The organism is Zarconia sp. (assembly GCF_057467645.1).
The window spans coordinates 1-57,671 of the sequence record NZ_JBRJXU010000067.1 but is presented as its reverse complement, the minus strand read 5'-3'; the positions used below and the strand labels follow the sequence as shown (position 1 = coordinate 57,671).

Sequence of the window (57,671 nt, the reverse complement as noted above, 5' to 3'; positions counted from 1 at the left end):
GATCGAAACCGACCCAATCTCGACAAAACCGGCAATTTTAAAATCGCTGAAATCTTGACTGACTCAAGTCTTCAACCGATCGAATTTCGGTATTTACGGATTTTGTCAAGCCTAGACTTGAAACAAGTGGATTCGAGGGAAAGATACCGGATCTAGAGCGATCGCGCTCGACTCTGAATCTTTTCCCCAAATCCCATCTACCGTAAATATCGATACGATACTCACGCCATGGCAATCTTCACTGTTACCAATCTCAACAACGACGGCGCGGGGTCTCTTCGGGAAGCCATCAAGGATGCATCTGCTGGGGACACCGTCGAGATCCAAGTGTCGGGAACCATTGCCCTGACTTCTCAAATTAACGTGTATGACAGCGATGTTGCCATTGAGGGAAACGGGATTACCCTCGACGGGCAAAACGCAACTCGGATTTTCAACGTCGGCAACGTCACCGGTGTCAAAATCGATAATATTCGCTTCCGCAACGGCAAAGCGACCGTCCCGCAGTCGGGAAAAGGCAAAGGTGCCGGTGGTGCGATTCGCTGTGCGTCGAATTCAGAAATTGCCGTGTCCAACTGCTCCTTTGAGGGCAATTCCTGCGAGGAATGGGGTGGCGGTGCGATTCGGATCGTCAAGCGATCGATTTTAACCCTCAACCACTGCTCGTTCGTTAACAATCGCAGCTTTGCCCTCGAACACAACAGTGGCGGCGCCATTGCTGCCCACGGCTATTGCGAGTTAGATATCTCCGATTGCACCTTCGAGGAAAACCACGGCATCACTGGCGGCGCGATTAATGTCGGAGCCACCTGGGTGAAACTTCGCCGTTCCACCTTCCGCAATAACGATACCAACGATTACCTCGAATCGGGTCTAGCCGGAAACGATACCTACGGATACGGTATGGGTGGGGCCATCTATACCGACGGCTTGGGCGGTACCGACAGTCACGGTGGCGGCAGTCCCGGTAAAGAAGCACTCATTGAAGATTGCCTGTTCGAGGGGAATCGCGCCTTTGGTAAAGGGGGTGCGTGTTTCTGGTTTGGGTATGGGGCCAATGGCGAAACCTCGATTATTCGCGGATGTACCTTCCGCAACAACACCGTGAAATTCGATCGCCGACCCAATACACCCGCGAAGGAGAAATCCCAAGGTGGGGCGCTGCGTATCAACGATTTACCCACGAAAATCGATCGGTGTTTGTTCGAGAACAATTCCTGCTGCGACTCCCATGCCTGCCACGATGAAGGGGGAGCGATTTTTGCCGGTCGGGCCGATTCCCAGTTGACCGTTCTCAATTCCATTTTCCGCAAGAACTCCGGAACTTTGGGTTCGGCGATTGCCACTCACAACCCCACGACCTTATTTCACTGCACTGTCGCTGATAGCGAAACTGAGGCCATTTACACCAATCCCGGGCGGGTGAAAGGTATTTCCCTGCGAGGATGTATTTTCAAGGATGCCACCTCCGTTTCGCCAGCATTAATTGACAAAAACCCTGGGGAAATTAACGCTCAAAGTTGCATCGAGTATCCCCGTGCTTGTTTTGGTTCCTCGATGAATTCCGATCCGATGTTGGATGAAGAATGTTCGCCGCAGGATGGAAGTGCGGCCATTGGAACCTGCGAATCTTTTGGGGTGATGACCGATTACCGGGGACAAACCCGAGGCGATCGTGCCGATATCGGGGCAATATGTAAAGGTTAGGAGTAGTTAACCTGAGTTTTGGTTAAGCGCTAAATTTTCAATGCTTCAACGACAGAATCAGGTTTTTGCCGATTTCGGGTTCACGGTAGCATCAGGGTTTCGGCTTATCCAAAACTGGCGTTAGTTAGAAAGAGTAGGGTGGGCAATTAGGTAACTCAGGTCAAGATCGAATCCGACCAAAAATTGCCCACCTTTATCCGTGTATCCGTTAGGGTTGGTGGACAGTTCGATAACCCGTCTCACCATTCAATCTCGACGGTAACAACTGCTCACCCTACAACTGCCTCCTCTGCGGAGGAGGGCAAAGCATTTGGATATGTCAGTTTTATCGATCGCATAATTTATCGCCCAAATGCTTGTGCCCCTACAGCCTCCTGGGCACCAAAACAATCTAGCGGATCGAGATTTCTCGTTCCACAGAAAAAATCACCTCATCCCCCCGCTTCAACTCGTACTCGCCGCGCCAAGTTCCAGGAGTAATGGGGCGATCGGAAGTATTTCGCTTACCCACGAAACTCATCCAAGTCCGGTTCGATTCTTCAATTTCCGAAGCTTGATTGACAAATTCTTTCCCCTCGGGGTCGTAAAGTCGAAATTCCTGCACGTCTCCTTCCAAAACACCATAGGAGAACGTCCAAAAGATTAAAGCCGGAAGGTCGCGATCGAACTCCGTTTCCGAAAAGTCCCCATCCCACAGGCGATCGAAATTCGGTTGTTCCGTGGCAAAACCCGCCCGAATCAACCCCGTCGGCGTATACTCCAGCGGTCGATCCCACAACGGACGGCGATCGATATTGCAACCGGGTTCGGCTGTCACTCCCACGAACGGGTCAACCACTTCCCCTTCGTAGCGCACCGTCATATGAACGTGAGGAAACTGGGTTTTTCCCGACAACCCCACCATTCCCAATACATCCCCTTGTTCTACTTCCGTTCCCGGTTCGACGACGACGCTACCGTTACGGAGGTGGCAATACTGAGTTTCCCAGCCGTCCCCATGGTCGATAACCATACCGTTGCCGCATTCGATCCCCTGGGCTTCCACTGCTTGCACCTGGGCATCGTTCGCCCGCACGTCGGGAACGCCATCTCGCACTCGCAAAACGGTTCCGGCAGCGGAAGCCACCACCGCAACCCCTTCGTCTACGGCGGTATCGTCGGGAAGGGAGAAATCCGTGCCTTTGTGCGTGTCGTAGGTTTGCCGACCGCATCCGAAGTCTATTTCTTCGTTCGGGTCGGGATCGCGATCGACATATTGCATGATGAAGCAATCTTCCCCGAGATTGCAGTCAATAGGAATCGATAACTCGATCGCGTTCGGATCGCGATTTTGGGCGAGGGTTTCAGTCTCTTTTGAAGTGGTGGATGCTGAAGTTGTTTCGGAAACCGTCGGTTTTGAAGCGGCTGTCGAGGCTTCCTGAAGGCTGCGGCAACTCCCCAGGATAATGGTGCTAGTCGCTAGGAGTATCGCCCAAAAGTATTTTCCAGAACAAGAATTCATAAGCTTGGTACGGGTAACAAGTGTTAAGTAATAAGTGTTAAGTAATAAGTAATAAGTTTGACTTATTTTCAAAGCCTAAGGATGCGATTGAAGAAATTATCTTAGAATTGTTTACCCTTCAGGAAGATGCTTTTAACCTTTTTTTCGGGTCGATCGCATTCATGACTTATGACTTATTACTGAAGCTCGAAGGGCGTTGGTAACAACGGTCACGAGAAAAAGATAAAGGGCGAGTACGGAATATTTTCAATCGTCCCAATTTTAAGGCAACTTTCGAAAAATTTCAGGGTCGTTTGAGAGTCAAATTTAATGTCCTGTGGGGCAGAATCTAGCGCAGAACCAGGTCGGAGTTCAACGTTAGGGTTAAATCGGTACTCGGGTCGATGACCACCACTTCGGTACTTTCCCCATTATCGAGTACGGCACCGGCCGCTGCCCCCACTCCCGCACCGAGCAGCACTTCGAGCAAGTCGATATCGCCGAAAACCTCCGAAAGAACCGAACCGGCTACCGCCCCGATTAAAGCACCCTGAACGATACTATCTTTATCGTCGCCTTCGGTGATTTCTTCGGTTTCGGTAATCACTTTCGAGGTGGCATCGAGTCGAATTTCGTCGCCGAAGCGGGGAATCAGTTCATCGGCAACAAATACGGAACCCCCTGCGGTAGGTTCGATTTGTCCGGTGACTTCGCTTCCCGCCCGAATCAGAACGGTTCCTAAAGTCGAGGTCAAATCGCGAGTAACCAAAAGGGTTACCGGTAGGGTTTCGTTGGGGGCAACGACGATTTTGGTGGCCTCGGGGTAGTCTACCGGGATGCGCGTCCCGGCAGGAATTACCACGCGATCGCTCTGACGAGATGGGGGCGGTTGAAATTGCGCGCGGGCCACCTCAGGGGCAAGGGTGGGAGCGATCGCGCTGGCAGTGAGTCCCAAGGCGATCGTCCACGCCATCGAACGAGACCCGTTTTTAAAGATTTTCATTTAGGAACAATCCAATTTGCGAACATCGATACTAGACGTATTGAAGTGAAATTGGGTTTCCTAAGAGCAATGAACAATGAACAATTAACAATGGGTCAGTAACGACGCTCTTCCCCATCACCGCGTCCCCGCGTCTTCCCCACACCCCACACCCCATCTCATCGTCCTACCACTCCCTCAGCAAGGGGTTCCATACGAAAGATAATAAAGGGGGGATCGGCGATATCTTCTCCAGCATTTAATGCGGGGGTGCGATGCAGTTGGTTCGCTACGCCGTATAAGTTGCCGTCGGGGCCGAAACTGAAGGCATCGGGCCAGGATAGCCAGGGTTCGGACACCAGGGGTTGGTACGTGCCGTCAGGACGAGTTACCCCGATCGCATTTTCCCCAAAGTCGGTAATATAAACGTGACCGGCTCGATCGACGCTGATGCCGTCGGAGTTGGGACGTTCTCCGTAGGTTTCCACCCGTTCCCCCAGTTGAGTCGCGTCGAGGCTGGAATCGAGCAAGTCCGCCGTCCGAATTCGATACATCTGGGTGCCACTCATGGGGCCGTAGTACAGCCACTCATCATCGGGATCGAGGGCTATGGGATTGACGCCAATGCGGGGGTTGACGATCGAACCGTCGGGACGCTGCTGGCGGACAGGATTGCCTTCGATCGCCATTTCCACGTTTTCAGCTACGACGCTGGGGTGATTTTCCAGAACCCGTCGGGCGTTCCCCGTGGCTAAATTCACCACAATCAGGGCGGGACTTCCTCCTCGGGTGGTATCGGCGATGTAGATGGTTTGGTGGGTGAGATCGACGGCGAGATCGTTGAGAAAGGAATTAGATGCGATCGCCTCTGGAGGTAGGGAAATCGAGGTTTCGAGGAGATCGGTTTGGGTATTCCAACCGATGATTTGGGGAGGAACGCCGCTGCGCAACCCGTTATCGAGCATCCATACGACGCCGTTGGCATCGGCTTGAATTCCCAACACCGCATCGAATCCAGAAAAGCGATCGGGATGGGGGAAGGGAATCAGTTCGCCGTCATCGGTGAGTTCCATCACCGGATATTCCGGGTTGAAAAATTGGTGCATGCTGACGATGATACGTCCGTCAGGGGTGACGGTGATGTTGCCGGGGGCAAGTTCCGTTTCGGCGACAATTTCGAGCGCCCTTTCCTCGGTTTGGGCGAGAACGGGAATCGGGGCGATGGTTTCGAGGGCGGCGACGGGAATGCCGGTGAATAGCAGGGGGATGACAAGGGATAAGTGCTTCACGATGGAGAATTTAGGATTGTAAGTTGAGCCAATTGTCAAGTGTCGTCAAACATGACATCTATAAAACTCAAGGTTACAATGCTATGCAGATCGGGGTGCTTGAATTCGTCACATTTCATTTCAAGAAACCGATCTTCGAATCATCCCAACTGGTGGTAGCAATTATAAGAAAAAGATTCAGGGAAACTATATTTAAGGGAATAACTATGCGGCTGGGAAAAACAAAGTTTAGCCGCAGCCGCAGCCGAAATTCAACAGTTACCCAAACATTAAGTGTGAAGTGCACGCCAAGTTAGGCATCTGCTGCCTAGTCTTTGGAAATGTAAATCATTCTAGTTTGGATTGTGATTCCTGTCGTCGGAGAGGTCCAACCCCTGATGAAGTAATCATCTTGTGCATCTGGAATCGAGACTTTGGAGTGGTCGAAAACGGTAACCGTAAAATTATCGATATATTCTTGAGTTAAGCTGTCAAGACTCAGAAAAACTGACTTACGGGCAATTCGATGAAGGTGTTGCAAGATCGAAGAAATATCTTCAACAAAGAGTAAAGAACTTAAAGCAAAGACAAAATCGTAAGAGGAGTCTGGCAGTTCGGGAAGAGCCTCAACGACTGATTTGTGGATAGTTTTATAACCGCGTTTTGAGGCATAATGAAGCATCTTTTCTGCAACATCAATCCCGGTGTACTCAAATTCTCCTTCCAGTAAGTCCTTTAAACGCCCAGTTCCACATCCTATATCTAGAATGCTTCCACTCGTACCTCGATGATATTTATGAAAGATATTTGCAGCTTCATTGACATGCTGAGCATTAATCTGAGTTCCTTGCAGAGCGCAGTCATAGTCTGGCGCAAATTTATTGTAAAACTCCTGGGGAGAAATTTTGGTAGACATCGCAATTATTAACCTACGTTATCAAGAGGATATTGGAACAGTCAGTCAACCCACGACCAATTCGCGGGTATCTGTCCCATCGTCATCGTTCAGGTAGTCCAGGAGAGTCGGTCGTCGGTTGAGTGCGATCGTTATCGATCGAACTCCTTGCGATTATCCTATATTTTAGGAGAACCTCCGAATTCGGGTGAAAGTTGAGGGCAAACCATCGACCCTCACCCCGATCGAGTTCCCGCAATATCCTTTCCATTGAGAGGCAAACCTTTCCGATGGATTCCCCCGAAATCAACAACCCCGAACCTCCGAACGAACCGGAATACTTGGATTACTTATTGTGGCTGTGCTACGTGAGAAAGCTCTGTTGTCTCCCCGGACGGGGGTATTTCTGGGAGTGGCTGTTCGTCACGATTCCCGCCCCCTCCCGAGAAGCCTTGAAACAGCGCAGTTGCGAAGAGTTTCAGATTTGGGAAATCTACGATTGCAATCGGATAAATCGTTGCGCGATCGCCGAACGACACGGGTTCGATCGCTCTCTCGATCCCTATAACTGTCACGTTCTGGAATTATAGCCGTCGCCATATCGGGCGCGGGCTTCGGGGGCTAAATTATCCCTTGTCTCCCATTCCCCACACCCCACACCCTACACCCTACACCCCATACCCCAATTACCCTCGATCGCCTTTTTGCAACTTCCGCATCTCTTCCTGGATGCTGATACCAATTTGCAGGGCATCGTTGAGAAACTCGCTGTAGGCACTGCCGCGATCGCTCACTTGTAACGCTTCAACTGCCGTTAAATTGCTCGCAAACAGTTCCGGATTGGTGGCGATAAAGTCTTTGTTCTCCCGCAGAATTCGTTCTGTTTTCAGGGCGCGTACCAAATCCGCCCGCGTCAGTTCCATTGCCGAAATCAGGGTTTGGCGATCGCGGGAACTGCCATCGTGACTGCCAGCGGCTTCGAGGGAGTCACCAATGGCGATCGCCTTTAGAGTGGCATGATAGCGATCGACATCATCTACGAGCGCTACCAACGTCGCTGGAGTGGTAAACTGTCGCCAGATCCAGCGTCCCGCCACGATCGCTACCGGCATCACCACCAAACAAGCCAGTGCCGCCACCAAAGAAGATCCCAAAATCGGTCGGATAACAAAAACGTAGATAAATCCAACCAAAACGGGCGTGAGCGCCAAACTCACGAGAAATTCCTGAAAGAGAAAATTGAGCAGATACCGACGATTTTTCATTTTCGCCGGACGCAGTATGGCTGAGGAATCGCACCCGCTCAAACGCCTCAGTTCCCCTGGAGAAATCTCCAATCCTTGCAAATCTGGCTCCATCAACATAGTATTGCGCTTGCGTTTTGCTCCTATTCTGGCATCTTTACCAATGGACAATTGACAATGGACAATTGACAATTAATTAATCTTTCTTCTTTATCTTCCATTGCGCCCTTCCGAATTCCGCCATCCGATCGCAAACTCTATCATTGACCGGTTCGCCAACAATTGACAATTGACGATTGACAATTGAGGATAAAAGTTGTTTGCTCGGGGTGCGCTCGTGTCTCAACCTAAAGTCATTTTCTTAGATGCCGTTTATACCCTGTTTGGCATTCGGGGTAGCGTCGGACAGATTTACGGAGAATTTGCCCGCCAGTCTGGGATAGACGTGGATGTCGAGGCTTTAGATCGAGCCTTTTACGAGAGTTTTTCCGACTCCCCTCCCTGCGCGTTTCCCGGTGTCGAACCCGTTGCGATTCCCGGCAAAGAATACGATTGGTGGTACGAGATTGCCGCGCGCACTTTTAAACTGGCAGGGGTTTTCGATCGCATTGAGGATTTCGATCGATTTTTCGGTCCCATCTACCTGCACTTCGCCAAACCCGATCCCTGGTTCGTTTACGACGACGTGCGCCCCGCCTTGGAATACTGGCAGCAGCAAGGCATCGAATTGGGGGTGATTTCCAACTTCGACTCTCGTCTCCACGCCGTCCTCGAAGCCCTCGATCTTTCTCGCTACTTCACTTCCGTTACCATTTCTACAGAAGCAAGTGCTGCCAAACCCGATCGAGCCATCTTCACCGCTGCCTTGGAAAAACACCAGTGTCAACCCGACGGGGCGTGGCACATTGGCGATAGCACTGGGGCAGATTTTGAGGGGGCGAAAGCAGTGGGGATACGGGGAATTTTGTTGAAACGGTAAGTTAATGACGATAAGTGAAGTGTCTTAGATTAGCCGATGACGAAACGACCTGCTAACGACTACGATCGCTACCACGCTCATGTCTATTTCGATGAAGTCTCCGTAGAAAGAGCTGCGTCAATTTGCCGTCAGGCCGGAGACCTTTTCGGAGTAGTAGTGGGGAGAGTTCATCGCCAACCTGTTGGACCCCACCCTTGCTGGAGTTGCCAACTCGCATTTGATAAAGCACAGTTCGATCGGTTGATTCCCTGGCTCGACGAACATCGGGGAGATTTGACGGTTCTCGTCCATGCCTTGACCGGAGACGATCTTGAAGACCACACCGAACATGCTGCTTGGCTGGGGGAACCGGTTCCCCTCAAGCTCTCGATTTTCCGCACTTCTTCCGGTGAAATGTAGCCCAGTGTTGCGCGATGAGTCGATACTGGGAGAAAAAGAGGGAACGGGATTCTCTCAAATAACAAACACCATTAAAGAACTAAAGAACGCTTCGAAGCCGCCATGAGACCGAAGAGCCTAGATGACGGCTTAGAGGCGTCAAATTTTACCAATCGAGTTGATTTTGAACGCCGAAGAGTCTGATTTAGTAATACCGGCTCTTCTCAGTTAGCTTATGAGCAACTGGGAGCAACTTCTCGCGAAGAGCTTCGCTATCGCTCTGTTCCATCGTTTTCAACCACTCCAGCAGAAAAGCTTCCTCTTCAGTAATCTCGCCATCATCATGGACAAAAAAGAACTGTTCGCAATCTTGTGCAAGCCACCGATTGTCATCGCACATGATACGGAGTATCTCAATCGCAGGGATACGGGGTTCCATTTCTTGGATTTCATGGACGAGAGCTTTGAAGACTAGAGTGTCTGGTACTTGTAGCATTGTGTGTGTTCCTTAAACTAGAGGTTAACGCCCGACCACCTGAGCGATCGGGACTGTGTGAAAAAATCACCAACCCACGCCCTGGAATCTAGGACTTTTGACCCTTACCCCGTATCTTTGCCAGTCCCTAGGTCGTGTTGACATTGAGTTTTCAGCCCCATGTGAGTGCTGAATTTCATCTGTGCAAGCGAAACTATTCGCAAACACAACAAGTCAAGACTTGCAGTCTGCAATTTCAACAGAACCCAGTCAGGGTTTAGGTATCGTCAAAGGATTATTTACAGGGGCGGGTTTTTGCTGATGAGCCACACCAACGTTTTTTAAAGGTGTGTCTAACATCTGAATTTTTACCAATACCGCCATCGGCATCAAATGCCGCGCGACTTATTCTAGCAACAATTTCCCAAAGTTGCTATATCCTGACATGGAACGCTACAGTGCCTGCGATATCTAGGGTCTGTCCATTCCTCTCTCACAGGTAGTGCCAAGCGTTCTGGAGCTTTGGGAGGTGAAATCCCCGCCCAAAAAACTGCCCATCCGAGGAATTTTTGAATTTAAAATGCCGAACTTCCCGTTTCCCGACTCACTTCCAGTGTATCGCCGATGTTTTCGCCATCGTGAAATGCAGCTAATATGACTTCGCTGGTTTTTCCCCAAGAAATCGCCCCAGTCGAATCGATCGCGATCGCCCCTAAATCTCGTTTGTTGCCATCGGCTTCGGAAATCGATCGCGACATTGCTTCTTCGAGGGAAAGTCCGTCAGTGACGCGGATGACGATTTTCGCCGCTAAGCATTCATCAATGATATCTTCGCCAATCCCGGTACAACTAACCGCTGCCTTATCGGTGGCGTAGTTCCCCGCCGGCATCGCCGAATCGCTCACCCGTCCGATACGTTCGAAGCCTTTACCGCCGGTGGAGGTTCCCGCCGCCAGTCGTCCTTGGGAGTCTAACGCTACCACACCGATGGTTCCATGTCCTGCGGGTTCGGCGACGACATCCGCCATGGTTCGCTCGAAGTTTTCGTCGCGATCGCTCAACCATTCTTTGAGACGCTTGTCGGTCATCGGATCGAAGACGGGAACGGCTAAGTCTCGTGCGAGTTCTGCCGAACCGACATCGGATAAAACCCGATCGCTTTGCTGTTGCAGGGTTTGTGCCAATTCGATGGGATGCTGCACCCGCGAGACGTTAATCGTGCCGCTAAAGCGCTGGGCTGCCCCATCCATGAGGGAGGCACTCATGCGAATCTGACCGTCGGATTGTAGCACCGAACCGATTCCGGCATTGAAGAGGGGATCGTCTTCGAGAAGCTGACACCCGCGCACCACTGCTTCTGTTGCCGTCGCCCCTGTTTTCAGAAGTTCGTAGACTTCTTCAACAATGCGATATAGGGATTTGCGGACGATGTCGACACCGCCTTTTCCCGAAAGAGAACTACCCGCACCGCCATGAACGATCAGTTTGGGCTGCACTTGTGGTTGTGACACGATTGAAAACTAACCCCGAATCCAATGAACCTGTCGATTCTAGCAAAAATTAGATGTAACGCAAATTGCAACAATAAATCTCTAAAGGATGCGAAGTAATAAGTTTTGAAACTTCAGTTCGATCGACAATAAGAAAAGATAGACGCTAAGCCTTGAAAAACGTTATAAGGAATAAACACTCTGTGTGAAAAAAATTTTTTTTAATTAATTTTTAAGATTGGAGAAAATTGCGAGTGGTTAAACTGTGCGATCGGTCAAGATATACTGTATTTACTGTAAGTGGAGATTTCGAGAACCCATCGAGTTGCAATATCTTTTGGCAATGGAGGTAAAAACCTAGGTTTTTCTACCTAATACTTTTGTGTCTCGGCAGCGATAAAAATGGAAAAAGACATTGTCGATATTGGGAGAATGGGTTAACCATTAGGTTCATCCAGTTCAGTTCAAAAAAAACTATAAAATTCGGTAGCGGAGACTCCACGTCAGGTCAAATTTGCGGTCATGAGCAATTCCATGGAGCGAGAGGTTACAGGCGCGGTATTCTCCAAAACTCATTAGGAGGATCGTTATGGACATTGAAGTATCCGATCGCGAGTTGGCGTCGCTCGATCTCGATCGAAAGCCCATTCATACGTCGATCGAAATTCAGCCCCACGGGGTGGTTTTGGTTCTACAAGAACCAGATTTAAAGATTTTGCAGGTGAGCGATAATGCCCTATCCATTTTAGGGCAAACACTCGAAAATTTATTGTCGAAAAAACTCGACGAACTGCTCGATCCCTTTCAACTCGATCGAGTCAAACAGGGATTGATGGGAGAAAATTTAGACTATATCAATCCCACCAAGATTTGGATTAAAAAATGGGGGGATGAGTATGCCGTTTTTGACGGTATTTTTCATCGCAGCGACGATAATTTTTTAGTATTAGAACTCGAGCCGGCAACCTCTCAAGAAAATATTCCCTTTTTAAGTTTCTACCATCTCGCCCGCGCCTCCATCAAACAGCTTCAGGATACGTCATCTATCGGCGACTTTTGCCAGATTATCGTCAAAGAAGTGCGTAAAGTCACGGGATTCGATCGGGTGATGCTCTACAAATTCGACGAGGACGAACACGGAGAAGTCCTGGCCGAAGATAAACTCGACGCTCTCGAATCCTATCTGGGATTGCACTATCCCGCCTCGGATATTCCCCAACCGGCGCGGCAACTTTTCGGGTCCAATTCGATTCGGTTAATTCCCGATTCCCAAGCCAGTCCCGTACGGCTTGTTCCCCAGAAAAATCCCCTCACCAACGCTCCGATTAACCTCACCCATTCGATTCTGCGCAGTGCCTCCCCCTGCCATCTCGAATACTTGCACAATATGGGAGTTGGCGCATCTTTAACCATTTCTCTGATTAAAGATGGAAAACTGTGGGGATTGATTGCTTGCCACCATCAAACGGCCAAATATATCTCCTACGAATTGCGCAAAGCTTGCGAATTTTTAGGTCGGGTGATTTTCTCCGAACTTTCGACGCGGGAAGAAGCCGAAGATTACGACTATCAACTCCAACTGTCATACGTTCGATCGATTCTGGTCGAATATATGTCCCAAGAGGAAAACTTTATCGATGGTTTAGTTAAAAATCAACCGAATTTGCTCGAACTCGCCAGTGCGGACGGTGCGGCGGTTTGTTTTGGGGGAGACTGTACGACTCTGGGGAAAACCCCATCGGAAGAAGACCTCAAACTCTTGGTCAAATGGCTCGAACTCAACATCAGCGAAGAGGTTTTCTATACCGATTCCCTACCTCGGATTTATGCCGATGCCGAAGCCTATAAAAACGTTGCTAGCGGTTTGCTCGCGATTCCCATTTCCCCGCGGAATTACGTGTTATGGTTCCGTCCGGAGGTGATTCAAACGGTGAATTGGGGAGGCGACCCCGGCAAAGCCTTTGAAACGACCCGCGAAGAGGGGGCATTGCGCCTGTCGCCACGCAAATCCTTCGAGTTGTGGAAAGAAACCGTTCGCCTGACTTCCCTTCCCTGGAAAGCGGTGGAAGTCAAAGCCGCGCTAGAATTGCGCAAAGCGATCGTCAAAATCGTTCTCCGCCAAGCCGACGAACTGGCACAACTGGCCCAGGATTTAGAGCGATCGAATGCGGAACTCAAAAAGTTCGCCTATGTGGCTTCCCACGACTTGCAAGAACCTCTCAATCAGGTGTCGAACTACGTGCAACTCCTGGAGATGCGCTACAACGACAGACTCGATGGGGATGCCAAGGAGTTTATCAACTTCGCCGTGGAGGGGGTGAGTTTGATGCAGACCCTGATCGACGACGTACTGGCCTACTCGAAGGTGGATTTGCAAGGTATCGAGTACGAACTCACGGATTCGGGAGAGGCCATGGGTCGGGCTTTGAGTAACTTGCAAGGACGCATTGCCAACTGCGGTGCGATCGTCACCCACGATCGCCTGCCGACGATTCTCGCCGACGGGACCCAATTGATGCAACTGTTCCAGAATCTGATCGGTAACGCCATCAAGTTCCGCAGCGATCGCCGGCCGAAAATTCACATCGGTGCCGAACGCCTCGAAGATGCTTGGTTGTTCTCGGTGGCAGATAATGGCATTGGACTCGATCCCCAGTTTGCCGATCGCATCTTCGTCATCTTCCAGCGCCTGCACACCCGAGACGAGTATCCCGGTACGGGGATGGGATTAGCGATTTGTAAGAAAATCGCCGAGTGCCACCGGGGACGCATCTGGGTCGAGTCAGAACTCGGCAAAGGTGCGACCTTCTACTTTACGATTCCTGTGGGAGGACGAGATCGTGACCGTCGAAGAGGTCGAAACACCTAAAATCATCCTCTTGGTTGAGGACAATCGCGGGGATATCCGTTTGATTCAAGAAGCTCTCAAAGATAGCTCGATGCCCCATCGTATCGAAACGGTGCGCGATGGCATGGAAGCCATGGCCTATTTGCGCCAGGAGGGAGAGTTTACCAATGCAGTACGTCCCGATCTGATCGTTTTGGATTTAAACCTACCCAAAAAAGACGGTCGGGAAGTACTCGCAGAAATCAAAACCGACTCCCATCTCAAACGCATTCCCGTGATTGTTCTCACCACTTCCAAAAATGAAGATGATATCGCCCAAAGTTACGATTTACATGCCAATTGTTACATCACCAAATCTCGCACCTTGAGCCAACTTTTTCAAATTGCCAAGCGCATTGAAGAATTTTGGCTCTCGACGGCGACGCTTCCTTCACAATGACAGCTTTTCCGGATAATTCCCAACTGAAAATATTGGCGAGTTGGGTTCGATTGAGAGGTAACAGACGTAGAATTGAGTATGGGACTCCACACAAAAGTCCGACAGGCAATGTCTGAAAGCACGGTCAAAATCTTGTTGATAGAAGATAACCTGGCAGAAGCAAGGTTGTTGGACGAAGTATTGAAGGGGTTTGGACTCGATCGATTTCAACTGAGCTGGGTCAAACGCCTACAAGAAGGTCTCGTAAAGCTGGGGGAAGAACATTTCGATGTCATTTTGCTCGATCTGACCCTTCCCGATAGTCAAGGACTGGCATCGCTACCACCGTTGATGGCGCAAGCCCCTTCGGTTCCGATCGTCGTTCTCACCAATACCAACGATGACGCACTGGCGATCGAAGCGGTACGACGCGGCGCGCAAGATTTCCTGGTCAAGCGTTTGGTGAACGTCGACGTGTTGGTGCGATCGCTGCAATATGCCATCGAACGCAAACGCGCCGCCGTTGCCTTGCACGAAGCCAAGGAAGCCCTGGAAATGCAGGTGCAAGAACGCACCGCCGAGTTGAAGAAAGCCCAGGAACTCAACCAACTCAAATCGGAATTCGTCTCCATGCTCTCCCACGACTTCCGCAATCCCCTCACCACCATCCTCGCTTCGGCGGGGTTGCTGCAAAATGGGGATGGGAAATTGAGCGAGGAACGCAAACGTGCCATTTGCCAGCGAATTCGTGCCGCCAGTTACAATATGGCGCATCTGTTGGACGAGGTCTTACTCATCGGTCGCGCGGATTCGGGGAAACTCGAATGCCAACCAACCCTCTTAGATTTGGAATCGTTTTGCCGGCAACTTCTCGAAGAACTGCAACTCGGGGCAGACCAAAAGAATCTCAGTCTCGGTTTTGTCAGTCAAGATCGCCTGGGACAGGTTGCCTTAGACGATCGCCTCTTGCGACATATCCTCCTCAATTTACTCACCAATGCCATCAAATATTCTCCCGAAGGCGGGATGGTGCGCTTGGAGTTAAAGGTACGTCAGAGTGCTGTCACCTTCCGAGTCGGCGATCGGGGTATCGGCGTTCCCGAGGAGGAGGTCGATAAAATTTTCAATCCCTTCTATCGCGCGAGTAATGTCGGCAGAATTTCCGGCAATGGGTTGGGATTAGCCATGGTGAAACGCTGCGTCGAAGCCCATCGGGGAGAGATTCAAGTCGAGAGCAAAAACGAGGAGGGCACGACGTTTACAGTGGTACTGCCGACGTTAACGTAGGGGCGCGCGCATTTGGGCGAGATCTGAGTAGTGCGGGGAACTTTAAACATCCAAATGCTTCCCCCCTCGATCGATATTTTCTAAAAACTAACCAACCCTAGAAATCCCACATCACCGGGTTCTCATCCAACTCATCCGTTACCGTCCGTCCGATCGCATCAATTTGGGCTAGATCTGCCGCCGACAACCTCACGTTTGCCGCATCCACATTTCCGATCGCCTGCTGGGCATTGCGCGCGCCGACGATGGCGTTAGCTTGGGGTTGAGCAATCAGCCATGCTAGGGCAAGTTGTCCCAAACTGCACTGATTTCGTTCGGCGATCGGGCGCAATTTTTCTAAAGCATTTTGAACGCGATCGTAGTTCTCTTTTTTATAATACAATTTACTTTTCGCGCGATGATCGCCTTCGGCAAATTGATGATCCCGACCGAATTTTCCAGTGAGAAATCCTTGCGCGAGGGAGGAGTAGGCGAGGATGGAAATTTGCTTTTCGACGCAATAGGGTTGCAGTTCTTTTTCCGCTTGTCGCCAAAACAGAGAATAGGGCGGTTGTACGCTTTCGATCCGTCCGTATTGCGAGGCTTCTTCAATTTGTGCCACGGAGAAATTCGAGACTCCAATGGCCCGAATTTTTCCCGCCTGTTTGAGTTGATTTAATGCCCCCATGGTTTCTTCGATCGGAACGATTTTGCTGTTCCAACTTCCCGAAGGCCAGTGAATCTGATATAAATCGATATAGTCGGTTTTTAGGTTTTTTAAAGAGCGATCGCACGCTTCAATAACTAAATCGTGTTTGAGGTGGTTGGCAAAAACTTTGGAAGCGTATACCACCCGATCTCGCACGTCGGATAATGCCTCGGCAACGATCTGTTCCGAATGTCCCTCCCCATAAACCTCAGCCGTATCGATCGTGGTAATGCCGCCCTCGTACGCAGCACGAATCGCCTTGACCGTCTCGGCATCCTCAATCCCCACCCACATTCGCTTCCCCGCCTGCCACGTTCCCATCAGGATGGGGGTAATTTGGATATCTGAAGTGCCAAGGGTGCGCGTTTCCATTTGTTTGTCTCCTATCGAACTGCGAACCGATACCGTTTAGATTATCGTAGAGACGCTACGTGCAACTGAATAAATGTAGAATTCAGAATTTGGAAAGGGGGGAATGAGTTCGGAATTCGGAGTTCGGAAAGGGGGAGAATTGGAGGAAACGGGAGCAAGATGCTCCGACTGTCGATTTTCCTCTGCTCCCAAAGCCCCCACAGCTCGCGAAGCCCCCACAGCCTCCAACACTCCCCAACCTTCACTATGACTCTCACACTCACTCACGCTCTCAAAGAATGGTCTGTGGCAGTAGATGCCCTAACTCAAGGAAAAACGATCGTCCTACTGCGAAAAGGGGGAATTCGCGAACGCCAAGGACGGTTTAGCGTGGATTTCGATCGGGTGTTACTCTATCCGACTTACGAACATCAAAAACCCGATTTACTCAAACCCGAATATGCCAATTCCGTCACCACTGTCGAGTCGGGTTGGCATCCGGAACGGGTTTCCATTCGAGCCTGGGCGCAAATTACCAATATCTGGCAAGTTTCGGAGAAATCTACTGTTGAATCGTTGCTGGATTATCATATTTGGAACGATCGATTTGCCAGCGAACGGTTTAACTGGAAACCGAAACAGCCGCTCTACGTTCTGCTGTTGCGAGCATATCGATTAGATACGTTTCGGGAGATTTCTTATCGTTTAGAATATGGGGGTTGTCGCTCTTGGTTGGACATTGAAGAGGCGATCGAAGTGGATACCCAAAATCCGGCGATCGGCGATCGTGAATACGCCCAAACGGTCGATCGGATTGAGGAAATTGTCAAACGATAGCGGTTCGTGCTGGTATTGTGACCAATTTTTTTAGCTCGGGAATGGCAATGCAAAAAAGCCGATTTCATCGGTCGTGTTAATCAACCCGCACAGATTGAGAGCAATTGAAAAATTCGATCGGGCAAAAAAACTCCTCACGCCTAGTTCTGGAGTTTCAAACTCGACTGAAATGCACATAATACAAGTGTGTTATTTTGTCCATACCAAGATGCGATCGCCCGATTTCAATTAAGTTTTCAATCCTTCTTCGGGCGGGAGAATTTTCTGGGTGAGCCAACGTAAAACTAAGACTTGTAGCGATTGAGGAGTCCGTTAAACCCGCAAGTTTTTACAAGTATAGACCCAAACATGGCGTATTAATTCACATCATCCTACCAAAGGGCTGTAACCCCTGGCAACTGGTTTCCGAAAATCCGATCGAGCACCCTTCAAATTTCCCTCGAATTTGACTCCAGATTAGAAAATCGAAACCGAGATGGGATTAACTCCAGGCTGAGCTTATGGGTTTCTCCACCCAAAACTAACCTGACAATTTTGTCGTTTTGTCAACCCCAGGATGCGATCGCCCGATTTCAAGTAAGTTTTCAATCCTTCTTCGGGTGAGAGAATTTTTGAAGCGCACCAACGTAAAACTAAGACTTGTAGTGATTGAGGAGTCTGTCAAACTGGCAAGTTGACACACCAGCTAACCCAAACATGGCGTATTAATTCACATTATCCCACCAAAAGGCTGTAACCCCTGACAACTCGTTTCCTAAAGTCCGCTCCAGCGCCCTCTTAATTTCGCTCGAATTTGACTCCAGATTAGAAAATCGAAACCGAGATGGGATTTAGCTAAGATTTGACTTATCCTTTTGAGTCCGATGGAAGTTGAAGCGCGCAAACGCACCAGTACGAAACGCGAGCTCCTCCTCAACCCATACATCTCATCCTCGTTCGATTTCCGATCGTAGACCGATTTAGCAACTGGCATTTTCCACCTTTGGGGTACTAGTCCCAGAGATATAGGCATTCCAGAGAATGAGAACGATCTAGAAATTACAGCGATCGTGTCGAAAAGACAGAAGTGGCACGAACTCTATTCGGCAAAGTGGGAGCCGTTTCTACAGTGAAACTATCGAAGCATACATATCCACCCACTTCATACGAGGAACGAACCATGACTGTTGCCAAAGAAACCGCCAAAACCTTCCCCACTCTCAGCCAAGGTAGCACGGGCGATGATGTCACCTACTTACAAAATACCCTCAACTATATTTACGGATCGCATCTGGAAGTTGATGGTATTTTCGGACCCAAAACGGAAGCATCCGTCAAAATTTTTCAAGGAGAATACGGATTGACCGTTGATGGAATTGTCGGTCCAAACACCTGGAATCGTCTGGTTGAGATTCGCCTGAATCCCAGCTTACCCATTCTGCGATTGGGAAGCGAGGGAGACAAAGTCGAATACCTGCAAGATTTGTTGAACTACTTTGGATATCAAATCGCGACCGACGGTCGGTTTGGCAAAAAGACTGAAGATGTCGTCTTGAAATTCCAACGTCGCTACGGTTTAGTCACAGATGGAATTGTCGGTCCGAAAACCTGGGAAGCATTGTTCCAAAATTTTCACGACGACTTCTAAGGCTGCACGATTTTTGAGATTAGTTTTGAGATGAGATTTTGAGGCGATCGTCATGCAAAAACGATCGCCGATTTTTGGATTCGATCGAAATTGAATCCCGAAGCGATCGTCGCCATAGGAAAATCACCGTTTCAACTTTAAAACTTGATTCAGGTTTAAAATAAATATCGCTAGCGATCGCCAACAATCGTCGCGAAACCCTCAACTGTTTCGATCTCTCGCACTCTCCGTATTCGAACATCTCAACCCAGTATGCACTTTAATCTCAAATCCATCGCCCGGTTCGTCTCCACCCATCGCTTCAACCTCCCACTTCCGACCTGGAGAAATCCCATTCGGCGAAGTTGGTCTCAACGAGTTTCGATCGCCCTGGTGATGTTCGTTTTATCGGGATTGACCGTTGCCGTTTCTCCCGTCTGGGCGAAGGAAAATACCGTCAACTACACCCTCACCGATCTCAAATATCGAGATTTTTCCGAGCTCGACCTCGAAGAGAGTGCCTTTGCTGGGGCGAATATGTTGGGCGTCAACTTTCACGGGGCAAATCTGAAGGGAGCGATCTTCACCAAAGGCTCTCTGGTCAATGCCGATCTTTCCGATGCCGACCTTTCCGAATCTTTTGCCGATCGCGTTCTGTTCGATGGCGCGAATCTCACCAATATCATTTTCACCGACGCCATCGCCACGAGCAGCAGTTTCGCCAACACCGACATTACCGGGGCGGATTTTTCCGGAACCATTCTCGATCGCTATCAAATGACGCTGATGTGCAAGCGGGCATCGGGCATCAATCCCGTCACCGGTATCTCCACCCGCGACAGTTTGGGATGTCGGTAGGTAATGGATAATGGACTATTGAAAATTGACAATGGGTCGGTAGCAACCCTCGTCCCCCACTCTCATCGGAAACGGTTTTATCCCGTATCGGACGTTCAATTGTAAGTAAATTTATCGAACTACTTCCAAAAATCGCCCGATCGCGATAACGTTGAACTCGTTCGAGATTAACGATCGAGTTATGGTGGCAACGGCAGAAAAATCGAATCTGAGCGTGATGTCGCGATTGGTAAACGGCATCCTCTCCGTGAAACCCCTAGCGAATTTTGCCAAACATCAAGCTCGCCAGATGATGATAGAGCGCGCCGAACGTCTGGGGGTTCCTTGGCGGGAGGAAGCCGCTGCCCTGCGATCGCAAAATCTAGAAACGGAGTTCGATCGCTTAGCAAATCCCAACCTCACCTACCCCGACTATTACCTCACCTCCTTCCACGCCTACGAAACCGGCAATCTCAACTGGGAAGCTGCCACGGAACTCGAGGTCGCAGCCAAAGCCGTTCACGCGAAAATTTGGCCCGAAGCTGGAGCGAAAGGCGATGCTAAACTACGCCAAAGCTACCACGATATCGTCTCCCAACAACTGCCAAATCCCCCCAAAGATATCGTCGATTTAGGTTGCGGTGTCGGTTTGAGTACCTTCGCCTTACAAGCCACCTACCCCAACGCCCAAATTTCGGGAGTAGATTTATCCCCCTATTTCCTCGCCGTTGCCGCACACCAATCCCAACGCCGCGACTCAGACGCTTCCCCCCCCATTCGCTGGGTACACGCAGCCGCCGAAAATACCGGACTCCCTGCAGCATCCTTCGATTTTGTCTCGTTATTTTTGGTCTGTCACGAACTTCCCCAAGCTGCAACTCGTGCCATCCTTCAGGAAGCCAAACGGCTATTGCGCCCCACAGGACATCTGGGCATCATGGAGATGAACCCCCAATCGGAGGCATTTGCCAAGATGCCAACCTACGTGTTTACGTTACTCAAAAGTACGGAACCCTGGCTGGACGAATATTTTGCCTTGGATTTGCCAGACGCGATGGTGAGTGCGGGATTTAACGAACCCACCATCGAAATTAATAGCCCCCGCCATCGTACGGTTATCGCTTCGGTGAAGGCGTAGCTTCTCTCCTCAAACTTGATGACTTCCAATCCTCTCAATACACCTCCAGAAATGTGTAGGGTGGACAGTGTTTCATGGGGAATTTCACGTTGAAACTCGCCATCCAACTGCCCACCAATCTCAACGCTGGTTTTATCTTAAATAACGTCAGTTCGGGTTAAGAGTCGATTTTTAACTGCCTCAACGAGAGAATGCAGGTTTGAGACCGACAAATGCTGAAAATTAGTAACGGCAGAATCAGGGGTTCAGCTTATCCCGAACTCACGTTCAATAAAAAACCCGCTCGCCAATCTCAAGCTAATAGAGTCCGACCGCTAGAACGCCGTCCTGCTGATGCTTGTAGCAGGGATTCCAGTCCCGAACGCGCGTAACCTTCAAGTTTGAGGCGCAGTTCCAAAGAACGACTGGGAAACTTCAACTGAGAAGATCGTTCGGATAGATAGACTTGCATCGATCGATCGGTTTTAATTTGACCCATGACGTAGTCAATCAGTTGGGGTTTAAGCCGATTTGCCCTCAGGGATTTTTTCCCTTCAGTATTGTTGTAGATATCAAGAATAATCTCAACTTCTTCAGTCACAACCGTTAGGATTTCAGTCATTTGTCAGTTCTCCAAATTTAAATCTTCAGTTCGATCGTTCTCGAACTCAGGGCTAAAATTTATTCAGGTGACCGGTTCGATCGCATTTGAGGGTTGAACTTAGAAATACAAACAGTTGTATCGGTGAAACATTGCAAATCTCGCTCCTGTGCGAGCGGAAATAGCAGCGACGATCTACTCGCTCGAATTTGAGGCATATTATTTGATACTTTGAGACTCAAGATACTTAAAACTTAACCTAAAATTTGGAGTTTTGTGAAAAAGAATCTCGAGCGTCAGAGACATGAAAGACGATCGCCTCGAGCGGACCGCTTTTTAACATAGCTGGCGTTGCAGAAAACGAGACGTGAATTTAATTTTGTACCGAAGGTATATTAACATTTTTTTAAAGGAATCAACTCGTTCGAGGCAAATGACAACATCGAAGAACTTAGATCGAGCTTGGATAATTCGCGACCATTAAGCCCCACAGGATCCATCTCTTCTTTGAATCCCTCTCGATGCCCCCGATTCTCTCCACAACTGGAATTTTAGGGATTCAACCGAACTTGAGATTACCCTGCGTTCTAACTTTGAACGCTAACTCGAATGCAATGCTTAAAACCAAAGAGATGCACAGATATCGGAACAAAGCTAAAAATCGGAAATATCCCGATTTATATAGGTTGAAATTGTTTCTTCAAGGATTAGAAATTCAATTTCTATACTACTGACTATTAATCTGAGTTTGGCTTCTTTTGTTAGTAATATTCTAGCATTTTTGTCGACCCAAAAATCTCTATCTGGTATGATTTCTCCTGTTTGGAGCTTACATGTCAAAATTTGTTGACCCCAGGTCAGCAGATCGAGTTCTGGCATCAAATACTGGGGGTGACGTAAAATCCAACGACAGCTATCGGGATCGGTTTGAGCTAACTTTTCGAGCGCAGCCATTAAAACCGCTGAAATTTCCGTTAAACTGGGCAGTACCCTCAGAAAATTCTTGAGAAATTCGATCGCTTTTCGATCTTGGTTTTTCAAAACTTCAACCGATAGATCGATATATAACTTGCTGTTTTCTGGCTTATTCATGCTTGCTGCGGTCTGCGGCTCGCAAACACAACGAGTAGAGGCAGCAACAATGGTCGCGCTCAACATAAATCCATCAGCTCAAAAGTAAAAGCAATCGTCAAAAAGCCGGAAAAATAGGCTCGCGAATGCAGGTTCTTAACGTTGAAGATGCGAGAACGCATGCTTTGCGAACCTAAGTTTGTTAAGAATCAGTCTGGTTACAAGACTTAGCATAAATAAGAATTGTGAGGATTTTGCGATCGCCTACTCGTTCCAATTCAGGAGCGATCGAATCTGCGCGACCAAACTCAGGGCTTCGAAGGGTTTGGAAATCGTTCCGATAATCCCCAACTCCTCCCACTGCTGCCGATGACCAATTCGAGCTTTCGCGGTCAGTAAAATCGTCGGGATGCCTCGAGTGAGTCGATCGCCTTGCAACTGCTGCAACGTCTCCAATCCATCCATCTCCGGCATCATCACATCTAATAAAATCGCGTCCGGTTGCCGATCTCGCGCCACCGCCAACCCCTCACGACCGGAAGCTGCCATCAGCACCTCCCACCCAGCTGCCGCTTCTAGGGAATATTGCACGATCTCTCGTACGGCATCGTCATCATCCACAATTAAGATTCGCTTACTCATATCCGTTGTTCGCACTCAATCACTCAAGACCCATGTCCCGATCTCCGTCTACTCCTCCTACTCTCCCTGCTCCCCATCCATCCTCCGAGGTAGGGTGAAATAAAAACGACTCCCCTCCCCCAACGTACTTTGAGCCCAAATTTGTCCCCCGTGCTGCTCGATGATGCTGCGGCAAATGGCCAACCCCAAACCCGTCCCCCCCTTTTTTCGGGAGTTCGATGCATCCACTTGATGAAAGCGCTCGAAAATCGTTTCGAGTTTATCGGCAGGAATCCCCCGACCGCGATCGCGCACTTCAAATAAAATCGTCCCCGCCGCATCGAGCCAACTCGCCTCCAGCCAAACCGTCGAGCCTCCTTCGGAAAAGGCGATCGCGTTCCCGAGCAAGTTAATCAACACTTGAATCATCCGATCGCGATCGATCCAACAGGTTCCATCGAGATCCGAGACTTCCAGCCTAACCCCTGCGCGATTGGCAATCACCTGCATCTGCTCGGTGGCTTGGCGCAACACATCCCTCACGGCGATCGATTCTTTCACCAGTTGGATTTTCCCCGATTCCAACCGTTCGAGTTCCAAGATATCGTTCACCAAACGCACCAAACGTTCGGCGCTTTGGGCCGCAATTTGAATGATGTGCTTTCCCCGATCGCAACTCGCATCCACCAGACCCGTCGAGAGCAGGTTTAGTCCCCCGTGAATGGCCGTGAGCGGCGTTCGCAGTTCGTGACTGACGACGGCGATAAATTCCTCTTTCATCCGAGAAATCGCGTAGCGTTCCGTCACATCCTCTCCAATACTCAACGTCCCGATGGCGCTTCCCCCCACCCCCTGCAACCGAGTATTATTCCAAGCAATAATCCGCTCGTCCCCGAATTTGGTCAGGATCGAGTTTTGGTAGTGGGGATGTAGATTGCGCTCCAAAATTTCCCGAAACACTTGGTAGACTTGCGCTTGTTGGTATTGCGGCAAGAACGTCGCAAACCAATCTCGTCCCAAAACTTCCGATTCGGAGTACCCCGTCAACGCGAGAAAGAAGGGATTGACGTACTCGACGCTGCCATCTTCATCGAGTCCGACGACGATTAGCTGTACGTTATCGAGAAGGGTTTGCCAGCGTCGGTTCGATTCGTGCAAGATGGCTTCGGCCGCTTTGCGATCGCTGATATCCCGTTGCACCACTAAAATATAGTCGGGTTCTCCCCGTTCGTCCCGCACCAGAGAGCACGAAGAGTCCATCACCAGCCGCCGACCGTCTTTACACAGGAAATCGAATTCCTGACGCACCGATCCGGTTTTCATTAAGGTGGCAAACTGTTGCCGGCTCATCTGTCGGCTATCTGGGGTGAAAAACTCCCCCAAGCAATGACCGATGAGTTCGGCTTCGGTATACCCCGATTTTTCGATGGCGGTGGAGTTCGCTTGCTCGATCGTGCCTTCGGCATCCAAAATGTAGAGAAAATCCGGTGCAGATTCGAATAGAGACCGGAAGCGCCGTTCGCTTTTTTCTAAAGCCAGGGTGCGCTGGCGGACGCGGCGTTCGAGTTCTTGGTTGAGTTGTTGCAGCGCGACTTCGGTCCCGTAACGCTCGTCGAGTTCCATTTGCGTTCGATGGAGCAGTTGCGCTTGGTGAATGGCGATCGCCACTTGAGCAGCTAGCTGTTGGAGAAACTCAACTTCTCGGGTTTTCCACTGGCGAGGACGATGGCACTCGTGAGCGATTAACAATCCCCATAACTGCTCGGAATCGGAACGATCGCAATGGGTTCCCTCGAGAGTCGGGGGAACCTTCAAGACAATCGGAACGACTAAATTCGCTCTGACCTCAAAGGATGTCAAAAAGTCTCGATGGCATTGGCTCACCTCGTCTACCCAAACATCTTCCAGGGCGCGAGCGCGTCCTCGTTGGTACGGATCGCGCCAAACCTCCTCGAAACAGGGATCGGTCACGGTACGCTCGAGAATCGACCTCGCCGGATCGGCAACGGATTCCACCGCCACAGAACCGCTCCAATCGGGGTTAAAGCGATAAATAAGGGCGCGATCGACATTGAGGAACTGACGCACCTGAGCCACCGTTTCATTGAGAATATCGTCAAGATTGATAAACTGACGAATTCGCAGGGCAACCGTTGCCAACAGTTGAAATGAGTCGGGCATTACCTCGCCCGAAGAAGAGTCTTCAGAGGTCATGGATCGTAAGACATCCAACTGGAGGGATGAAGCTCGAATTGGCGACGAGATTCTTCAATTTTATTTTCGATCGAAAATCTCTAAATAACGTTTTTATAAAATATATTGTGTAAATTTGCAATTTAATTCATTTATATCCTAGATCTCTTCGGAATTCATATAGGTGTGATGTTATACAAACATAAAATAATATTTGTAAATAAAAACCCAATCAAAAAAACTATACAATATAATTAATGTTTTAATGTTATAAACCCATCAACCCTAGAACCCAAAAGCCGTGTAAGATATTGGGGGTAACAACGGCGCGTACATCATTAATGCATCGTTTACAGCAATACACTCCTCCCACAGTTGGCGACCGGAGGCGCGATCGCGGCAGACGCGATACAATTCGTTGTGGCGCGTGTAGCGACCCCCGACCGGACCTCGCATTTGGTGGTTGCGCTCGATAATTTCATATTCCTCCAGACCCAGTACACTCGATCGAAATTCACCGCACAAATGGGTCTGGGAAAGCCATAATGACAGCTGAAACGGGCGATCGGTTTGATTGACCAGTTGCAAATCCACGTAATTGTAAGCCACCGTCGCCCCACTTCCGAACGGTAAGGTACGGTTTACATCGGGAAACACATCGTAGCTGTGATGCCACCGTTCTTTCACCGTTAGCGGCGTATGCAGTGCCATCCAATAAATTAAGTTAGATAATTGGCACAAACCGCCGCCATAGCCTATTTTGACCTGCCCGTTTTGCAGCGTCATTCCCACTTGAAATCCCCGTCGTCGGGAGGGAAAACCCACCAAATACCAAAAGGAAAAAACCTCACCGGGTTCCACGAGCAAACCATCGAGGCAATCGATCGCCAGTCGGAGGTTGGCAATCTTATTGTACTGCAGCCACATCTGGACATCTTTAAGGGGTCTTAAGAGGAGAGACTGGTGGCTTTTAATGACATGAGGCAGCGGTTCGCAGGTGCGGTGGGTGGCAAATTCATCTCGAAGCCGGAACCAACGCACGTACCGTTGCAGGGTAAAAACAAATCGACCGATCGATCGTCGCCAAGGGAGAGTCATCTTCAATACTGGTTAGGGAAGCTGTAGGGGCACAAGCATCTGTTTTCCCAAAACAGTTGACGTTATCAGAATACCCCACGTTCCTTGCCTGACAATTCCGATCGCCCGATTACGAAAATAAATGAAAAACGGGCAAAATCAATGCCAGGATAATCCCGCCAAACGTCATCCATTCGAGAGGTTTGAGCGTGGAATTCGAGGGGTGGGTTTTAAATCCATGCAACCAAGAACGGGGCCGATCGTTCGGGCGGATTTTGCGATCGAACATCGATGCCAGCACAGGAGTGCCACCCACTTTTGCCCCCAGCAGGAGATGCAATGCCAGTGCGGCGAGCATCACTCCCCAACTGACTAAATGCGCCAGATACCAAGGGCGATCGATTTCTCCGGCTGGTAACCATTCTTCTTTCATCATGCGGCCCGTCATCAACGCCAACGTTGCCGCCAGCAACATCGAGGTATTGGCGATACGCTGAAGGGACACCCACCAAACCGGCTTACCAACCTGTTGCAGTTGCCTTAAGGATGTCGATCGCACCAGACGACTCTCCCCCAGGCGGAAACTGTACAGCGCCAAAAAGGGAAACAGCAAGAGCAACGTCACCGCAATCGTGCCGTGAATTCCTTGAATATCCGGTAGCGCGGGTAACGGCAGGCTACCCCACCGTTTGTCGTAGGTGTTGTAAACCCAAAACCCCGAAATCAGCGCCAAAATGGTCAGCACGGCAGCGGCACCGTGTAGTATTCGAAGTAAGACAGGTTGGTATGGGCGAGACGACGACATGGGGAATTAGGCAATCGCGAGAAATTTCTCGAACTATACCAGTTCCCACTTGTCGATCGACAGATCGGCGATACTGATGTGCTTTCCAAGACAGAACTCAATCGAAGGTGCTGGGCAGTTCGATGGCAAGTGTCACCGTTAAATCCCGGCACGAACAACTACCCACCCCACACCCTTTTCCGCGCCTATGTTCGATCACTTCCCAATACAGAAGCGGCTGAAAATGCGATCGAGTACCGACTCAGTCACTTCATCGCCGGTAATTTCCCCCAGGGCTTGAATCGCGCCGCGCAAGTCGATCGTCCAGAAATCAAAAGGCAAACCATCGGCAATCGTTTGTTGCATCTGTTGCAAAGACGCATTCGCCCGCGAGAGGGCAGCCGCTTGGCGTTGGTTGATGGCAAAATCCAAATTAGCCGCCTGGAGTTCTCCCCCCCGAACGGTAGCGAGAATGGCATTTTCCAGGTCTTCAATGCCCCGATCGCAAGTTGCCGAAGTCCGCACGATCTGCCGGATGTTGCCTTCCTCCCAAATTGGCTGAGGAACGATCGCCCCTTCGAATTCCCCATCCATGGAAGTACTTTTGAGTAAATCGATTTTATTGACGATTGCGAGTACGGGACGCTCGTCCACCCATCGGTAAATTTCCTCATCCGCCGCCGTCCAACCCGTAGTGGCATCGAGCACCAGCAACACCAAATCTGCCAACCGCGCCGCAGATCGGGAGCGTTCTACCCCAATGCGTTCGACTCGATCGTCTGTTTCTCGAATCCCAGCCGTATCGAGAACTTGTACCGGAATCCCTCCCACCACCAACTGAGATTCCACCACATCCCGCGTGGTTCCGGGCAAATCGGTGACAATGGCTCGATCGCTGCGACTCCAGGCATTGAGCAAACTCGATTTGCCGACGTTCGGCCGTCCGACAATTGCCACTTTCAGCCCCGTCCGTAATAGTTCTCCCCGACCGGCTGTCGCTTCGATGCGATTGATTTGGGCGATCGCCTCCCGAACTTGCGCCTCGATCGCCGACTCATCTAATGGGGGTAAATCTTCCTCAAAATCTACCCGCGCCTCAATTTCGGCAAGAATATCCAAACATTGCCCCCGCAACTGACGAATCGGTTCTGCCAGCTTCCCCCGCAACCCAGCCAAGGCAAATTGCGCCGCATCGGGGGATTTCGCCCCCACCAAATCGGCGATACTCTCGGCTTGGGTCAAATCGAGTCGTCCGTTAGCAAAGGCGCGCAGGGTAAACTCCCCAGGTCTGGCTAAGCGTGCGTTGCATTCCAAACACAACTGCAACACCTGTTGCACGGCCATGATTCCCCCGTGACAGTGAAACTCCACCACGTCTTCTCGGGTATACGATCGCGGCGCTTGCATCAGCAGCAACAGGGCTTCGTCGATGAGTTGTTGCGTTTGGGGATGGTGAATGTAGCCGTAGAGAATTCGGTGACTCTCCCACACTTGCCGACCGGGGGCGCGAAACAGGATTTTGGCAATGGCGATCGCCTCGGGTCCAGACATGCGCACGATACCCACGCTACCCTGCTGGGGAACCACTGCCGTCGCGATCGCGGCGATCGTATCGCCCTGTTGCCATCCGTATAACATACTTTAGAATCTATCTCGACGCTAAACGTGTATTCGATTTCTCGGGAATGGGGAGTGGGGCCCGGCTGTTTGATTCTACTTTGCAGTATTTTTAGCATTGCCGGAGAACTGGTCATCTTCGGTTGCATCTATTCCACCTGTCAATTTTGTGAAAGCACCGAAAATGGCGATCGCGCATTGAGAATGAATGAGAATGAAACAGCCCTCGATGAGGGGGGATGGGGTGATGGGGACGCGGTGACGTTCCAGAAGGGGTCGCTCGTCACAAGTGACCCATTGTCGAATGGCACTGACATAAGCACAAATCGGTGGCTAAAATCCTTGCCGTTCCGTACTCACTCAGTAGCAACTCAGTCTTAATTCAGTGCCATTCATCCATTCATTCTTCCCCAGCTCCCAAAGCAACAGCCCCAGTCAATCGGTTGAAAAAATACAAAATTGATGAGAATGCGGCTGTAAGCTTAACTCTCTTGATGGTACGGCTTCTCAGAGGTATATGTGATGTCTCACCCCTACCGGGAAACACTATAAGATACTTATACAAGATTTCAATCCCCGGCGATCGAATAGCCACTTGAGACCAAAGGTGATGAAACAACGCTCCTATTTCCCGCAGCAACCCTTGCCATTTCCCAGAGCGATCGCCCATCGATTGCGCTCTTTGCATTCCTTGTATTCTGTGCGTTCTTTGCACTCTGGCTATACCAAACTCCTTCGATATGGGCGTTGCTGGTGCTGGCGATTGACTCGCTCCAAAGGTTCTGCTAAGTATCTCGCCCGAGGCTTTGCCGTGGGAACGTTTGCGGGCTTTTTTCCCCTCTTTGGCATCCAAACAGCAATCGGCGTGTTGTTGGCGATTCCTTTGCGAGGTCATAAACTCACCGCGGCCGTCGGAACTTGGGTCAGCAATCCCATCACCTACATTCCCCTCTTCTGGTTCAATTTTCGGGTGGGGAACTGGCTGCTCGGAACTGAAGCGAGTTTTACGCCGGAGAGTTTGCAGTCTTTGGAGGCTTTGTTAGAGTTGAAGGAGGTATTTGTCACCACACTACTCGTTGGGTGCTTGGTTTGCGGACTGGTGGGGAGTCTTTTGAGCTATTTTATCGCGTTGAGATGCGTTCGTTCCTGGCGACATCGACGAACCCCCCTCAAACGTCGTCGCCACCATCCGGGTATTTCTGCTTCCAAACCCGCAACGGTGACGTTAGATTCACATTCCTCGAAGAGTATCGATCTATCCTGATTCTGCCTTGCGTTTCTCCCGTGCTCTGTCATCGAACGGCTCGCCATGACCCATTCCGATTCCCAGAACTCCCTGTCTAATTCTCGATCGAAAGTGACCGGAGAAGCCGCTGCCATCGGTCAACTGCTCAACAAGCGCTATCGCATCATTAAAGTACTCGGCTCTGGAAGCTTCGGTCCCACCTATTTGGCCGCCGATACTCACCGTCCGGGTTTGCCCCATTGCGTGGTCAAACAACTGTGTCCCTATGCCAGCGGCGTCGAATCTCTACGTACGGCGCGGCGACTGTTTCAAAAAGAGGCAGAAATCTTGGAGAAACTCGGCAAAAACGATCGCCTTCCCCAACTGCTGGCCTATTTTGAAGAAAACAACCAACTCTATTTGGTGAAGGAATTCATTCCCGGTTATCCCCTCACTGATGAAATCGTACCCGGTCATCCCCTCTCTCAGTCAGAAGTGGTGGAAATTTTGCGATCGGTGTTGGACATTTTAGTGTTTGTCCACGAGCAAGGGGTGATTCATCGAGATATCAAACCCGCAAACCTGATTCGCCGTCAGGAGGATAAAGCCCTCGTTCTCATCGATTTTGGTTCGGTCAAAGAAATTGGCAACCTCATGAGTGGCGATCGCACCCGTACCGTTGCGGCGGGAACGCCCGTGTATATGCCCGTCGAACAATTCCAAGGCAACCCCCAATATAATAGCGATTTGTACGCCCTGGGAACAATTGCGGTACAGGCCCTCACGGGATTGTCAGCCGAGAGTTTGCCCAAGTTGCAAGACATCGACAGTCGGGTCTGCTGGCGCGATCGATGTGAAATTGACTCGGACTTTGCCGATATTATCGATAAGATGGTGCGCTACGCCTCCGGACAGCGCTATCAATCGGCTCGGGAGGTTCTCGATGCCCTCGACGAGATGGAGGCAAAAGCCGCCGAGAACTCATCGGCCAAAGCTTCTGCGATGAAAGCCGATGCCTCGAAAGCCCCGATTCTGGTGCGCGCGATGCCCGATGGCGGCTTCGTTCCCCAGCAGAAAGTCCTGGGATTGTTGATGTCTCGCCGAGTTGGAATGGGTGCGCTGGCATTGCTGGTGTTGGCTGTGGGGGGTGGATTTACCATGAAGATGTTGCCGGGGTTGGGCAATGTTGAGAAATTGTACCTGCGAGGAGAGGAAAAGATTGCCGAAGGAGATGAATCGGGGGCGCTAGCGGATTTCGATCGGGCTATTTCTCTCGCCCCGGACGATGCCACGGGTTACTACAAGCGCGGAAACGCTCATTTCGATCTGGGAAACTTAGATGGGGCGATCTCCGATTACACCCAAGCGATCGCACTCGACCCGACTCAGGTGGATTTCTATTACAATCGCGGGTTGGTTCGATCGCAGTTACAGGATTTTCAGGGGGCGATCGAAGATTTCGATCGGGTTGTCGAACTCGCACCGAATGATGCCGAGGGCTTCTACCAGCGCGGCTTGGCCGCTTATGACCTAGGGGATTATCAAGCGGCAATCAATGATTACACCCAAGCGATTCTCTTCGATGGGAACAATCCCAATACCTATCAAAGTCGAGGTTTGGCGTATTCTGCCCTGGGAGACAAGCAAAAAGCCATGGCCGATTACACCCAAGCCATTGCCGTCGATGCGGAAAATCCGACGGCCTATTACAGCCGGGGACGGGCCCGATATGCTTTGGGAGATTATACCGGCGCGCTGGAAGACTACTCCCGCACCCTCGAACTCGACGATCGCAACGCCGATGCCTATACGAATCGGTGTAGCGTCCAGTTGAATTTAGGGGAGTACGATCGGGCGATCGCCGATTGTAGCCGAGGTTTGGAAATTGACTCTCAGGCATGGGTTGCCTACAGCAATCGCTGCGTCGCCCGGTATAACTTACAAGAATACGAAGCGGCCGTTAATGATTGTACGAGCGCCTTAGAACTGAGTCCCAACCACGCCAAAGCCTATAGCAATCGGGGGATGGCGCGCACGGCACTCGGAGAAATAGAGGTGGCGATCGAGGATTATACCCAAGCCATTCGCCTCAATCCCCACGATGCCGTCGCCTACAGCAATCGCGGTTTAGCCTATGCCGAATTGAAAGACTATCGCAAAGCCATTGAAGACCAAACCCAAGCCATTCGCCTCAATCCGGAACTGGGGGTGGCGTATTTCAATCGCGGTACGATTCGGCGGCAAATGGACGATCGTCCCGGCGCGATCGAGGATTTTCAACGGGCGGCCACCACTTGTCTCGATCGGGGGATGGTCAGTTGCTACGATAACGCTCAATCTCAGATTCAGGAATTGAAATAAGGTGTAGGATGTAGGGCATTGGTGAAAGGTTAAGCTTGTGTGCCACCTGTTAAGGGGAACAGGGAACGGGGAACGGTTTTAGGTTTTGGGTATGGGATCTGAGCATGGCTCATATGAAATCCGGGTATACACTTACTGTATAGATTGGGCAACAGTTATCTCTTTTCCAAGTATTGAGCCGAATTTTGCTCGTAGCGCGAAGCCCGATAATTTCACCTTAAACGACGGACCCACTCTTCACATATTCGCACTGCGGCCTCATCATCTTCCGAGTCCCCCATAAAATATTCCAAATCCTCCGTCATATCTAACGCCCGATCTTGCAAAAATGCGGCAAAACTTGGGTATTTCTTGTCGACTTCCCCCACCTCGTGGTCGTATTTGACGATCGCATATTCCCCATCTCGAAACTCGCGGGTATCGAAACAAAATAAATCCGCAGATTCCAAGGGTTGTGCGAAGGGTAATAACGCCAAGGGTTTCGCCCGATAGAGGAAGGGATAGTCCGCGCCCCCCACTTTGCTCTCCCCAGCTTGAAAACCCCAATATTTAACCCCATCGCGAATCTCGGCAATGGAGAAAATCTGCAACGAGTCAAAATCTGCCGCCCCATCCCAGATTTGCAAGCAGTCTTTGTGGGAAGCCGATAGAGGAATCCCCAAATCCCGTTCGAGTTGTGCCAGTTGTGCCGCCGTTGCACCGATTTGAGCAACTTCAACTTCGGCATCGGCGCAAAAGTCTGCCAGCCAGTCGGTGATTTTAAGAGTCATCGGGTTCGATCGAAAATAATGCATCGATGAGGAGATAGCAAAAACGACCGGAGAAAAACAATTGCTAATTCCCCAATCGCCTTACTAATTTACTGACACTTTAATCGTCGCGATCGCTAATTTAATCTTCGATCGCGTTGAGCAAGACTTCCGCCAAGCTCATTTCTTCCATTTGGTCGATGGTAACGGTATCGCAAATATCGAACTTCGCACCAATCCCTTCCATTTGGTCGTCGAGGGCTTTGAGAAAACTCGTCGCGCCGGCATCAGAACCGATTTGAATAAAGGAGATGGCAAGCTCTTCGTCTCGATCCATCTGTCGCGACGCCTCCACGATAACCCGCATCACCGCTTTGCGATCGTTAGGTTCGCCATCGGTGACCACCAGAATCGTTTCCCCAGAGGGCTTGGTTTGACCGGCAGCTTTGCGCTGAAAGTAATTATTCGTCGCATCCTCAAGAACCGACGCTAAGTCCGTGGTTCCCATGGGATCGTTTTCGAGGAAAATCTGTTCGACTTTGCTCGCGGTTACGTCATCGTAGCGGCGAAATCGTCCGGCAAAGGTATAAACGGTGATGCCATCGGGATCGAACTGCTCGCATTTTCGGGCGACAGCGAGGGTGGACTCTTGGGCTAGTTCCCATCGACTTTTACCGCCGGGAGCATCGGGGGCGGACATACTGCCGCTTTTGTCAAGGATGAGAGTATAGTCGCGGTCTTTCAAAATAGAATCACTCATTTGAGTTCGATAAAAAATGTGAAGTTCCCCAACGCAGCTTCGCACTGTTTCGATCCGTGGGGTATTCTTCGCGCCCGATCGTTCCGAGAGTTCGAGCGTCTCAACTCGATCGGCGCCTTGCTTTTCATGCTAACAAGTCCACATTGCGATCGACCACGGTTGTAATGTTCGGTCAATACGGTTCGGTCTCTTTTCAATGGACTATTGACCATTGACTATTGACAATGGGTCAGTTGCAACAATCTTCCCCAGCTCCCCCAGCTCTTCTAGCCGAGAACTCTCAACCCAAAGTCGATCGAACCCGACACGGCGCAAAAGATTGCCGATGTTCGGGGGTTGGACCGTAACGCTGCAAAGCCTCTCGATGTCGGGCGGTTCCGTATCCTTTATTCCGGGCTAAATCGTATTCGGGATAGTCGGTGGCTAAACCCACAATCAGTTCGTCGCGCCAAACTTTAGCCACGATACTCGCTGCTGCAATCGCCACCGAAGTTCGATCGCCCCCGACAATGGTTTCTTGCGCCATCGGTAAATTGGGAATTCGCCGATTTCCATCGATGTGGCACAGTTGGGGTGGGGGCTGCAACTGTTCGATCGCCCGTCGCATTGCCAAGAGCGTGGCTTGCAAGATATTGAGTCGATCGATTTCGGCAACCATTGCCACCCCCACTTGACAGTCCCGTGCCAGAGCGCGAATCTGCCGGGATAATGCCGTACGCCGCTTGGCACTGAGTTGTTTGCTATCTCGAACTCCCAAGGCAGCTAATTCCACCTCGGCATCAGCCGATAGCACCACCGCAGCAGCCACCACCGGTCCGAATAACGCCCCGCGACCCACTTCATCGACGCCGGCAATGGAATCACCCTGGGGGGAGCAAACGCGCTCGATGCGGCTCTCTCCCCCAAGACTCGTTCCCTTTTTTGCAGCCATCAAGCACTCGCAGAAGAGCGGCGGCGGCGGCGGCGGGTGGGCGTACTTGCCACTTCCAAGGTCGGTTCTGTATCCGTTTCATCGGCATCCGATTCAGTTTGGGGTGCCTCTTCCAACGGCAGTGCCATTTGCGCCTCGGATTCTGGGGATTCTTCCAATTTTTCCTCAGACGCGACGACCGTTAAGACTTCGACCGGTTCTGCACTCTCCGTTACGATTTCTTCTGACTCGGAAGTAGAAGGCTCGTTGTTGGCTACCTCCACTTGGGAGGGAGTGTCCCCGGGTTCGACGATCGAGATGATGGCGTTGCGGGGATTTTTCAGGGTGCGCTCGATTCGCACCAACGGCGAAATGCCCATTAAAGCGTACACGTCCTGTTCTTCAGAAGTCATGGGGATGACGACGGTTTCGGGAGGGTCGCTCTCGGTCTTGCCGATTTCCCGGACGGGTTTGGTTCCCTTACGAGGGCGATCGATATCGGTCGGTCCGGGAAACTCCGTTTCGGTTGAAGGGGTTTTATACAGGGAATCCGAAGGGTTCGATCGTTCTAAACGCTCGGGATCTGGAACCTGACGACGACGGCGGCGGCGACGATTTCCTCCCCCATCTCCGAGTTCTTGGTAGCTGGGGTGGTGAATTAAGTCGAGCCCTTGCAAGTCGCTGGAGGATTCGAGTTCGATGCCCTCTTCCAAATTTTCCTTCACCGGTTCGGGCAACCGCACTTTCGGTTCCGTACTCCGAACTTCGACGGCGTGTCGGGCGTCAGCATCGAATTCGGGATCGCCGGGTAAGGTCACCACGTGACCCAATCCCCCGCAAGCCGAACAAGGACGGCTGAACAGTTCGTAGATATTTTGACCCTGACGCTTGCGAGTCAACTCCACCAACCCCAATTCCGAGAGTTGGGCGATTTGCGGTCGGGCTTTATCCTGACGCAGAGCTTTGTTAAATTGCTCGAGCACCTGAAGCTGATCGCGCCGGGAATCCATATCGATAAAATCGACGATAATCACCCCAGCAATATTGCGCAGCCGCAGTTGGCGGGCGATTTCCGTGGCGGCCTCGCAGTTCGTCCACAGCACCGTTTCGCGGGCCGTTGCCGACCTCGTAAACGATCCGGAGTTAACATCGATCACCGTTAGCGCTTCGGTGGGTTCGATAATCACGTAACCGCCAGAGGGCAAATCCACTCTCGGTTTGAGGGCTTCCCGAATCGCCGCGTTCACCCGGAAGTAATCCAAAATCGGTTGGGATTCGTTGTGATGGTCGATGGAAACCCCTTGGGGACTCTTGCCGCCACTCCAATTAATCAGGTGCTGTTTGACCCGTTTGACTCCCCGATGGGAATCGGCAACGATCCGGTTCACGTCGGTGGTATACATATCCCGCAGAACGCGCTGGATGAAGTCGTCGTCCCGATTGAGCAAGGCGGGGGGGCGAGTGGTACTGGCTTCTTCTTGGATGCTTTCCCACCGCCGTTGGAGAAATTCTAAGTCTTCGATGATGGCATCTTCGCTCATTCCTTCGGCTTCGGTGCGAACGAGCAAACCCATACCGGCGGGTTTGACGAGAATCGCCAGGGCCCTCAATCGGTTGCGTTCCGATTCTTTCACGATCCGTCGGGAGAGGTGAACCCCTTTACCGAAGGGCATTAAGACTAAATAGCGACCGGGAAGGGTAACATTTCCCGTCAGCCGGGGGCCTTTATTGCCAGTGGGCTCTTTCATCACCTGCACCAGCACTTTTTGCTGGGGGGCAACCAGTTCGGTAATCGCACCAGCCGTGCGCTTCAAGCGCAACGGACCGAGATCGGTGACGTGCATGAACCCGTTGCGTTCGGTATCGCCAATATTGACAAATGCGGCGTCGATACCCGGCAGAACGTTCTCGACGACTCCCAGATAGATGTCGCTGACTTGGTGAGAACCGGTGGCGACGACTAATTCTTGAATTTGATCTTCACTAAAAACAGCAGCGATTCGATGCTGCTCTGCGATAATAATTTGCTTGGGCATTCAATTTCCTCAAAACTCGATCTCGCGAGAGGCGCTTCGGTGCGTGCGCCTTCCACACGTGGTAATGGGTCAATACTCTACATAGGCGAAAATTTTGTCGCTCGCATCGAGACAGTCAATCCAAGATGAGGCGATCGTCTCTTCCCATAGGTCGTTGCATTGCAGCGCAGTCATCCCGTTCTTGTGGAGTTAAGGGTTGGCTCGTCCCCTTCCCCACCTCGATACTCGATTGCGATCTTTCGTATCTGGGGTCAACACCTGCCGTTGGCAACGCTACTGGGAAATCGGATCGCTAACTCGTGAACCTCTAATCTAAAATAGTCTTTCCGCACTTGCACGCTACTGTAGCGAGGAAATGCAGAAACCTACTGCCCCCATCTACTTAGAGATTACCCCCACCGTTTGTCGCCAAATGGAAGTTTGCGCGAGCGACCCGGACTCCGTGCTGGAACTGTCGGGAAGTTGCATCGCACACTCTAAAGAAGACACAGGTTTTTACTAAGTCTTGTACTAAATAGTCTTGTACTAGTTAATACTTTGACTTATACCATAGCACGTTTGCAGAATTTATCGACAATTTTGGCGCATACTTTTTTCTCCATCGAGCTGTGTTAGAGAATCAGCCCCTCCCGATGCACCTTCAATAGTTGAAATTTGCGATCGCTCGCTTCCTCTAACATATAAACAACTTGCGCCGGACGCAACAAATTACCATCGTTGCGACAACTGCCCAGATACCGAACTGCGAAGCCGTTCTCATCAGATTCGACAACCTCCAACTCGAACAGGCGATCGCGCAAATTCACCTGCTTCTTTTTCCCAGACTTGGTGGTATGCTCGATTTCGATACAGCCCCGATCGAGAATTGAAGCGATCCAAGCCGAAATTTCCCCGCCTGACGGAGTTTCGCCAGCCTCTTCCCACCCCAGCCTCAATCGATACTGCGCCTTTTGCAACAGTTGCGTTGCCGACGGGGTTCCCATGGCAATGTCCTCCACCCGATAAATCGGAATCCCCACTGGGAGTTGGGCGGCCAGTTTCTCCTGAAACTCTTCCATATCCATGAGTTGGCTCAGGTCGAATTCCACGATTTCCCCCTCGCTCGTCGCCCCCAGGGATAGGGCGTTGGCAGGGGAAATGCGCGGTCCCGGATGAAACCCACCCGTAAAGGCAATGGGAATCGCCGCCCGTCGTACGGCACGATCGAACAATTTGGCTAAGTCCAGATGCCCCACCATTGCCATATCTCCCAGCTTGCCGTGGCGCACTCGCAACCGCTGCACCCGATCGGGTTTGGGGGTAAAATTCCCTTGATATTCGGGAACGATCTGTGGGGGAACCACCACGTTATGACCGAAATCGGGGCTGCAAATGCCGCAATGGGAACATCCCTCAAAGGAGCAATCGGGAACCGTTGCCGCCTCCATCGCCCGTTGCAAGTCATCGGCGAGCCATTGTTTATCAATTCCGGTATTCACGTGGTCCCAGGGCAAAGGCTTGTCCAAGGATAGGGGAAGCAATTCTTCTGTTGTCGATGTGGCGGTAGATGCAGCCATGACGTTCCACTCTCCGCTTTCCACTTGGCGGTACTTCCAAGTCAAACCGGATTCGTCAATGGCTTGCGTCCAAGCCCCAAACGCGCGATCGAGACTTTCCCACCAGGAGTCCATCCCCGCCCCCAACTGCCACGCCCGCCGCACCACCGAAGCCAGGCGACGATCGCCCCGTCCGACGAAATCTTCCATCGCAGAGATGCGAACGTCGGTGAAATTAGCTTTCACCCCTCGCATCCGGCGAAATTCCGATCGCAGCAATTCCTGTTTGCGCTCGAACTCGGCGGTGGACACGGAGTGCCACTGGAAGGGAGTATGGGGTTTGGGAGTAAAGTTAGAAATCGTCAGGGTGACACTCAAGCGCTTGCGACCTTTGGCGTGGCATTCTTGCTGCAACCAACGTACGGTTTCGGCAATCCCCACGACATCGGCATCGGTTTCCCCCGGCAGCCCGATCATAAAGTAGAGCTTCACCTTATTCCAACCGCGATCGTAAGCGGTCTTCACCCCCCGCAGCAGTTCTTCGTTGGTGAGACCCTTATTGACGATATCCCGCATCCGCTGGGTTCCCGCTTCCGGGGCAAAGGTTAAACTCGGCTGGCGGTTGCCCCCCAAGATATTGGCGATATTGTCGTCAAAGCGATCGACGCGCTGGCTGGGAAGCGATAAAGAAATATTCTCATCTTTGAGCCGATTTTTAATTTCCATCCCCACCCCCGGGAGGGCGAGATAGTCGGAACAACTCAAACTCAACAAGGAGAACTCGTTGTATCCCGTTTGCCGCATCCCCTTTTCGATGGCATTAACCACCTGTTCGGGTTCCACGTCTCGCGCCGGACGGGTCAGCATTCCCGGCTGACAGAAGCGGCAGCCTCGGGTGCAACCTCTGCGAATTTCCACCGTCAAGCGATCGTGAACGGTTTGGACGTGGGGAACCGGTCCGACGGAATAAGCGGGCATGGGCGTGGCGACGCGCCGCAGAATCCGCGCTGGTATGTCGGGGCGATTGGGATGCACCGATCCATCTTCGGCCATGTCGTAGAATCGAGGCACGTAAACGCCCGGCACTTGCGCTAAATCCAGCAATAACGCTTCGAGACTCAACCCATTAGCTTTGCCTTCGGCAATGACAAGTCCAATTTCGGGCAAGAGTTCTTCCCCATCTCCGAGAGCGATAAAATCGAAGAAGTCGGCGTAGGGTTCGGGATTAGATGTGGCCGTCTGCCCCCCGGCAAAAATCAAGGGATACTCGTTCGACGCGGAGCGCTCTTGCCAGGTGAGAGGAATCCCGGCTAAATCCAGCATTTCCAAAATATTGGTGGCCCCGAGTTCGTAGCTGAGACTGAAACCGAGGATATCGAAATCGGTCAAGGGACGGCGGGATTCGACGGCAAACAGTGGCGTTTGGGTGTCGCGTAATTTTTTGGCGAAGTCCGGCGCGGGGAGGTAGGCGCGATCGCATAGTTGCCGGGGGGCGGCATTGAGGATGTTGTACAGAATGATATGACCCAAATTGGAGAAACCGACTTCGTACACTTCGGGATAGGTCAGCACCCAACGCACAGCAGCACTCTCCCAGGGTTTACGAGTGACCCCGAATTCGTTGCCCAGATACCGTGCGGGTTGCATAATATCCGGTGTGATTAGGTTTTCCACGGCAATGGTCACGCTCGTCCTCTCAATCCAAAATGTTCGATCGCACAGCTTTACTGAAATGCGATCGGGGGTCTTCCTCTTTTGATAGTACCGTCGATCGACCCACCCTCGCAGAAGTGCGATCGTGCAGTTGCCCAGAACAATATAGATAGTCCAAGTGCGTTAAAAAATCATAAAATTCGATAGGTCAAGAAGAATGTGTTGTATACCTACCCAGATGTATAGAACCCATTTGGGATCTTGTGGAAAAAATCAAGAGTCCGGAGGGTGTTGGTGAGGTGGCAACGGTTGACTACCCTCAACCGTTGTGGGGAATGGAGTATTTAGGGTGCGATCGCCAACTTCTCCTGTGAGTCGGAATCTTTCCACTCATCGCTCGGATTCGTCGCCAGCCTTTTGAGCATCAGTCGAACATGCGCAGAGGTTGACCTTGGTGGTGGCATTGGTGAGAGTTCTCTCAAAATTTTTGACTAAACTTTTACATCTTTCCATCCAAGAGTTGGTTCTTTCAATCACCCATCGGGCAATGACTGGAACAAAACCGGTTTTTTGGCGCAAATTCTTTTGCTCCTTCGAGATTTTGGGTGAAAGCTCAAACTTGATTTTAGTGTCGTACGCCGGATCGATTTTCTTCAACTCTTTCATCAAGATCTGCGGGTGGTATTCATTGTCGAGTAGAATCTTAATTTTCGCGTGGGTTTACTGGTTTGGATTTGAAGTAATCGATATTTTCCGACAACATTTCAATGAGTCCTCGATCGTCTGAAACTGAGGCTTTCGTGCAATGGCTGAAGAATGGAAATCCCAAGATGTCTACGGCTAAATGCCTCTTAATGCCGTTCGTGGCTTTGTACAAGCAAAATCCCTTTGAGCTGACACTAGCATTACAAGTATTTTTCACCGCTTGGGAATCAATGATGATTAACCTGGTCCATTTGGCTTTTTTTTAACTTGTTGACGTACTCGACCATCTTATACATCTCGAAATTGAGAATAGCGTCATTAATTAAACGAGTTTACGTGATTTCAGCGGTGTGGTATGCTAATTCCAGGGGGATAGTGTGTCTTAATTATGTACGTTTATCGATAAAAAACGAACGCGACCCCGATCTCCAAAAATGACAATTCCCCAGACTCGATCGAGAAATTCATCGCTCTGTTTTCAACTGCGAAACCCGCTCCAACGATCGAGCCGGCTGGCAATAAGTTGAGCTTGAGAAGGAAGAAATTGATAAAGATTGAAGAGCCTATACTTTTCGAGATGGGCACGGTCTGTTTTCGTAATAATCGATACTTCGAGTTTCCAATCTTTATATATAAAAGATAAAAATGTGAGTATCACGACGGTAAGGAATACAGGAATCAGATAGAGCAAGCGTTCATCTCACAGCGTTTTACTCCTTACTCCTCAATCTCTCCCATCTTTGAATTTCACCCTTGGGAGACTCTTGAGAACCGTAGAATTGACCCCTTTGAGTCATTGATGTCAGTAGTAACTTTTCTAGACAGATCGTTAGATCGGAGATAATTTAGTTAGAGTAAAAAAATAAAGTAGACCTTGAATGGATCGTTTGGAACATTCTTCCCTTGCCACCACTTTGGTTGAGCTTCTACGTTATCGGGCTATCCATCAAAGCGATCGAACCGCTTATACCTTTTTGGTTGATGGAGAAACCCAGACACTCAGTCTCACTTACCAAGAGTTGGATCGGTGCGCCCGTGCGATCGCAGCCATTCTCCAGTCGGCCGACCTCGTGGGAGAAAGAGCCGTTCTCTTATATCCTCCCGGACTTGAATACATTGCTGCATTTTTTGGATGCCTCTACGCTGGAGTCGTCGCCGTTCCCGCCTATCCTCCCAGACCCAATCGTTCTGTCGCTCGCATCCAATCCATCTTAACCGATGCCAAAGCCGTGGTTGCCCTGACCACCAGCACCGTCCTATCGACTCTCCAGAAGCAATTCCCTCTCGCGCCGGAACTGAAGAACCTAAAGTGGCTGGTGACCGATCGCCTCAACCTGAGTGTAGCCGAAAACTGGAGCGAACCTGACATTTGCAAGGAAACTCTAGCCTTTTTGCAATACACCTCGGGTTCTACCGCTGCTCCCAAAGGTGTTGCCATCACCCACCAAAACCTCATCCACAACTCAAAAGGCATTTACCAAGCCTTCGAGCATTCAGCCTCCAGCAGCGTCGTCAGTTGGTTGCCGATGTACCACGATATGGGTTTAATTGGCGGGGTGCTGCAACCCCTCTATGGTGGCTTCCCGGCGACGTTAATGTCACCGCTGATGTTTTTACAAAGACCCCTACGTTGGTTGCAAGCCATTTCTAGATACCGAGCGACCAGTAGCGGCGGTCCCAACTTTGCCTACGACCTGTGCGCTCGCAAAATTTCACCCGAACAGCTCACCGACCTCGATCTGAGTTGTTGGGATGTTGCTTTCAATGGTGCCGAACCCATCAGCCAAAAAGTGCTAGAGCAATTTGCCACCACCTTTGCCCCTTGCGGATTCCGTCAGAAAGCATTTTATCCTTGTTACGGTTTAGCCGAGGCAACTCTATTTGTCAGCGGGGGAGTCAAAAACGAAATACCCATGGTGGAAACGATTGACGCTAACGCTCTGGCCAAGCATCGCGTCGTGCAAGTGGACGCAGACCAAAAAAGTGCCAGAGCCGTCGTCAGTTGCGGTCGAAGTTTATCAGACCAGAAAATTGCGATCGTCGATCCCAAAACGTTAGAGCCTTGCAAGCCCGGAGAAATTGGCGAAATCTGGGTGTCGGGACCGAGCGTAGCACGGGGGTACTGGCAGCAACCGGAAGCCACAGAACGGATGTTTTGCGCTCGGACGGTGAATCTCGGCAGTAACGGTCATCATCACAACGGTCATAGCAACGGTCATCATCACAACGGTCACAGCAACGGTCATAGCAACGGTCACAGCAATGGTACGGGGAAATTACACCGAGACCCCGCTCGCAACCACCAAGCGTTCCTGCGTACGGGAGACTTGGGGTTTATCAAAAATGGCGAATTGTTCGTGACGGGAAGATTAAAAGATGTCATCATTATCAACGGTCGCAACCACTACCCTCAAGATATTGAATGGACGGTCGAACAGAGCCATCCCTTTATCCGACCCGGAGGCACCGCCAGTTTTGCGGTGGAAACTGAAGGAGAAGAAAAATTGGTCGTGGTGGCGGAAGTGGAGCGCAGTTATCGCAGACAGCCAAAAATGGACGTGGATTCGACCGCCGTGTCCTCAGCAAGCCATGTGGCAAATTCCCAAGAACTCCTGCGCTCGATTCGACAGGCGGTTGCCAAAGAACACGATTTACTCGTGCATACCGTACTGCCCATCAAACCCGGTAGCCTGCCCAAAACATCGAGCGGAAAGGTACAGCGCCATGCTTGCAAGCGAGATTTTATGGCACAAACCTTAAAAGTTTGGGAGAGTTGAACGGTGACCCCAACTCAGAACAAAACCCGAACGCACTGAAGTCTTGGGGTATTGCGACTTCCGAAGCGTCTAACCTGGATTATTCATCAAAAGCTCAAATCCCGATCGCGAGGGAATCTCAAAAAACACAATGTTTTTCAGGTAAATTGCCCATCTGCTTGCGAGGCAAGGGTTGGGGCGATTTTCGTCGAACCTCATGAATAATGCAGGCTAAGTGGAGAAGGTCGTTCGTAATGTTCCCTTTCCCCAGGTTCGCACTCAAGTCAATTCCGGTTGCGGATGGAATGTCTTGATTCGATCGGGTTGAGAAAGCTAAAGTAACGATCGCGCGTCGACATCTGGCAAAATCTTGCCGATTGCATCATCGATCGCGAACGGGTCGGGTTTGAAGCCTCCCCGGTACGGGAGACAGCCAATATCAATCGTCTCAAAATGAAATCCCATCACCTCCGACTCGAAGAAATTCTCAATTTTCGTTCTTTTGTTCGTTCTTGAACCCTTTTCAAGGGAAAGATTCCTATGACTGCTGCCCAGAAATTGTATGAGGGAAAAGCCAAAATTCTTTATGCCACCGATGACCCGGATATTTTACTGGCCTGCTACAAAGACGATGCGACCGCCTTTAACGCCCAAAAACGAGGACGCATCCAAGGCAAAGGGGAAATCAACTGTACCATGGCCGGTCATTTATTCCGATTGCTCGAAGAGCGAGGCATTCCCACCCATTTGATCGATTGTCCGGCTCCCGATCGAATGCGCGTTCGCTCGGTGCGTATTATCCCCCTTGAAGTGGTAGTTCGCAACATTGCAGCCGGCAGTCTGTGCAAACAAACGGGATTACCCTTGGGGACGGTGCTCACATCTCCCCTGGTAGAATTTTTCTACAAAGACGACGCTCTGGGGGACCCTCTGCTAACGCGCGATCGCTTGTTGATGATGGAACTGGCAACCCCCGAACAACTCGAACGGTTGCGAGAGATGGCATTGCAAATCAACCAGATTCTGTCAGATTTTTTCGCCACCTGCGAGATTACCCTTGTCGACTTTAAGCTAGAATTTGGTTTCAACCGTGGCGGAGAAATCGTACTCGCAGATGAAATCAGTCCCGATACCTGTCGCCTTTGGGATCGAACCCAAACCGATCGAGAGCAGCGGGTCATGGACAAAGATCGTTTCCGTCAAGATTTAGGTAATGTAGAAGCAGCCTACGAACAGGTGCTACGGCGAGTCCTGTCAGCGTTAGGCTCAACCAGTTCAACCGACAGCAGTTCGGTAGCAAACGCGATCGACACGTCTGACCGGGAAACTGAGTGAGCGCTCGATCCGTCTGACCGATCCGCATGGTGTGTGGAGGAAAGTGAAAACGTGAGTAGAATACAAGAATCTTCCGTCTGGGTTGCCACGATGGCGGCCTCGACGCTGTTGGGTGTGTCTGAAGTAACCCACGCTCGGACAATCGATCCGCTCAACCCCCAAAAAAATCAGCTCGAAGCTAAAATCCAAGACCGAAAAAGCCATTCCCAGCTCAAGTCTCTCAAGATTTATCAACTTAGACATCTGTCGGAGGCATCCAAGACGGAATCCTTAGCCGCGAAACCGGAAGCCCCCATCAAACCTGTCAAAGATGCGATCGAGTCATCCCCAGACATCCCATCGCTAGAACCTTCTAAGGTCAAACCTCAAATTCGCCTATCCGAAGCGAGCGCGGAGGAAGAATCTCTTCCCTTAGAAGCGACGGGTAATGCTTCGGAACCGACGGTTTCACTCCCCCAGACCGCATCGAGTCCGCCCGATACATCCGCTTCCGAGCCTTCTTCCCCGAAAACGGATATCCTTTCCCAAGTCCCCGACGACAGCGCGCAACCGCAAGTTCTCGTGGCCGAGGTCGAAATTCGCGGCGAACTCGCACCGGTACCGCCAGAACTCGAAGATATTGCCTACGATGCGATCGTCACTGCACCGGGTCGCACCACCACCCGCGCCCAACTCATCGAAGATACCAACGCCATCTACGCCACCGGCTACTTTGCCAATGTCGAACCTCTAGCCGAAGAAACACCTTTGGGGGTACGGGTGGTGTTTTTGGTGGAATCCAACCCCGTGGTAACGGATGTGAACGTTCGAGGCAACGAAATTCTCAGCCAAGAACAAGTCGATGAATTTTTCAGCGACCAATATGGAGAAATTCTCAACTTTCGCGAGTTTCAAGATGGAATCGATCGCCTCAACCAATGGTATCGAGATCGAGGGTACGTTCTCGCGCAAGTCATCGATCCACCCCCGATTGTCGAAGAAGGAACGATTTCTCCCCCAGCCGTTGCCCCGGACGGTACGGTTACCCTGGAAGTCGCTGAAGGGGTGATCGAAGATATTCAACTGCGCTTCCGTTCCGAAGATGGAGAATTCGTCGATCCCGACGGCAACCCGATCGAAGGTCGCACCAAGACCCACATCGTCACTCGCGAAATGCGATTGAAACCGGGAGACGTGTTCAATCGGGAGGTGTTACTCGAAGATTTAGGTCGGATCGTCCGCTTGGGCTTGTTTGAGGATGCGGAGTTCTCCGCCGAACCGGGAACCGACCCCCGCCAAGTGGTGCTGATTCTCAATGCCACCGAAGGGAGTTTCGGATCGTTCAATTTTGGGGGAGGTTTTAGCTCTTCGACGGGTTTCTTCGGGTCCGTGGGGGGTGAATTTCTCAATATTGGCGGCAATAACCAGAGATTGGGTGGTGAAGCCCAAGTGGGGACGCGGGGAACCTTCTTCGATCTTCGGTTCACCGATCCCTGGATTAGCGGCGACCCCTATCGAACCTCTTATACGATTAATGCGTTTCGGCGGCGATCGATTTCATTGGTCTTCGATGGCAGCGATAACGGCGATCGCCGGGAAATCGAACTCGATAACGGAGATCGCCCTCGGGTGCAGCGATTCGGCGGTCGGGTTAACTTTAACCGGCCCTTGTCTGACGATCCCCTCTCGAGATCGGAATGGGTCGCGTCATTGGGCTTAGAATTCCAAAACGTCTCCATTCGCGATGCCGACGGGGACATCGAACCGCGAGACGAGGAGGGTAATCGACTGTCGTTTCACGATGATGGAACCGATAATTTACTCAATTTACGATTCGCCATTTCACGGGATCGGCGCAACAGTGCCCTTCAACCGACGTCAGGTTCTTTCTTAAGTCTTAGTGCCGACCAATTTCTTCCCATCGACGGTATCTTCTTCAATCGAGTCCGGGGTAACTTCAACTACTACATTCCGGTAAAAATCACCGATTTTGATGAAGGGCCTCAAGCCCTTGCCTTTAACCTGCAAGCTGGGACGATTATCGGTCGCATGCCTCCTTACGAAGCGTTCGTATTGGGTGGAACCAATACCGTTCGGGGATTTGAGGAAGGGGATTTGGGCACCGGTCGCAGTTTTGCCCAAGCCACCGTAGAGTATCGTTTCCCCGTGTTTTCCGTCGTCGGTGCCGCTTTATTTCTCGATGCAGCAACCACCTTCGGCTCTCAGGATTCAGTCACGGGAGAACCCGGTGTCGTGCGCCGAAAACCGGGCGAAGGGATCGGCTACGGTTTCGGGATCCGCGTCCAGTCTCCCATCGGTCCGATTCGGATCGATTTGGGATGGAACGATGAGGGAGATAATCGCTTTCACTTCGGCATCGGCGAACGATTTTAGGACCGTATAGCGGTGCCCGTGAGGAGAACGGGAGGGAAAGCATGCAAGCAAATTATCAGTGGTAGGATGGTGGGGTCTCGATATTCTCTGGCCGATCGAGTCAAACAAGTACATCTTGAATGTCAATTTTCCTGGGGAGCGAGAGGAACTACCGGGGCAAAGTGCGAGCTTTGTCGCTGTTAGAACCTCTAAATTGAGGGCGCACCAGCAAACGCCGTTTAAGACCCAAACACTCTTGGGTGTAAAGGTAACGGTGAATGAAACCGGAATCGCGATCGACGCTCCCCCCGCGCCCTACTCTTTGGATAAGTGTTGGGTAGCTCGCGATAGCCTCCACATCTGACTGGGTGCGGTCCAATATATTCCTATTACCTTGATACCCTCTATGGCTCTTGCTCTTGACTCTCATCGCCCGGCTCGACGCAATCGGCAACTCAGCTCGGTTCGGACCAAAGCCCGCTCTAAAGTGACCCCAATTGCCCCAGCCAATCGTGCTGCCGCAGCCGTCCCCATTGCCACGAACGATCGACGTTCTCCCTCCACCAGAGGGATTTCACAAGAGAGACAACATCGATCGAACTCGTCCAAGCCCGTCGTCTCATTTCAACAGACCCCCTCGCAACAGCCGATGTGGTTGCAATGGCTGAGTCTCCTACAGCGAGGTTCGTCAATTTTGGGATTTGGCTTGGTCGCGACCACGTTGGCGGTCTATGGCAGTACGGTGTATTCTCAGCAGCGATGGGATGCGGCTTCACAAGAGTTAGAGGAACTCAGACGAGACGAACGGCAGTTTTTGGAAAAGATAGAATCTCTCAAACAGCAAGTTGCCGAACAAACAGAAACCTCGCAAACGGGTTTGATCGTCCCCAAGCCAGAAAACTTTCTCTATTTGAAACCCGCTTCGGCACGTCCAGTTCCAGAAAAACGCACTCCGATACCCACCTCTGACCCCTCTGCACCTATGGGATACTAAACTGAGATACGGGCACCAGAGCGATGGGAACGAGTGTCTCGATCCGCTCGATCGAGCCAGACGAGTAGCACGAAACTACAGCCACGCTCGTTCCCTCGGATTAGAAAACCTTACTAGACTCGACTCTGTCTCGATCGATGGTTCGCGGCTTTGGGTTTCGGTAAGATTCTAGAGAACCATCAAGATTCCTACCTTTCATCGTGCTGGGCGCGCAGGTCTCGGGAAAAAAGGAAAGGGTCTCAAAGACAAGCCCGATGGCGATTTGGGGAACTTAGAATTTCCCTCAATCTGTAAATACACGAGTGGGAACTGCGATATATCGAGCACAGATGAGAAAGCCGAACAAATTTGGGAAGCGTACGGGAACTTCTCGAAGGACAGCCAACAATATCCCATCGAACCGTCGCCCATCCTCCCGGCGAGATCGGAATGCTCCGGCAAGAAAACGTCGGAGACAGGCAAACGAAACATCGCCTGACCCGAGATCGAAGTCTTTGCATCACCAGAAACCCATTGCTTTACAACCAGAGCGTCGAGTTCGTCGCTCTCGTCGTTCGCCGAAAAATTCTCAGTCTCCGTCTCGGGTTGAAGCGCATGGCATCCAGTCCCCATCAATCCAGGCGCGACCCTCTCAATTCCGACTCGTTCTCGTCTGGAGTATTTTGATTGCCGCTGGACTAGTACTGATGGCGAACTTATTTGACTTGCAGGTCGTCCGATCGCACCAACTGCAACAAATGGCTCGAACGCAGCAGCAACAAGCCACCCCCACATTTGTCCCCCGGCGTCCGATTGTCGATCGTCAAAATAACATCCTCGCGGTCGATCGACCCGTCTACAGTTTGTACGCTCACCCCACCCTCTTTCGCCTCTCCCACGAAGATGTCGCCAGGGAACTCGCCCCAATCTTAAAGCGTTCCGCCCCGGAGTTGGTTAAAGAACTCTACTCGGCACCGAGCGGGATTCGGTTAGCGGATTTTATCAGCGAAGCGACTGCCGGCGAAATTCAACGCAAATGGATTGACGGATTGGAATTCATCCATCATTCGGCACGTCACTATCCGCGATCGGAATCGGTTCCAGAAGTCGTGGGATACGTGAATTTTGATGGAGAGGGACAAGCAGGGATCGAGCTAAACCACCAAGATGAACTCAAACGCTCGATGGAGGAGATCGGTTCGAGCGACACCGAAACCGGATCGATCGATCGGAGCGCTCGTCCCTTCCTGCAACTCGACGATCTCCGCCTCAAACTGACCATTGACAGCCGCTTGCAACGATTGGTGCGTCCCGTCCTCGAAGAAGGGGTATGGAATTGGGGGGCAAAACGCGGAACTATCATGGTGATGGACGCGCGGGATGGTTCGCTGTTGTGTATGGTGAATACGCCCTCCTTCGACCCGAATCGCTACTTCGATGCCGATCTGGCGAGTTTGAAAAATTGGGCGTTGACCGATCTCTACGAACCTGGCTCGACGTTCAAGCCAATTAACGTGGCGATCGCCCTAGAAGCGGGTGCCATTCAACCGAATAGTAGCTTTTACGATCCCGGTCAAATTTTTGTCGATGGCTGGCCCATCGGCAATGCCGGACGAGGTGGATTCGGTCAGATCGATATCACCGACATTATCAGCGTCTCGAGTAATATCGGCATGGTTCGGATTATGGAGCAAATGTCCGCCTCCGATTACTACAACTGGTTGGAAAAGCTCGGGCTCGAGGATATCTCCCACATCGATCTGCCCTTTGAGATTCCCGGTCAACTCAAATCTCGAGAGCAGTTTATCGGCTCTCCCGTGGAAGCGGCAACGACGGCTTTCGGTCAGGGGTTTGCCATTTCTCCCATTCAGATGCTGCGCCTGCAAGCCGCCCTCGCCAATGGCGGCAAGCTGGTGGCTCCTCATACCGTAGCGGGTTTGTTTGATAGTGAAGATCGACCGCACTGGCAGCCCGATGTACCTTCTGCGGTGCAAGTGTTCTCTCCAGAAACCACTCGCAGCGTTTTAGAGATGATGGAAGCTTCTGTCGAGTACGGGACGGGGCAAACAGCCTACATTCCGGGATATCGCATTGCCGGAAAAACGGGAACCGCTCAGAAAAGTACCTCCGGTGGCGGCTACTCCGACTCGGCGATCGTCACCAGTTTTGTGGGCATTATTCCAGTAGAATCTCCCAAATACGTGGTCCTGGCGGTGGTAGACGAGCCGAATGGAGGGTCGGGTGGAGAAGTCGCCGCCCCCATCGTTAAGTCCGTCATGGAAATTCTCATCGGTCTGGAAGGAATTCCCCCTGCGGATGTGCGGTAAGAGTGAGTTAGCTTAAAAACTTCGAAACCTGCTTCTAAACACCAGTACTCAACTCAGTGTGTAGAAACAGGTTCGATAGATTGACCCGATTGGCCGTTCGCTAGGTGCGCTTTAACAGTCGGTCTATGCAGATCGATCCACCAAGGTCAATCCCTCAGAATTATTCTCGTTGGTGTTACGTTGACTCTTCGGAGGTATAATTTTGGCCGGGATTCCTACCGCTGTGGCTCCGGCAGGAACATCGCACAGTACAACTGCATTCGCTCCAATCTTGGCATGATCGCCAATGGTCACGGGACGCACGATCTTGGCTCCCGCACCAATATCGACGTGACCGCCAATGGTGACGCCACCAACAATCGTTACTTGCTGAAAAATCATGCAATTGGGTCCGATTTTGACACGGGGATCGACCACAATTCCATTGGGGTGAAGTAGTCTGAGTCCCCCAGAAAATTTCCAGTCCAGGGGAATATCAGTCCCGCTCACTGTACTCCAAAACCTATATTGGAGTACAGTGAGCACTTTAAAAATCGAGCCGAAGGGTCCACCGCGACTTTTCCATTTTTGATACTGGCGGATGGATTTAAGGAGTTGGCGACTCGGGTCCCACCAACATCTGAGTTCTTCTCGGGTCCAGTCTGGCTCTGTGGCTGAAATTGGATGGGTTTGTATTTTGGAAACTGGAGTAAGTGGTGTAACTTGACTAGTAGACTGCATGGCAATAGTTAAATTGATTGAACGACTCCGCGGAGAATTCTCAATGAAGAACTAAAGTATGGGGCACTATCCTTTCTGTACGGAGCTGACAAAAGAGCATCCGCAAGGAGAACACCCAACGTGCGAAAATGTTTCGAGAAGATATTCGTTGGCAATGGTAAAAGATATAGCTCTCTGGAGAAGTCCTCTAAATCCGAAAAACCTAGAGGACGATCGACGATCGTGATGCCAGCGAAACCGTATGAATACGGTTGTTAGCTTTTGTAATATATATAGTTTATTCAAAAACTTTCCGCTCTCGATCGCAAACTTGCAAAGAAAACTCTGATTTATGTGAAGTTTTCATAAAATCTAGTGATTTTCCGGACAGTGTCTCTTGCCGGAGCGTTATCCAACAAAAGCCAACTCTCACAGAGCCCAATTTTGCAGAAAAACCACATGGCACCGAACGGGGTATTGGACCGTTTCTCGATCGGCGTCCGTTGTGGGAGCTGATTCGCCCCGATCTTCAAACAAAAAGCTGGATGCGCCAATACGATCGCTCCAGCTCTAAATTGAATCAATACAGATGTAAGGGACTTGTGGGTGAATAACCATTAGTATTAGTGAACGATTAAGAAGATCGATCGTTTGTCAAGCCCCAGATTTATAGTCATTCTGAATAAAAGTGGTACAGTTTCAGAGTCGGTTCGACCCGAATAATCGAGGTTTCCGTGAATCCTGGTGTCCCATTCTTATTCGGAATGACTATAGTGTGACGACTCGATTGACTATTGAGATTTAGACGGTTTCCGATGACCGACTAATGCTCCAACTTGCGACCCAATCGCGTACCATACCCCATACCCCACACCCCTTGACCAATGGCACAGAAGCAAAACCGCCTCACCAATGGTTCATAACAGACCCATCACGTTACTTAGCTTCTAGAATGCAGGTTGTCTGGTGGGTACTTGATTTCTTTGCAAATCCCGAATGGAGGCAAGGACGAGAAAACGGCGATCTCGCGCCATTTCTACAACCTACTCATGCCCGTTCTGGGAATCATTCGGTCCAGCCACCATTTGCAAGACAAAAGGTTGACCGTCTCGATCGTGATACTTATCCGCCCAATGCCGGACAATTTCATCGAGTTCCGCTAAAGCGTCTTCTATGCGCTCTTCGGGAATATCCAACTCCTCTAAAACCCGCATCGTTTTCGGCGTGCGCTGCGCCCAATCCCGCATCATCCGGAAGTAGCGAGCGGTATCCTCCACCATAATGTAAGTACGCTCTTCCTCATCTGCCGGAGAGTAAAACGCACGAGTGAGGGCGTAGAGGGGCATTCCCCAGGGAGAGTCTACGCGACTGACGGTTCCCGAATAAATTAACCGACGCTTGATATGTTCGGCGAGTGCTTCGCTCAGAGGCATCCGCCGTTCGGGGGGCAAATCTTCTTGAGAGCGAGTGTGTAAAAACTCGATCAACTCCATAAATTGGAACGAGTTGATGGCTTGAGCATCTGATAAGTTATCCGGGAGCTTACGTTCGAGCTGCCGCTTTTCTTCAGAAGTGAGGCTGGTTCCGGCAATACGGGGCTTGCCGGGCATCCAAGGATATTTTTCGAGCCAGACGTAGGGAAACTGGATCAGGTAGCGCGGTTCCTGAGAACCGAGCATTTTGAGTAATTTACCTTCCGTGAGCGCTTGTCGGACTTCTTCAACAATGACCTTTACCCGTCTGGGCTCGATGTGGTGCAAGTGACCGGTCATGCGCAAGTTTTGCCCTTGCTCTAAATAGGTCATATAAATCGCGCACTTGGCTGCTGTCGCCGCCGCATCCAAGAAAGCACCGTGCCGATGACCGCTCGTTCTCATGGCACTAAAGGCCAGATACAGTAAGATTTGATCCATCGCACTGGGGCTAAGGCGTTCGATCAAATCGACATCGTTACTCATTAAAGTCCCCAAATCTTCTCTTTTGGGAGGTTTCACGTCCCCCTCCATTTAATTCTAGTTGTGTACGATCGTTGCCAGAACGCCGACCTCGCATGGGTCGGTTTTATTAATTAGGTTAAGTTGACGATGCACACCTGCTCATTACCTATCCGTCGAACGAACTCGATTTAGATAGTCAGCATTTTTAACCTAAGATATTCTCTTATACTCATATTAAATAATATAAGCCGATCTTGAAAATTCTCCAACTCGCGCGTCAAACCCTCGTCAGGAAAACAAGGGGGATACACGAACTAGGTTAATGATTCATTTAAGCCAAGCTGCCGTTCGGGAACTCAACCGACTCAAATCCAGGCAGAATCACGAAAACGTCTACTTCCGGATCGAGGTTGAAGCGGGTGGGTGCTCTGAGTTTTTCTATGCGATGAGCTTCGTGACCGCTGCAGAATCCGACGATCGCGTTTTTCAATGCGAAGGGCTAGAAACCCTCATCGATCCCGTCAGCGCCCGCTACGTTGAAGGCTTGACCATCGATTATTCTGAAGATTTGATGGGGGGTGGCTTTCGCTTCCACAATCCCAATGCCACTCAGACCTGTGGCTGTGGAAACTCGTTTGCGATCGAGGAGTTAGACGAGAGTTAATGTCAATTGCTAAGACCGCCCGCGATACCCAAGCCTTAATAGCAGAGGTCGACCTCGCCGATTCGTCTGATGCCCTCCTAGAAGCGGTGGAAGACTTGGCAGCCGCGGGTTCGACGGCAGCGACGTCCAAACTGATTGAAGTCCTCGGCTACAACAATCCCGGCGCTGCGGTGGCGGCAGTCGACGGACTGATACAAATCGGCGAACCGGCCGTCATCCCCCTGCTCGAACAACTCGACGGTTACAACTACGGCGCGCGGGCTTGGGCCGTTCGCGCTTTGGCGGGCATTGGCGATCCCAGAGGATTGGATATCTTGCTGAGTGCCACCTCCGACTTTTCTCTAAGCGTGCGACGGGCGGCATCGAGGGGGTTGGGAACGATTCGCTGGCAAGAAATGGAATCCGATCGCATTTTGGAGGCTCAGACTCGGGCGCTGCAAGCTCTGCTGCAAACCTCGCAAGATCCCGAGTGGGTGGTGCGTTACGCGACGGTGGTGGGATTGCAGGGATTGGTCCAAGCCGCGAAGTGTCCAGAGACCTCATCGGCGATTTTGGCGCAATTAGAAGAGATGGGTAACCGCGACGCGGAAGCTGCCGTAAAGGCCCGTGCCGTTATGGCTCTCGATCGACAACCGTCCCAAACTTAACCCCGAGTTGCGCCAGCCACCGACGGTAAGCTAGAGAGGCTCGATCGCCGGGTAAATGAACTTGCGATCGCCGATCTAAGGGTAAGCGCGGGGGTCGGAGGGATTCTACGATCGGGATATCTTGGCGCACCACCGTATCTTGAAACTGGCGTAACTCCGCTTCGGGCAACTCCATCGAGTAGTTCATGGCAATCCACATCCATCCCAAACAGACTTCTTCTGCAATGGGGGTGACCGCAAAGAAAATGGCCAAACGACGGTCAGAAGACTCTTTGACGAAAGAGGCACTCAGGGGTCGCCACACTCGGTAGTGATAAGTGACTTCACCACCGATGCCCGTACCATCGGGATCGGGTTGCCAAACTCGAACGTTACTCAAACAGATACCCATTTCGTCGATATCCACTCGATAGTCTTTGAGTGCAGGTCGATTGCGATCGCCGAGCAACCCATCGTGAACGAAGGGAAAGTGAGACACGTCGAGAAAGTTTTCCATGGCGAGCAAACCGCTGGCGCGATACCGGTACGGACCGCACAGGAATTTACGGTAACTGGGATCGTCCCATTCTGGGAAGGGAGGAATATCCCTCGAGTCAGCCCCGTCTCCGAGATTGACCCACAATAAGCCGTACCGTTCCCGAGTGGCATAAGTAGACGCGCGCATCTGTGAGGGAGGGGAGAGACCCGGATGAGTCGGAACGCGGACGCACCGCCCGGAGAAATCGTAGGCTAAACCGTGATAGGGACACGCGAGGGTGTCGCCATCAATCGCACCTCCAGAGAGTCTCGCGCCTCGATGAGGACATCGATCGTCCCATGCCATCCATCGATCGCCTCGATGCCACAACACCAACTCTCGATCGAGCAAGGAAAAAGATCGCACGCTATCCCTGGGAAAGTCCTGGAGGGAAGTAACAACATGCCAATCATCGAACAGCGGATCGACCATACTTGATAACGCTACGCGCTCGGGAAAAAAGAGAGATTCGATCGCTAAATTGTCAATGATTCACACTCCAATGTCAATCGACTTCTCCTCCGAAAGGGTTAAAGTGCAATAGAATCAAGTTCGATGCCGAAGTCATGAATTTACTTTACCTTTCCCCCTTCCCCTTTAACCCTTAACCTTTCCCCTTTTTTCTCGAGAGATCTAATTGCTAAAAATTTTGAGCCGTTCTGGCATCACCGATAACTGAACCCGCGCGCCGACGGGCAGGCTAGCAGAAACTGGAGTGCGCGCGTGTAATTCCTGTCCGGAGGGAGTTAGGAGGCAATAGCGGTTTTCCCGCCCGAGAAATTGTCGATCTCGAACGGTGGCGGCCCCGGAGTCATTGGCTTCGATGGTCAAATCTTCCTCGCGAATCATCACCTCTCCCGTTTCGCCCACGGTATGACTGGCGGTACTCGCTTCAAAACAGCCCACCTCCGTTTCCCACATCCGACCGTTGCGTTTGGCCCACAGGAAATTAGCTTGGGTAACAAATTGAGCGACAAATCGGGAAGACGGTTCTTGGTAAACTCCTTCTGGAGTATCGAGTTGTTCGAGGCAACCCTCTCGCATGACCCCCACCACATCGGAGATAGCCAGGGCTTCTTCGCGATCGTGGGTGACGAAGATCGCTGTCGTTTCAGTCGCTTTGAGAATTTTGCGAATTTCGTTGCGCAGGTAGATGCGCACTTGCAGGTCGAGATTGCTCAGGGGTTCGTCGAGGAGCATCAGCACGGGACGGGGGGCCAGGGCGCGGGCGAGGGCGACGCGCTGGCGCTGACCTCCCGATAACTCGTGGGGATAGCGATTTTGAAGACCTTCGAGTCCCACCAGGGCGATCGCATCGAGGACTTGGGCTTTGATGAGGGCGGGTTGCTTCACTTTTTGTTTTAAGCCGAAAGCAACGTTTTCGCCCACGGTGAGATGGGGAAAGAGAGCGAACTCCTGAAAGACCATCCCGATCCGACGCCGTTCTGGGGGAACGCAACAGTTGGGAGCGGCGACCCGCTTGCCGGCGAGGGAAATCGTGCCAGCATCCGGTTGCTCGAATCCGGCGATGGAGCGTAAGAGTGTTGTTTTCCCACATCCGGACGGCCCGAGCAGTGCGAGTATCTTACCTCGTTCGAGGGTGAGGGTGATATCTTTGAGGGCAGCTGTCTGTGCTTTGGCAAACAGTTTGCTTACGCCCTCTAGTTGCACGAGCTTATCGGTCACCAGCAATTCTTCCTTTCGAGCGGCTGTCGTTCATTATCCCCCTAAATTATAAAGAATCTCAATTGTTTGACAAAATTACGTAGAAGCACGTAACTAAAAGATTCTAAAATAATTGCGACTCATTCTTCAATAAACCGATACGACTTCAATTGAAGGCAATGCACAGGAAGAGATTGGGTTCGATCTCTCAGGGTCGCACGGGGTCTGTGGAAGCTTTCCGATCTAGAGCAGCAACGGTTGTGGGGGATAAAAGTTTCAACTCAATTACACCAAAAATAGAGCTATGTTGCATTCGTAATTGTACGACCGCGATCGTACTGAATTTTGCCGTCGGACCGATTTGTTAATTGAACCGCATCAATAAAAAAATAATCCTTACAGCTTGACAAGACAAAAAGAGTTGAGTTAAATATCTTCTTGTAAGTAATTCTCATCTATTAATCGCAAACAAGTCAAACGTCGATCGCCATCATCAAGATCGTGGCAAGTCGGGAAGCCAACGAACCCAATTTAAAAGCGATCTATCCATATATACAGCAATCGACCTGAGTACAGCTCAATTTCGTCCAAAGCGATCCAGGGATCGAGCGTCTCAATCTCGCTGCGATGGCATGAGAGAACAGGATACAACAAACCGTTGGTGTGAGAGAGATCGGTAAAATGAATTCCAAAAGCCTCGAATTTTGCTGGCGAGTTTCCCCCCTGGTGGTGGGACTTGCTGTCCTCGCCTCCGGAACGACCGTACGAGCGGCGTCCGAACCGGGCAACCTCAAAGGGATGTCCAAGTCTGCGCCCCTAACGAGCGACCTTGAGGGGTTTGTTGCCCCCTCAGCGGTTGAAAAACTCGCTCAAGTGACATCAGTCGACGAGTTATCCCAACTGCAAGAAGAAGACCAATTACAATCCCAGGTGACTTCGGTCTCCCAACTGTCTGACGTACAACCCACCGATTGGGCATTCCAAGCCCTGCAATCCTTGGTGGAACGCTACGGT

46 protein-coding genes and 1 pseudogene are annotated in these 57,671 nt (G+C 51.1%); 21 read left to right on the top strand and 26 right to left on the bottom strand.

What is annotated here, in order from left to right; genetic code table 11:
- Positions 1 to 228 precede the first annotated feature (228 nt).
- Positions 229 to 1,707 (top strand): right-handed parallel beta-helix repeat-containing protein, encoded by a 1,479-nt coding sequence (locus tag AC2215_RS10265; protein WP_486809890.1) that lies wholly within the window; start codon positions 229 to 231, stop codon positions 1,705 to 1,707.
- A gap of 391 nt (positions 1,708 to 2,098) precedes the next feature.
- Here the strand turns inward: AC2215_RS10265 and AC2215_RS10260 are convergent, their stop codons facing one another.
- The 4 genes from AC2215_RS10260 to AC2215_RS10245 form a co-directional block, all read right to left on the bottom strand.
- A complete protein-coding gene (locus tag AC2215_RS10260; protein WP_486809889.1) occupies positions 2,099 to 3,208 on the bottom strand; it encodes a M23 family metallopeptidase in 1,110 nt (369 codons plus the stop codon).
- 328 nt (positions 3,209 to 3,536) lie between these two features.
- On the bottom strand, positions 3,537 to 4,190 hold the full coding sequence (locus AC2215_RS10255; RefSeq protein WP_486809888.1) for a hypothetical protein: 654 nt from the start codon (positions 4,188 to 4,190) through the stop codon (positions 3,537 to 3,539).
- Between the two features lie 158 nt (positions 4,191 to 4,348).
- The gene (locus AC2215_RS10250; RefSeq protein ID WP_486809887.1) at positions 4,349 to 5,458 is read right to left on the bottom strand and encodes an L-dopachrome tautomerase-related protein; all 1,110 of its coding nucleotides are present in this window, start codon (positions 5,456 to 5,458) and stop codon (positions 4,349 to 4,351) included.
- Between the two features lie 307 nt (positions 5,459 to 5,765).
- Positions 5,766 to 6,353, bottom strand: a complete 588-nt coding sequence (locus AC2215_RS10245) for a class I SAM-dependent DNA methyltransferase (RefSeq protein ID WP_486809886.1) — start codon at positions 6,351 to 6,353, stop codon at positions 5,766 to 5,768.
- 269 nt (positions 6,354 to 6,622) lie between these two features.
- Between AC2215_RS10245 and AC2215_RS10240 the strand changes: the two genes are divergently transcribed.
- Positions 6,623 to 6,922, top strand: a complete 300-nt coding sequence (locus AC2215_RS10240; protein WP_486809885.1) for a hypothetical protein — start codon at positions 6,623 to 6,625, stop codon at positions 6,920 to 6,922.
- Positions 6,923 to 7,018: 96 nt separating this feature from the next.
- Here AC2215_RS10240 and AC2215_RS10235 read toward each other — a convergent pair whose 3' ends face one another.
- Positions 7,019 to 7,696, bottom strand: coding sequence for a hypothetical protein (locus tag AC2215_RS10235; protein WP_486809884.1), 678 nt, complete (start codon positions 7,694 to 7,696; stop codon positions 7,019 to 7,021).
- Between the two features lie 217 nt (positions 7,697 to 7,913).
- On the opposite strand from AC2215_RS10235, the gene AC2215_RS10230 reads away from it, so the two are divergent.
- Positions 7,914 to 8,555, top strand: coding sequence for an HAD-IA family hydrolase (locus AC2215_RS10230; protein WP_486809883.1), 642 nt, complete (start codon positions 7,914 to 7,916; stop codon positions 8,553 to 8,555).
- A 36-nt stretch (positions 8,556 to 8,591) separates the two neighbouring features.
- On the top strand, positions 8,592 to 8,954 hold the full coding sequence (locus AC2215_RS10225; protein ID WP_486809882.1) for a DOPA 4,5-dioxygenase family protein: 363 nt from the start codon (positions 8,592 to 8,594) through the stop codon (positions 8,952 to 8,954).
- 184 nt (positions 8,955 to 9,138) lie between these two features.
- Here the strand turns inward: AC2215_RS10225 and AC2215_RS10220 are convergent, their stop codons facing one another.
- Entirely contained in the window at positions 9,139 to 9,429 is a 291-nt protein-coding gene (locus AC2215_RS10220; protein ID WP_486809881.1) for a hypothetical protein, read from the bottom strand.
- A gap of 554 nt (positions 9,430 to 9,983) precedes the next feature.
- Positions 9,984 to 10,919, bottom strand: coding sequence for an isoaspartyl peptidase/L-asparaginase (locus AC2215_RS10215; RefSeq protein WP_486809880.1), 936 nt, complete (start codon positions 10,917 to 10,919; stop codon positions 9,984 to 9,986).
- Between the two features lie 568 nt (positions 10,920 to 11,487).
- Here AC2215_RS10215 and AC2215_RS10210 point away from each other — a divergent pair.
- The 3 genes from AC2215_RS10210 to AC2215_RS10200 all read left to right on the top strand — a co-directional run bounded on the left by AC2215_RS10210 (position 11,488) and on the right by AC2215_RS10200 (position 15,451).
- Positions 11,488 to 13,767, top strand: coding sequence for an ATP-binding protein (locus AC2215_RS10210; RefSeq protein ID WP_486809879.1), 2,280 nt, complete (start codon positions 11,488 to 11,490; stop codon positions 13,765 to 13,767).
- On the top strand, positions 13,739 to 14,185 hold the full coding sequence (locus AC2215_RS10205) for a response regulator (RefSeq protein ID WP_486809878.1): 447 nt from the start codon (positions 13,739 to 13,741) through the stop codon (positions 14,183 to 14,185). Before AC2215_RS10210 ends, AC2215_RS10205 begins: the two co-directional genes overlap by 29 nt.
- 78 nt (positions 14,186 to 14,263) lie before the next feature.
- Positions 14,264 to 15,451 (top strand): sensor histidine kinase, encoded by a 1,188-nt coding sequence (locus AC2215_RS10200; protein ID WP_486809877.1) that lies wholly within the window; start codon positions 14,264 to 14,266, stop codon positions 15,449 to 15,451.
- 97 nt (positions 15,452 to 15,548) lie between these two features.
- Here AC2215_RS10200 and AC2215_RS10195 read toward each other — a convergent pair whose 3' ends face one another.
- Positions 15,549 to 16,511, bottom strand: a complete 963-nt coding sequence (locus tag AC2215_RS10195; RefSeq protein ID WP_486809876.1) for an aldo/keto reductase — start codon at positions 16,509 to 16,511, stop codon at positions 15,549 to 15,551.
- 246 nt (positions 16,512 to 16,757) lie between these two features.
- Between AC2215_RS10195 and AC2215_RS10190 the strand changes: the two genes are divergently transcribed.
- The 4 genes from AC2215_RS10190 to AC2215_RS10175 all read left to right on the top strand — a co-directional run bounded on the left by AC2215_RS10190 (position 16,758) and on the right by AC2215_RS10175 (position 20,908).
- The gene (locus AC2215_RS10190) at positions 16,758 to 17,327 is read left to right on the top strand and encodes a DUF1802 family protein (protein WP_486809875.1); all 570 of its coding nucleotides are present in this window, start codon (positions 16,758 to 16,760) and stop codon (positions 17,325 to 17,327) included.
- Between the two features lie 1,159 nt (positions 17,328 to 18,486).
- Positions 18,487 to 18,954, top strand: a complete 468-nt coding sequence (locus AC2215_RS10185) for a peptidoglycan-binding domain-containing protein (RefSeq protein ID WP_486809874.1) — start codon at positions 18,487 to 18,489, stop codon at positions 18,952 to 18,954.
- A 252-nt stretch (positions 18,955 to 19,206) separates the two neighbouring features.
- Positions 19,207 to 19,791 (top strand): pentapeptide repeat-containing protein, encoded by a 585-nt coding sequence (locus AC2215_RS10180; protein WP_486809873.1) that lies wholly within the window; start codon positions 19,207 to 19,209, stop codon positions 19,789 to 19,791.
- A 181-nt stretch (positions 19,792 to 19,972) separates the two neighbouring features.
- Positions 19,973 to 20,908, top strand: coding sequence for a class I SAM-dependent methyltransferase (locus tag AC2215_RS10175; RefSeq protein WP_486809895.1), 936 nt, complete (start codon positions 19,973 to 19,975; stop codon positions 20,906 to 20,908).
- A gap of 292 nt (positions 20,909 to 21,200) precedes the next feature.
- Here the strand turns inward: AC2215_RS10175 and AC2215_RS10170 are convergent, their stop codons facing one another.
- The 7 genes from AC2215_RS10170 to mnmE all read right to left on the bottom strand — a co-directional run bounded on the left by AC2215_RS10170 (position 21,201) and on the right by mnmE (position 28,872).
- Entirely contained in the window at positions 21,201 to 21,509 is a 309-nt protein-coding gene (locus tag AC2215_RS10170) for a hypothetical protein (protein ID WP_486809872.1), read from the bottom strand.
- A gap of 633 nt (positions 21,510 to 22,142) precedes the next feature.
- Complete coding sequence (locus AC2215_RS10165) at positions 22,143 to 22,646, bottom strand: hypothetical protein (protein ID WP_486809871.1); 504 nt, start codon at positions 22,644 to 22,646, stop codon at positions 22,143 to 22,145.
- Positions 22,647 to 22,823: 177 nt separating this feature from the next.
- A complete protein-coding gene (locus AC2215_RS10160; protein WP_486809870.1) occupies positions 22,824 to 23,201 on the bottom strand; it encodes a response regulator in 378 nt (125 codons plus the stop codon).
- Between the two features lie 57 nt (positions 23,202 to 23,258).
- Entirely contained in the window at positions 23,259 to 25,361 is a 2,103-nt protein-coding gene (locus AC2215_RS10155; protein WP_486809869.1) for a PAS domain S-box protein, read from the bottom strand.
- Positions 25,362 to 25,658: 297 nt separating this feature from the next.
- Complete coding sequence (locus AC2215_RS10150) at positions 25,659 to 26,471, bottom strand: VanW family protein (protein WP_486809868.1); 813 nt, start codon at positions 26,469 to 26,471, stop codon at positions 25,659 to 25,661.
- A 109-nt stretch (positions 26,472 to 26,580) separates the two neighbouring features.
- Entirely contained in the window at positions 26,581 to 27,255 is a 675-nt protein-coding gene (locus AC2215_RS10145; RefSeq protein WP_486809867.1) for a cytochrome b/b6 domain-containing protein, read from the bottom strand.
- Positions 27,256 to 27,450: 195 nt separating this feature from the next.
- Positions 27,451 to 28,872 carry a tRNA uridine-5-carboxymethylaminomethyl(34) synthesis GTPase MnmE gene (gene mnmE, locus AC2215_RS10140; protein WP_486809866.1) on the bottom strand — a complete coding sequence of 474 codons (1,422 nt, stop codon included), beginning with the start codon at positions 28,870 to 28,872 and terminating at the stop codon, positions 27,451 to 27,453.
- 589 nt (positions 28,873 to 29,461) lie between these two features.
- On the opposite strand from mnmE, the gene AC2215_RS10135 reads away from it, so the two are divergent.
- A complete protein-coding gene (locus AC2215_RS10135) occupies positions 29,462 to 30,115 on the top strand; it encodes a DUF2062 domain-containing protein (RefSeq protein WP_486809865.1) in 654 nt (217 codons plus the stop codon).
- Between the two features lie 45 nt (positions 30,116 to 30,160).
- The gene (locus AC2215_RS10130; RefSeq protein WP_486809864.1) at positions 30,161 to 32,437 is read left to right on the top strand and encodes a tetratricopeptide repeat protein; all 2,277 of its coding nucleotides are present in this window, start codon (positions 30,161 to 30,163) and stop codon (positions 32,435 to 32,437) included.
- Between the two features lie 212 nt (positions 32,438 to 32,649).
- Here the strand turns inward: AC2215_RS10130 and AC2215_RS10125 are convergent, their stop codons facing one another.
- From AC2215_RS10125 to AC2215_RS10095, 7 genes are all read right to left on the bottom strand, one after another.
- Entirely contained in the window at positions 32,650 to 33,207 is a 558-nt protein-coding gene (locus tag AC2215_RS10125) for an SMI1/KNR4 family protein (protein ID WP_486809863.1), read from the bottom strand.
- Between the two features lie 121 nt (positions 33,208 to 33,328).
- A complete protein-coding gene (locus AC2215_RS10120) occupies positions 33,329 to 33,934 on the bottom strand; it encodes a vWA domain-containing protein (protein WP_486809894.1) in 606 nt (201 codons plus the stop codon).
- Between the two features lie 292 nt (positions 33,935 to 34,226).
- A complete protein-coding gene (locus AC2215_RS10115) occupies positions 34,227 to 34,877 on the bottom strand; it encodes a ribonuclease HII (protein WP_486809862.1) in 651 nt (216 codons plus the stop codon).
- A complete protein-coding gene (gene rne / locus AC2215_RS10110) occupies positions 34,877 to 36,892 on the bottom strand; it encodes a ribonuclease E (protein ID WP_486809861.1) in 2,016 nt (671 codons plus the stop codon). The genes AC2215_RS10115 and rne overlap by 1 nt, the downstream gene beginning before the upstream one ends.
- 611 nt (positions 36,893 to 37,503) lie before the next feature.
- On the bottom strand, positions 37,504 to 40,074 hold the full coding sequence (locus tag AC2215_RS10105; protein WP_486809893.1) for a TIGR03960 family B12-binding radical SAM protein: 2,571 nt from the start codon (positions 40,072 to 40,074) through the stop codon (positions 37,504 to 37,506).
- Positions 40,075 to 40,470: 396 nt separating this feature from the next.
- The gene (locus AC2215_RS10100; protein ID WP_486809860.1) at positions 40,471 to 40,746 is read right to left on the bottom strand and encodes a hypothetical protein; all 276 of its coding nucleotides are present in this window, start codon (positions 40,744 to 40,746) and stop codon (positions 40,471 to 40,473) included.
- A 37-nt stretch (positions 40,747 to 40,783) separates the two neighbouring features.
- Positions 40,784 to 41,002 carry a hypothetical protein gene (locus tag AC2215_RS10095; RefSeq protein WP_486809859.1) on the bottom strand — a complete coding sequence of 73 codons (219 nt, stop codon included), beginning with the start codon at positions 41,000 to 41,002 and terminating at the stop codon, positions 40,784 to 40,786.
- A gap of 661 nt (positions 41,003 to 41,663) precedes the next feature.
- On the opposite strand from AC2215_RS10095, the gene AC2215_RS10090 reads away from it, so the two are divergent.
- The 5 genes from AC2215_RS10090 to AC2215_RS10070 all read left to right on the top strand — a co-directional run bounded on the left by AC2215_RS10090 (position 41,664) and on the right by AC2215_RS10070 (position 50,528).
- A complete protein-coding gene (locus tag AC2215_RS10090) occupies positions 41,664 to 43,562 on the top strand; it encodes a fatty acyl-AMP ligase (protein WP_486809858.1) in 1,899 nt (632 codons plus the stop codon).
- Between the two features lie 519 nt (positions 43,563 to 44,081).
- The gene (purC, locus tag AC2215_RS10085) at positions 44,082 to 44,876 is read left to right on the top strand and encodes a phosphoribosylaminoimidazolesuccinocarboxamide synthase (RefSeq protein ID WP_486809857.1); all 795 of its coding nucleotides are present in this window, start codon (positions 44,082 to 44,084) and stop codon (positions 44,874 to 44,876) included.
- Positions 44,877 to 44,927: 51 nt separating this feature from the next.
- Entirely contained in the window at positions 44,928 to 47,249 is a 2,322-nt protein-coding gene (locus tag AC2215_RS10080; protein ID WP_486809856.1) for a BamA/TamA family outer membrane protein, read from the top strand.
- Positions 47,250 to 47,634: 385 nt separating this feature from the next.
- Positions 47,635 to 48,222 (top strand): hypothetical protein, encoded by a 588-nt coding sequence (locus tag AC2215_RS10075; protein WP_486809855.1) that lies wholly within the window; start codon positions 47,635 to 47,637, stop codon positions 48,220 to 48,222.
- Positions 48,223 to 48,908: 686 nt separating this feature from the next.
- Positions 48,909 to 50,528 carry a peptidoglycan D,D-transpeptidase FtsI family protein gene (locus AC2215_RS10070; RefSeq protein ID WP_486809854.1) on the top strand — a complete coding sequence of 540 codons (1,620 nt, stop codon included), beginning with the start codon at positions 48,909 to 48,911 and terminating at the stop codon, positions 50,526 to 50,528.
- 123 nt (positions 50,529 to 50,651) lie between these two features.
- Here the strand turns inward: AC2215_RS10070 and AC2215_RS10065 are convergent, their stop codons facing one another.
- A complete protein-coding gene (locus AC2215_RS10065) occupies positions 50,652 to 50,909 on the bottom strand; it encodes a serine O-acetyltransferase (RefSeq protein WP_486809853.1) in 258 nt (85 codons plus the stop codon).
- 1,361 nt (positions 50,910 to 52,270) lie between these two features.
- On the bottom strand, positions 52,271 to 53,185 hold the full coding sequence (gene hetR / locus AC2215_RS10060; RefSeq protein ID WP_486809892.1) for a heterocyst differentiation master regulator HetR: 915 nt from the start codon (positions 53,183 to 53,185) through the stop codon (positions 52,271 to 52,273).
- Between the two features lie 301 nt (positions 53,186 to 53,486).
- On the opposite strand from hetR, the gene AC2215_RS10055 reads away from it, so the two are divergent.
- Positions 53,487 to 53,828 carry a HesB/IscA family protein gene (locus AC2215_RS10055; protein WP_486809852.1) on the top strand — a complete coding sequence of 114 codons (342 nt, stop codon included), beginning with the start codon at positions 53,487 to 53,489 and terminating at the stop codon, positions 53,826 to 53,828.
- Positions 53,828 to 54,475: a C-phycocyanin alpha-cysteine-84 phycocyanobilin lyase subunit CpcF gene (cpcF, locus tag AC2215_RS10050; protein WP_486809851.1), complete on the top strand. Its 648-nt coding sequence runs from the start codon at positions 53,828 to 53,830 to the stop codon at positions 54,473 to 54,475. The genes AC2215_RS10055 and cpcF overlap by 1 nt, the downstream gene beginning before the upstream one ends.
- Here the strand turns inward: cpcF and AC2215_RS10045 are convergent.
- Together AC2215_RS10045 and AC2215_RS10040 are read right to left on the bottom strand one after the other, a co-directional pair.
- Complete coding sequence (locus AC2215_RS10045; protein WP_486809850.1) at positions 54,441 to 55,424, bottom strand: aromatic ring-hydroxylating dioxygenase subunit alpha; 984 nt, start codon at positions 55,422 to 55,424, stop codon at positions 54,441 to 54,443. The two genes, cpcF and AC2215_RS10045, sit on opposite strands and share 35 nt — an antisense overlap.
- A 201-nt stretch (positions 55,425 to 55,625) precedes the next feature.
- Complete coding sequence (locus AC2215_RS10040; protein ID WP_486809891.1) at positions 55,626 to 56,681, bottom strand: ABC transporter ATP-binding protein; 1,056 nt, start codon at positions 56,679 to 56,681, stop codon at positions 55,626 to 55,628.
- Positions 56,682 to 57,338: 657 nt separating this feature from the next.
- Here AC2215_RS10040 and AC2215_RS10035 point away from each other — a divergent pair.
- A pseudogene (locus tag AC2215_RS10035) lies at positions 57,339 to 57,671 on the top strand (iron uptake porin); the annotation flags it as partial.

Excerpts from the sequence above, each read along its gene's own strand:
- AC2215_RS10210 (WP_486809879.1), top strand. The coding sequence starts at position 11,488 with ATGGACATTGAAGTATCCGATCGCGAGTTGGCGTCGCTCGATCTCGAT.
- AC2215_RS10105 (WP_486809893.1), bottom strand. The coding sequence starts at position 40,074 with ATGCAACCCGCACGGTATCTGGGCAACGAATTCGGGGTCACTCGTAAA.
- AC2215_RS10065 (WP_486809853.1), bottom strand. The coding sequence starts at position 50,909 with ATGATTTTTCAGCAAGTAACGATTGTTGGTGGCGTCACCATTGGCGGT.
- AC2215_RS10235 (WP_486809884.1), bottom strand. The coding sequence starts at position 7,696 with ATGTTGATGGAGCCAGATTTGCAAGGATTGGAGATTTCTCCAGGGGAA.
- AC2215_RS10145 (WP_486809867.1), bottom strand. The coding sequence starts at position 27,255 with ATGTCGTCGTCTCGCCCATACCAACCTGTCTTACTTCGAATACTACAC.
- hetR (WP_486809892.1), bottom strand. The coding sequence starts at position 53,185 with ATGAGTAACGATGTCGATTTGATCGAACGCCTTAGCCCCAGTGCGATG.
- AC2215_RS10180 (WP_486809873.1), top strand. The coding sequence starts at position 19,207 with ATGCACTTTAATCTCAAATCCATCGCCCGGTTCGTCTCCACCCATCGC.
- AC2215_RS10260 (WP_486809889.1), bottom strand. The coding sequence starts at position 3,208 with ATGAATTCTTGTTCTGGAAAATACTTTTGGGCGATACTCCTAGCGACT.
- AC2215_RS10195 (WP_486809876.1), bottom strand. The coding sequence starts at position 16,511 with ATGGAAACGCGCACCCTTGGCACTTCAGATATCCAAATTACCCCCATC.
- AC2215_RS10225 (WP_486809882.1), top strand. The coding sequence starts at position 8,592 with ATGACGAAACGACCTGCTAACGACTACGATCGCTACCACGCTCATGTC.
- AC2215_RS10255 (WP_486809888.1), bottom strand. The coding sequence starts at position 4,190 with ATGAAAATCTTTAAAAACGGGTCTCGTTCGATGGCGTGGACGATCGCC.
- AC2215_RS10200 (WP_486809877.1), top strand. The coding sequence starts at position 14,264 with ATGGGACTCCACACAAAAGTCCGACAGGCAATGTCTGAAAGCACGGTC.
- AC2215_RS10220 (WP_486809881.1), bottom strand. The coding sequence starts at position 9,429 with ATGCTACAAGTACCAGACACTCTAGTCTTCAAAGCTCTCGTCCATGAA.
- AC2215_RS10190 (WP_486809875.1), top strand. The coding sequence starts at position 16,758 with ATGACTCTCACACTCACTCACGCTCTCAAAGAATGGTCTGTGGCAGTA.
- AC2215_RS10165 (WP_486809871.1), bottom strand. The coding sequence starts at position 22,646 with ATGTTGAGCGCGACCATTGTTGCTGCCTCTACTCGTTGTGTTTGCGAG.
- AC2215_RS10070 (WP_486809854.1), top strand. The coding sequence starts at position 48,909 with ATGGCGAACTTATTTGACTTGCAGGTCGTCCGATCGCACCAACTGCAA.
- cpcF (WP_486809851.1), top strand. The coding sequence starts at position 53,828 with ATGTCAATTGCTAAGACCGCCCGCGATACCCAAGCCTTAATAGCAGAG.
- AC2215_RS10185 (WP_486809874.1), top strand. The coding sequence starts at position 18,487 with ATGACTGTTGCCAAAGAAACCGCCAAAACCTTCCCCACTCTCAGCCAA.
- AC2215_RS10135 (WP_486809865.1), top strand. The coding sequence starts at position 29,462 with ATGAAACAACGCTCCTATTTCCCGCAGCAACCCTTGCCATTTCCCAGA.
- AC2215_RS10075 (WP_486809855.1), top strand. The coding sequence starts at position 47,635 with ATGGCTCTTGCTCTTGACTCTCATCGCCCGGCTCGACGCAATCGGCAA.
- AC2215_RS10155 (WP_486809869.1), bottom strand. The coding sequence starts at position 25,361 with ATGCCCGACTCATTTCAACTGTTGGCAACGGTTGCCCTGCGAATTCGT.
- AC2215_RS10175 (WP_486809895.1), top strand. The coding sequence starts at position 19,973 with ATGGTGGCAACGGCAGAAAAATCGAATCTGAGCGTGATGTCGCGATTG.
- rne (WP_486809861.1), bottom strand. The coding sequence starts at position 36,892 with ATGCCCAAGCAAATTATTATCGCAGAGCAGCATCGAATCGCTGCTGTT.
- AC2215_RS10150 (WP_486809868.1), bottom strand. The coding sequence starts at position 26,471 with ATGACTCTCCCTTGGCGACGATCGATCGGTCGATTTGTTTTTACCCTG.
- purC (WP_486809857.1), top strand. The coding sequence starts at position 44,082 with ATGACTGCTGCCCAGAAATTGTATGAGGGAAAAGCCAAAATTCTTTAT.
- AC2215_RS10130 (WP_486809864.1), top strand. The coding sequence starts at position 30,161 with ATGACCCATTCCGATTCCCAGAACTCCCTGTCTAATTCTCGATCGAAA.
- AC2215_RS10115 (WP_486809862.1), bottom strand. The coding sequence starts at position 34,877 with ATGGCTGCAAAAAAGGGAACGAGTCTTGGGGGAGAGAGCCGCATCGAG.
- AC2215_RS10240 (WP_486809885.1), top strand. The coding sequence starts at position 6,623 with ATGGATTCCCCCGAAATCAACAACCCCGAACCTCCGAACGAACCGGAA.
- AC2215_RS10100 (WP_486809860.1), bottom strand. The coding sequence starts at position 40,746 with ATGAAAGAGTTGAAGAAAATCGATCCGGCGTACGACACTAAAATCAAG.
- AC2215_RS10090 (WP_486809858.1), top strand. The coding sequence starts at position 41,664 with ATGGATCGTTTGGAACATTCTTCCCTTGCCACCACTTTGGTTGAGCTT.
- AC2215_RS10245 (WP_486809886.1), bottom strand. The coding sequence starts at position 6,353 with ATGTCTACCAAAATTTCTCCCCAGGAGTTTTACAATAAATTTGCGCCA.
- AC2215_RS10170 (WP_486809872.1), bottom strand. The coding sequence starts at position 21,509 with ATGACTGAAATCCTAACGGTTGTGACTGAAGAAGTTGAGATTATTCTT.
- AC2215_RS10055 (WP_486809852.1), top strand. The coding sequence starts at position 53,487 with ATGATTCATTTAAGCCAAGCTGCCGTTCGGGAACTCAACCGACTCAAA.
- AC2215_RS10160 (WP_486809870.1), bottom strand. The coding sequence starts at position 23,201 with ATGAGTAAGCGAATCTTAATTGTGGATGATGACGATGCCGTACGAGAG.
- AC2215_RS10265 (WP_486809890.1), top strand. The coding sequence starts at position 229 with ATGGCAATCTTCACTGTTACCAATCTCAACAACGACGGCGCGGGGTCT.
- AC2215_RS10125 (WP_486809863.1), bottom strand. The coding sequence starts at position 33,207 with ATGACTCTTAAAATCACCGACTGGCTGGCAGACTTTTGCGCCGATGCC.
- AC2215_RS10045 (WP_486809850.1), bottom strand. The coding sequence starts at position 55,424 with ATGGTCGATCCGCTGTTCGATGATTGGCATGTTGTTACTTCCCTCCAG.
- mnmE (WP_486809866.1), bottom strand. The coding sequence starts at position 28,872 with ATGTTATACGGATGGCAACAGGGCGATACGATCGCCGCGATCGCGACG.